The organism is Quyinboa sediminis, from assembly GCF_042219855.1.
Lineage (GTDB): Bacteria > Bacteroidota > Bacteroidia > Bacteroidales > UBA5342 > JBHJHP01.
The window spans coordinates 980413-1038083 of sequence record NZ_JBHJHP010000001.1; the positions used below are offsets into that span (position 1 = coordinate 980413).

At 39.9% G+C, this 57671-nt stretch carries 51 protein-coding genes and 1 tRNA gene (1 of these 52 running past the window's edge); 18 read left to right on the plus strand and 34 right to left on the minus strand.

Going from position 1 to position 57671, the window contains the following annotated elements:
- Positions 1–7, minus strand: partial view of a hypothetical protein gene (locus ACE1EF_RS04105; protein WP_375719348.1) — the 5' end (the start) only. The gene continues 812 nt to the left of window position 1, outside the view; 7 of the gene's 819 nt are visible here — the first part of the coding sequence; it begins with the start codon at positions 5–7; its stop codon lies beyond the left edge, outside the window.
- A 166-nt stretch (positions 8–173) separates the two neighbouring features.
- Between ACE1EF_RS04105 and ACE1EF_RS04110 the strand changes: the two genes are divergently transcribed.
- On the plus strand, positions 174–587 hold the full coding sequence (locus tag ACE1EF_RS04110; RefSeq protein WP_375719349.1) for a DUF1761 domain-containing protein: 414 nt from the start codon (positions 174–176) through the stop codon (positions 585–587).
- Here ACE1EF_RS04110 and ACE1EF_RS04115 read toward each other — a convergent pair whose 3' ends face one another.
- On the minus strand, positions 588–1103 hold the full coding sequence (locus ACE1EF_RS04115; protein ID WP_375719350.1) for a GNAT family N-acetyltransferase: 516 nt from the start codon (positions 1101–1103) through the stop codon (positions 588–590). It lies immediately after the preceding gene.
- Between the two features lie 276 nt (positions 1104–1379).
- On the opposite strand from ACE1EF_RS04115, the gene ACE1EF_RS04120 reads away from it, so the two are divergent.
- Positions 1380–3416 carry a transketolase family protein gene (locus ACE1EF_RS04120; RefSeq protein ID WP_375719351.1) on the plus strand — a complete coding sequence of 679 codons (2037 nt, stop codon included), beginning with the start codon at positions 1380–1382 and terminating at the stop codon, positions 3414–3416.
- Between the two features lie 490 nt (positions 3417–3906).
- On the opposite strand, the gene ACE1EF_RS04125 is transcribed toward ACE1EF_RS04120, so the two are convergent.
- Positions 3907–3992 (minus strand) — tRNA-Leu (locus ACE1EF_RS04125).
- A 508-nt stretch (positions 3993–4500) separates the two neighbouring features.
- Positions 4501–7119 (minus strand): DNA mismatch repair protein MutS, encoded by a 2619-nt coding sequence (gene mutS, locus ACE1EF_RS04130; RefSeq protein WP_375719352.1) that lies wholly within the window; start codon positions 7117–7119, stop codon positions 4501–4503.
- A gap of 141 nt (positions 7120–7260) precedes the next feature.
- Between mutS and ACE1EF_RS04135 the strand changes: the two genes are divergently transcribed.
- From ACE1EF_RS04135 to mfd, 6 genes are all read left to right on the plus strand, one after another.
- The gene (locus tag ACE1EF_RS04135; RefSeq protein WP_375719353.1) at positions 7261–7710 is read left to right on the plus strand and encodes a DMT family transporter; all 450 of its coding nucleotides are present in this window, start codon (positions 7261–7263) and stop codon (positions 7708–7710) included.
- Position 7711: 1 nt separating this feature from the next.
- A complete protein-coding gene (locus ACE1EF_RS04140; protein WP_375719354.1) occupies positions 7712–8731 on the plus strand; it encodes an FAD:protein FMN transferase in 1020 nt (339 codons plus the stop codon).
- Positions 8728–9264, plus strand: a complete 537-nt coding sequence (locus tag ACE1EF_RS04145; protein ID WP_375719355.1) for an HDIG domain-containing metalloprotein — start codon at positions 8728–8730, stop codon at positions 9262–9264. The genes ACE1EF_RS04140 and ACE1EF_RS04145 overlap by 4 nt, the downstream gene beginning before the upstream one ends.
- A 213-nt stretch (positions 9265–9477) precedes the next feature.
- Positions 9478–10461 (plus strand): Gfo/Idh/MocA family protein, encoded by a 984-nt coding sequence (locus ACE1EF_RS04150; RefSeq protein WP_375719356.1) that lies wholly within the window; start codon positions 9478–9480, stop codon positions 10459–10461.
- 359 nt (positions 10462–10820) lie between these two features.
- On the plus strand, positions 10821–12539 hold the full coding sequence (gene recJ / locus ACE1EF_RS04155; RefSeq protein WP_375719357.1) for a single-stranded-DNA-specific exonuclease RecJ: 1719 nt from the start codon (positions 10821–10823) through the stop codon (positions 12537–12539).
- Positions 12540–12544: 5 nt separating this feature from the next.
- Positions 12545–15862 carry a transcription-repair coupling factor gene (gene mfd, locus ACE1EF_RS04160; RefSeq protein ID WP_375719358.1) on the plus strand — a complete coding sequence of 1106 codons (3318 nt, stop codon included), beginning with the start codon at positions 12545–12547 and terminating at the stop codon, positions 15860–15862.
- A 402-nt stretch (positions 15863–16264) separates the two neighbouring features.
- Here the strand turns inward: mfd and ACE1EF_RS04165 are convergent, their stop codons facing one another.
- Positions 16265–16459 (minus strand): hypothetical protein, encoded by a 195-nt coding sequence (locus tag ACE1EF_RS04165; RefSeq protein WP_375719359.1) that lies wholly within the window; start codon positions 16457–16459, stop codon positions 16265–16267.
- A gap of 201 nt (positions 16460–16660) precedes the next feature.
- On the opposite strand from ACE1EF_RS04165, the gene ACE1EF_RS04170 reads away from it, so the two are divergent.
- Positions 16661–17098: a hypothetical protein gene (locus tag ACE1EF_RS04170; RefSeq protein ID WP_375719360.1), complete on the plus strand. Its 438-nt coding sequence runs from the start codon at positions 16661–16663 to the stop codon at positions 17096–17098.
- A gap of 85 nt (positions 17099–17183) precedes the next feature.
- Here the strand turns inward: ACE1EF_RS04170 and ACE1EF_RS04175 are convergent, their stop codons facing one another.
- The 4 genes from ACE1EF_RS04175 to ACE1EF_RS04190 form a co-directional block, all read right to left on the minus strand.
- Positions 17184–18458, minus strand: a complete 1275-nt coding sequence (locus tag ACE1EF_RS04175; protein ID WP_375719361.1) for a hypothetical protein — start codon at positions 18456–18458, stop codon at positions 17184–17186.
- Positions 18459–18468: 10 nt separating this feature from the next.
- Positions 18469–18924 carry an anti-sigma factor family protein gene (locus tag ACE1EF_RS04180; protein WP_375719362.1) on the minus strand — a complete coding sequence of 152 codons (456 nt, stop codon included), beginning with the start codon at positions 18922–18924 and terminating at the stop codon, positions 18469–18471.
- Positions 18911–19396 (minus strand): RNA polymerase sigma factor, encoded by a 486-nt coding sequence (locus ACE1EF_RS04185; protein ID WP_375719363.1) that lies wholly within the window; start codon positions 19394–19396, stop codon positions 18911–18913. Before ACE1EF_RS04185 ends, ACE1EF_RS04180 begins: the two co-directional genes overlap by 14 nt.
- A gap of 90 nt (positions 19397–19486) precedes the next feature.
- Complete coding sequence (locus ACE1EF_RS04190) at positions 19487–19972, minus strand: hypothetical protein (RefSeq protein WP_375719364.1); 486 nt, start codon at positions 19970–19972, stop codon at positions 19487–19489.
- Positions 19973–20204: 232 nt separating this feature from the next.
- Here ACE1EF_RS04190 and ACE1EF_RS04195 point away from each other — a divergent pair, with 232 nt between their 5' ends.
- Entirely contained in the window at positions 20205–23444 is a 3240-nt protein-coding gene (locus ACE1EF_RS04195; protein ID WP_375719365.1) for a UvrD-helicase domain-containing protein, read from the plus strand.
- A 276-nt stretch (positions 23445–23720) separates the two neighbouring features.
- Here the strand turns inward: ACE1EF_RS04195 and ACE1EF_RS04200 are convergent, their stop codons facing one another.
- The 3 genes from ACE1EF_RS04200 to serC all read right to left on the minus strand — a co-directional run bounded on the left by ACE1EF_RS04200 (position 23721) and on the right by serC (position 27114).
- Positions 23721–24974, minus strand: coding sequence for a DUF1015 domain-containing protein (locus ACE1EF_RS04200; protein WP_375719366.1), 1254 nt, complete (start codon positions 24972–24974; stop codon positions 23721–23723).
- A gap of 81 nt (positions 24975–25055) precedes the next feature.
- Positions 25056–25976: a 3-phosphoglycerate dehydrogenase gene (locus ACE1EF_RS04205; RefSeq protein ID WP_375719367.1), complete on the minus strand. Its 921-nt coding sequence runs from the start codon at positions 25974–25976 to the stop codon at positions 25056–25058.
- Positions 25977–26043: 67 nt separating this feature from the next.
- On the minus strand, positions 26044–27114 hold the full coding sequence (gene serC, locus ACE1EF_RS04210) for a 3-phosphoserine/phosphohydroxythreonine transaminase (protein ID WP_375719368.1): 1071 nt from the start codon (positions 27112–27114) through the stop codon (positions 26044–26046).
- Between the two features lie 254 nt (positions 27115–27368).
- On the opposite strand from serC, the gene ACE1EF_RS04215 reads away from it, so the two are divergent.
- Both ACE1EF_RS04215 and ACE1EF_RS04220 read left to right on the plus strand, forming a co-directional pair.
- Positions 27369–27986, plus strand: coding sequence for a bifunctional nuclease domain-containing protein (locus ACE1EF_RS04215; RefSeq protein WP_375719369.1), 618 nt, complete (start codon positions 27369–27371; stop codon positions 27984–27986).
- Positions 27987–27993: 7 nt separating this feature from the next.
- The gene (locus ACE1EF_RS04220) at positions 27994–29310 is read left to right on the plus strand and encodes a NupC/NupG family nucleoside CNT transporter (protein ID WP_375719370.1); all 1317 of its coding nucleotides are present in this window, start codon (positions 27994–27996) and stop codon (positions 29308–29310) included.
- Between the two features lie 268 nt (positions 29311–29578).
- Here the strand turns inward: ACE1EF_RS04220 and ACE1EF_RS04225 are convergent, their stop codons facing one another.
- From ACE1EF_RS04225 to ACE1EF_RS04275, 11 genes are all read right to left on the minus strand, one after another.
- Positions 29579–30712 (minus strand): alpha/beta fold hydrolase, encoded by a 1134-nt coding sequence (locus tag ACE1EF_RS04225; RefSeq protein ID WP_375719371.1) that lies wholly within the window; start codon positions 30710–30712, stop codon positions 29579–29581.
- Between the two features lie 135 nt (positions 30713–30847).
- Positions 30848–31972: a hypothetical protein gene (locus ACE1EF_RS04230; protein WP_375719372.1), complete on the minus strand. Its 1125-nt coding sequence runs from the start codon at positions 31970–31972 to the stop codon at positions 30848–30850.
- A gap of 91 nt (positions 31973–32063) precedes the next feature.
- Positions 32064–32465 (minus strand): GFA family protein, encoded by a 402-nt coding sequence (locus ACE1EF_RS04235; protein ID WP_375719373.1) that lies wholly within the window; start codon positions 32463–32465, stop codon positions 32064–32066.
- A 36-nt stretch (positions 32466–32501) separates the two neighbouring features.
- On the minus strand, positions 32502–33335 hold the full coding sequence (locus ACE1EF_RS04240; RefSeq protein WP_375719374.1) for a hypothetical protein: 834 nt from the start codon (positions 33333–33335) through the stop codon (positions 32502–32504).
- A gap of 176 nt (positions 33336–33511) precedes the next feature.
- On the minus strand, positions 33512–34174 hold the full coding sequence (locus tag ACE1EF_RS04245; RefSeq protein ID WP_375719375.1) for a hypothetical protein: 663 nt from the start codon (positions 34172–34174) through the stop codon (positions 33512–33514).
- A gap of 494 nt (positions 34175–34668) precedes the next feature.
- Positions 34669–35394, minus strand: coding sequence for an NAD(P)H-binding protein (locus ACE1EF_RS04250; RefSeq protein ID WP_375719376.1), 726 nt, complete (start codon positions 35392–35394; stop codon positions 34669–34671).
- A gap of 769 nt (positions 35395–36163) precedes the next feature.
- The gene (locus ACE1EF_RS04255) at positions 36164–37204 is read right to left on the minus strand and encodes an EFR1 family ferrodoxin (protein ID WP_375719377.1); all 1041 of its coding nucleotides are present in this window, start codon (positions 37202–37204) and stop codon (positions 36164–36166) included.
- Positions 37205–37403: 199 nt separating this feature from the next.
- The gene (locus ACE1EF_RS04260) at positions 37404–38852 is read right to left on the minus strand and encodes a serine hydrolase domain-containing protein (RefSeq protein ID WP_375719378.1); all 1449 of its coding nucleotides are present in this window, start codon (positions 38850–38852) and stop codon (positions 37404–37406) included.
- Positions 38853–40232: 1380 nt separating this feature from the next.
- Positions 40233–40493 (minus strand): hypothetical protein, encoded by a 261-nt coding sequence (locus tag ACE1EF_RS04265; protein ID WP_375719379.1) that lies wholly within the window; start codon positions 40491–40493, stop codon positions 40233–40235.
- A 1-nt stretch (position 40494) separates the two neighbouring features.
- Positions 40495–41280 carry a nucleoside triphosphate pyrophosphohydrolase gene (gene mazG, locus ACE1EF_RS04270; protein ID WP_375719380.1) on the minus strand — a complete coding sequence of 262 codons (786 nt, stop codon included), beginning with the start codon at positions 41278–41280 and terminating at the stop codon, positions 40495–40497.
- A gap of 1 nt (position 41281) precedes the next feature.
- Positions 41282–42058 (minus strand): MBL fold metallo-hydrolase, encoded by a 777-nt coding sequence (locus tag ACE1EF_RS04275; protein ID WP_375719381.1) that lies wholly within the window; start codon positions 42056–42058, stop codon positions 41282–41284.
- A 94-nt stretch (positions 42059–42152) separates the two neighbouring features.
- On the opposite strand from ACE1EF_RS04275, the gene ACE1EF_RS04280 reads away from it, so the two are divergent.
- Both ACE1EF_RS04280 and ACE1EF_RS04285 read left to right on the plus strand, forming a co-directional pair.
- On the plus strand, positions 42153–42641 hold the full coding sequence (locus tag ACE1EF_RS04280; protein WP_375719382.1) for a DUF456 domain-containing protein: 489 nt from the start codon (positions 42153–42155) through the stop codon (positions 42639–42641).
- A 141-nt stretch (positions 42642–42782) separates the two neighbouring features.
- Positions 42783–43457 carry a hypothetical protein gene (locus tag ACE1EF_RS04285; protein ID WP_375719383.1) on the plus strand — a complete coding sequence of 225 codons (675 nt, stop codon included), beginning with the start codon at positions 42783–42785 and terminating at the stop codon, positions 43455–43457.
- On the opposite strand, the gene ACE1EF_RS04290 is transcribed toward ACE1EF_RS04285, so the two are convergent.
- The 4 genes from ACE1EF_RS04290 to ACE1EF_RS04305 form a co-directional block, all read right to left on the minus strand.
- Positions 43454–44692, minus strand: coding sequence for a permease (locus ACE1EF_RS04290; protein ID WP_375719384.1), 1239 nt, complete (start codon positions 44690–44692; stop codon positions 43454–43456). The genes ACE1EF_RS04285 and ACE1EF_RS04290 overlap by 4 nt on opposite strands.
- Positions 44693–44792: 100 nt before the next feature.
- The gene (locus tag ACE1EF_RS04295; RefSeq protein ID WP_375719385.1) at positions 44793–45215 is read right to left on the minus strand and encodes a DUF1801 domain-containing protein; all 423 of its coding nucleotides are present in this window, start codon (positions 45213–45215) and stop codon (positions 44793–44795) included.
- A 57-nt stretch (positions 45216–45272) separates the two neighbouring features.
- The gene (locus ACE1EF_RS04300; RefSeq protein WP_375719386.1) at positions 45273–47237 is read right to left on the minus strand and encodes a GNAT family N-acetyltransferase; all 1965 of its coding nucleotides are present in this window, start codon (positions 47235–47237) and stop codon (positions 45273–45275) included.
- Between the two features lie 2 nt (positions 47238–47239).
- Positions 47240–48484 (minus strand): radical SAM protein, encoded by a 1245-nt coding sequence (locus ACE1EF_RS04305; protein ID WP_375719387.1) that lies wholly within the window; start codon positions 48482–48484, stop codon positions 47240–47242.
- A gap of 569 nt (positions 48485–49053) precedes the next feature.
- Here ACE1EF_RS04305 and ACE1EF_RS04310 point away from each other — a divergent pair.
- Complete coding sequence (locus ACE1EF_RS04310; RefSeq protein WP_375719388.1) at positions 49054–49518, plus strand: hypothetical protein; 465 nt, start codon at positions 49054–49056, stop codon at positions 49516–49518.
- A 407-nt stretch (positions 49519–49925) separates the two neighbouring features.
- Here ACE1EF_RS04310 and ACE1EF_RS04315 read toward each other — a convergent pair whose 3' ends face one another.
- Positions 49926–50525 (minus strand): short chain dehydrogenase, encoded by a 600-nt coding sequence (locus ACE1EF_RS04315; RefSeq protein ID WP_375719389.1) that lies wholly within the window; start codon positions 50523–50525, stop codon positions 49926–49928.
- Positions 50526–50821: 296 nt separating this feature from the next.
- Here ACE1EF_RS04315 and ACE1EF_RS04320 point away from each other — a divergent pair, with 296 nt between their 5' ends.
- Entirely contained in the window at positions 50822–51286 is a 465-nt protein-coding gene (locus ACE1EF_RS04320) for a hypothetical protein (protein WP_375719390.1), read from the plus strand.
- Between the two features lie 273 nt (positions 51287–51559).
- Positions 51560–52024, plus strand: coding sequence for a hypothetical protein (locus tag ACE1EF_RS04325; protein WP_375719391.1), 465 nt, complete (start codon positions 51560–51562; stop codon positions 52022–52024).
- Between the two features lie 87 nt (positions 52025–52111).
- On the opposite strand, the gene ACE1EF_RS04330 is transcribed toward ACE1EF_RS04325, so the two are convergent.
- The 6 genes from ACE1EF_RS04330 to ACE1EF_RS04355 all read right to left on the minus strand — a co-directional run bounded on the left by ACE1EF_RS04330 (position 52112) and on the right by ACE1EF_RS04355 (position 56084).
- Entirely contained in the window at positions 52112–53041 is a 930-nt protein-coding gene (locus ACE1EF_RS04330) for a 3-oxoacyl-ACP synthase III family protein (protein WP_375719392.1), read from the minus strand.
- Positions 53042–53049: 8 nt separating this feature from the next.
- Positions 53050–53628, minus strand: a complete 579-nt coding sequence (locus ACE1EF_RS04335; protein WP_375719393.1) for a TetR/AcrR family transcriptional regulator — start codon at positions 53626–53628, stop codon at positions 53050–53052.
- Between the two features lie 88 nt (positions 53629–53716).
- Positions 53717–54364 carry a phosphopantothenoylcysteine decarboxylase domain-containing protein gene (locus tag ACE1EF_RS04340; RefSeq protein ID WP_375719579.1) on the minus strand — a complete coding sequence of 216 codons (648 nt, stop codon included), beginning with the start codon at positions 54362–54364 and terminating at the stop codon, positions 53717–53719.
- Positions 54361–54918 (minus strand): flavoprotein, encoded by a 558-nt coding sequence (locus ACE1EF_RS04345; RefSeq protein WP_375719394.1) that lies wholly within the window; start codon positions 54916–54918, stop codon positions 54361–54363. The genes ACE1EF_RS04340 and ACE1EF_RS04345 overlap by 4 nt, the downstream gene beginning before the upstream one ends.
- A gap of 10 nt (positions 54919–54928) precedes the next feature.
- Positions 54929–55261 (minus strand): DNA-directed RNA polymerase subunit omega, encoded by a 333-nt coding sequence (locus ACE1EF_RS04350; protein WP_375719395.1) that lies wholly within the window; start codon positions 55259–55261, stop codon positions 54929–54931.
- Positions 55262–55271: 10 nt separating this feature from the next.
- The gene (locus ACE1EF_RS04355) at positions 55272–56084 is read right to left on the minus strand and encodes an outer membrane protein assembly factor BamD (RefSeq protein ID WP_375719396.1); all 813 of its coding nucleotides are present in this window, start codon (positions 56082–56084) and stop codon (positions 55272–55274) included.
- Positions 56085–56403: 319 nt separating this feature from the next.
- Between ACE1EF_RS04355 and ACE1EF_RS04360 the strand changes: the two genes are divergently transcribed.
- The gene (locus tag ACE1EF_RS04360; RefSeq protein WP_375719397.1) at positions 56404–57648 is read left to right on the plus strand and encodes an aminotransferase class I/II-fold pyridoxal phosphate-dependent enzyme; all 1245 of its coding nucleotides are present in this window, start codon (positions 56404–56406) and stop codon (positions 57646–57648) included.
- Positions 57649–57671: the final 23 nt, after the last annotated feature.

A 57671-nucleotide genomic window follows, 5' to 3' on the forward strand; every position in this document is an offset into this window, starting at 1 on the left:
TGAACATAACGATGTGATTCTATTAGTTTGTTTTCCCTCTATTAACCTTTACAGCAGCCAAAATGTTTGACCGACTCAACTTAATTATTCTAAATGACAGTTGTGAATGTTAAAATTTAATCTGCCCACTAAACCATTTAACAAATTTTAATGTTTTAAAGAAAAACTGCGTTATGGAACTGTTAAATTCTTTCGGAGAAATCAATTGGTTATCTGTAGTCGTTTCCTCCATTGCAGCATTTGCAATCGGTGCTGTATGGTATTCACCAATCCTTGTAGGAAATGCATGGCAAAAGGAAATAAACCTGTCATCTGATGAATTAAAAAATACAAATATGGCCCTGGTATTCGGTCCTGCCTTTGTACTAACATTTATCGGTGCAGTGTTATTGGAATTGTTGCTGGGATCTGATGCTACAATTTCAGAAGGTTTAATTACCGGCCTGATTGTAAGCATTGGGTTTATTACGACTGCTTTGGGAATTAATTATTTATTTGCCAGACATTCGCTGAAACTTTTCCTGATTGATGCAGGTTACTTCATCATCTTTTTTGCTGTGATGGGTATTATCCTGGGTGCCTGGTAATCAGAGCCATTTTTCGAAACAGCAAAACAAATCCTTCTTTTTCCGGAGCACAATGTTTCCGGTATACCGGTACTGCATTTTCTCAAAAATGTGCAACATGGGTTTGTTTTTACAATTGGTATCAGAACGTAAAGATTTAACTCCAAAATCGGCAGTCAGTGTTTCTGCAAACTCCATCATCTTTACCCCGAGGCCTGTTCCTGCAAACCGGCGGTTTATTACCATACGGTGAATAACAAGACTTTTGGGAGGCGTTTTCCAGTCTGGTGAAAAATATTCCGGCGGTTGCTCCAGATTCAGACAGATAAATCCTGCAATCTCATTTCCAAGGTTCATTTTATACAGTGATCCGCTTTTAATGTCTTTTTCAAATGTATTGGAAAGCGGATAATCGCCATCCCATTGAAAATTTCCTATGGAATGCATAAATTTCTTGGCCTCCTCAACCAGATTCATTATTTCAGGCAAATCACTTATATCTGCCTTTTGCATATTGTAGCTTTGTTCTGTCCCCATAACTGAAAAATCGGCGGTTTATTACCACGTCGGTTTTTATTTCTGACCCAAAAATAGTGAATCGTTATGTTAATAGGTGATAAAGTCACAGAATATTTAAACCTCTGCTAAAATTTTAATAATTTTGAACCTGGTGTTCAATACCATATTAAAATGCATAGTGCATTTTTTATATTTGACTGAAAATGATTAATATTGCATCCTTGTGAAGAATAAGTGTACATTGTACACGAACCCACACGTTAATAGCAAAATAATTATAATCCAATTAATAGTATGTCAGAAAACAGTAACGATTTAATGAAGAAAGCAGCGGATAATATCCGAATCTTATCTGCCGCAATGGTTGAAAAAGCAAACTCAGGACACCCCGGTGGTGCAATGGGTGGTGCTGATTTCATCAATGTATTATATACAGAGTTTTTACAATATGACCCGGATGATTTGTCTTGGTTCAACCGCGACCGGTTTTTCCTCGATCCCGGACATATGTCACCTATGTTATATTCGGTTCTAAGCCTGGGTGGTTACTTTTCTATGGAAGATCTTCAGAACTTCCGTCAATGGGGAAGCATTACTCCAGGACACCCTGAGGTGGATGTAAAACACGGTGTAGAGAACACGTCCGGTCCGTTAGGACAAGGACATACATATGCTGTAGGTGCAGCAATTGCAGCAAAATTTCTTGCAGCACGTTTTGGTGACTGGCTGAACCACACCATCTACACCTACATTTCAGATGGTGGTGTACAGGAAGAAATATCTCAGGGATCCGGCCGTATTGCAGGCCATCTTGGCTTAGGTAACCTGATTATGTTCTACGATTCCAATGATATTCAGCTTTCAACAGAAACAGATGTCGTTACCAGTGAAGAAGTAGGACAAAAGTATGCAGCATGGGGCTGGAATGTCATTGAAATTGTTGGAAATGACACATATGCCATCCGTAATGCACTGAAGCAGGCGAAACTGGTTACAGATAAGCCAACCATAATTATTGGTAAAACCATCATGGGTAAGGGTGCCGTAACAGAACAGGGTACTAACTTTGAAAGACAAACTTCCACACATGGTATGCCATTAAGCGGAGCTGGCGCATCTTTTGAGAAGACCATTGCCAATCTTGGTGGTGATCCTGAAAATCCATTCCTGGTTTTTGACGAGGTAAAATCGTTCTACGAAGCCCGCAAAGCTGAGTTACGGAAAATTGCTGCTGCTAAAAAGGCTGAAAAAGCTGCCTGGGCCAAAGAAAACCCGGAAGCCGCTGCTAAATTCGAATCTTTTGTAAATGGCGACATTCCAAATATTGACTGGGCTGCTATCGAACAGAAAGCAAATACTGCTACACGTGGTGCTTCAGGTGCTGTGCTTTCAGTACTGGCTAAAGAAGTGGACAATATGCTGGTAGCTTCTGCCGACTTATCCAACTCGGATAAAACCGATGGATTCCTCAAAAACACCAAAGCATTGCAAAAAGGTGATTTCTCTGGTAAATTCCTTCAGGCAGGTGTAAGCGAATTAACCATGGCAGCTTTAATGAATGGTATTGCATTACATGGAGGTGTTATTCCAGCCTGTGGTACTTTCTTTGTATTTTCTGATTATATGAAACCAGCCGTTCGTATGGCAGCACTCATGGAGCTTCCGGTAACTTATATCTGGACGCACGATGCTTTCCGAGTAGGTGAAGACGGACCAACACACGAACCGGTGGAACAGGAAGCACAGATCCGACTGTTGGAAAAACTTCAGAATCATAACGGACACAATAGTATGCTGGTTTTAAGACCTGCAGACGGACAGGAAACAACTGTCGCGTGGAAAATGGCTATGGAAAACAGATCCACTCCTACTGCCTTAATTCTGTCACGACAGAATATTACTGACCTGCCGGCAAAATCAAGCCGCTATGAGGAAGCATTGCAGGCGGGTAAAGGCGCATATATCGTTACAGATTCAGACGGTACGCCGGATGTGGTACTGATCGCCAGTGGTTCTGAAGTTTCAACGCTGGTTGAAGGAGCTGAACTGTTGCATAAGGATGGTATCAAAACCCGCATTGTTTCAGTGCCATCTGAAGGCCTTTTCCGTAATCAGTCAAAAGAATACCAGGAATCGGTTATTCCATCAGGTGCAAAAGTATTTGGTTTGACCGCAGGTCTGCCCGTTAACCTTGAAGGACTGGCCGGTGCAAACGGGAAAGTATTTGGGTTGAATTCCTTTGGATTTTCAGCTCCTTACAAAGTACTGGATGAAAAACTGGGATTTACAGGAGAAAATGTTTACAACCAGGTAAAGGATTTTCTTAAATAAATATTCATCATAACGTATTAAAAGCCGGTCACAAATTGTGACCGGCTTTTTTATTTAAATCAATTTACAATCTGTTAAAGCATAGAATAGGAAATTTACATGCGAATTATGAAAAATTCATAGTCTGATTAGAAAATTTTGATAGTCATTACCGTGTAAGTATAAAATCAGCGATATAAGTGTTAGTTTATTATGGAAACGTGATATAAAGATGTCAGCATTGTCATTACTTTTATGAGCAGGAAAAAATACTCATACATTCCTTAAGGATGTATGGATACAACAAATAATTATTAATACAGGAAAATAAAATTTTAAAATAGATTTTTTCATACACAATCACTAATGTTAGTTAGCACAGCCGTTCCCCCGGAACGGCTTTTTTATGTTTAAATTCAGGCCAAATCAACGCTGTATTTTCTCACTTTTTTAGCACAAAGCTCTGCATTAAAACGAAAAAAGCCTCTCAAAACTGAGAAGCTTTTAACGGTACCCGGAGCGGGACTTGAACCCGCACAACCATCACTGGTTACTGGATTTTAAGTCCAGCGCGTCTACCAATTCCGCCATCCGGGCAACAATATCTTTAATTTTTTGATGGCTATTTTAATTATTTCGCTAAAAGCGTTCCTTTCAGCGCATCTACCATCCCGATAGTTATCGGGACCGCCATCCGGGCAACAATATCTTTAATTGTTTGATGGCTATTTTAATTATTTCGCTAAAAGCGTTCCTTTCAGCGCATCTACCATCCCGATAGTTATCGGGACCGCCATCCGGGCAACAATATCTTTAATTGTTTGATGGCTATTTTAATTATATCGCTAAAGGCGTTCCTTTCAGCGCGTCTACCATCCCGATAGTTATCGGGACCGCCATCCGGGCAACAATATCTTTAATTGTTTGATGGCTATTTTAATTATATCGCTAAAGGCGTTCCTTTCAGCGCGTCTACCATCCCGATAGTTATCGGGACCGCCATCCGGGCAACAATAACTGTGGATGACTTATTTCAATGAAACCTGCTCATTTGAGCGGTGCAAATATAATGGTGTTTTCTTTTTTTCCAAAATTGAAATGCCAATTATTTCCCCTTAATCAGCTTTTTTATTTCATTGAGTTTATTCAATGCCTCAACCGGCGTCAGATTATTTACATCCGTATTCAGAATTTCATCCCTGATTTGTGATAAAACAGGATCATCAAGCTGAAAAAAGCTCATCTGAAAACCTTCCCGTTGCTGCCCTATTTTATCCACCGGTTTCGATATACCCGATTTACGGTTATCGGTCTCCAGTTGTTTCAGAATATCCTCTGAACGTTTCACCACACTTTTAGGCATTCCGGCCATTGCTGCCACATGAATACCGAAACTGTGTTCACTCCCACCGCGAACCAGTTTACGTAAAAACAGAATCTTATCATCCAGCTCTTTTACGGAAACATTGAAGTTTCTGATCCTTTTAAAACTTTTTTCCATTTCGTTCAGCTCGTGGTAATGTGTGGCAAACAAGGTTTTAGCCTTTGCCTTTGGATGCTCATGGATATGCTCCACGATGGACCAGGCAATAGAGATGCCATCGTAAGTGCTTGTTCCACGACCAAGCTCATCAAACAAAATCAGACTGCGGTCCGAAATATTGTTCAAAATACTTGCAGCCTCGTTCATCTCAACCATAAATGTGGATTCTCCGAGTGAGATGTTATCAGATGCACCAACACGGGTAAAAATCTTATCCACCACACCTATTTTTGCACTCTGAACCGGAACAAAAGACCCAACCTGGGCCATTAGTACAATCAAAGCTGTCTGTCGAAGCAATGCCGATTTACCGGCCATATTAGGACCGGTAATGATGATAATCTGCTGAGAACTGCTATCCAGCAAAACATTATTTGAAATATACTCTTCTCCCAGCGGCAATTGCGTTTCAATCACCGGATGGCGTCCTTCTGCGATATCGATTACTTCAGAATCGTTCACCTCAGGCCGAACATATTTGTTTTCTTTAGCCACACGGGCAAACGACAGCAGACAATCCAGTTTAGCAATGAGATTGGCATTTAACTGAATCGGAGCCACATACTCTGCAAGATCATAAACCAGCTGATTATATAATTTTGCCTCAAGATCCTGTATTTTCTCTTCTGCGCCAAGAATTTTAGATTCATATTCCTTCAGCTCTTCCGTAATATAGCGCTCAGCATTTACCAAAGTCTGCTTTCGGATCCATTCCGTCGGCACCTTATCTTTATGCGTATTTCTGACTTCGATGTAGTAACCAAATACATTGTTAAAGGCCACCTTCAGACTTGGAATGCCGGTCCGCTCAGTCTCCCGCTGCTGCATTTTTACCAGGTAATCTTTACCTGAATATGCCAGATCACGTAAAGTATCGAGTTCATCATTTACACCGGTTTTTATTACATTCCCTTTCTGAACAAGCGATGGCGGGTCATCATTGATCTCTTTCCTGATCCTTTCCCTTATGGTATCGCATGGATTAAGTTGTTCTGCCAGCCGCTGTAATCCGGTATGATCTGTGGCTGCACAGGCCTCCTTAACAGGTATAATGGCATCAAGGGCTACTCTTAGCTGCACCACTTCCCTCGGTGAAATGCGGGATACAGATGCTTTTGATATGATTCTTTCCAGGTCGCCGATCAGGTTGATTTTTTCTTCCAGTAGAGTCTTGAATTCCGGTGTTTTGAAAAAATGATCCACTATATCGTGCCGTTCTGAAATAGCTCTTATATCTTTCAACGGAAAAGCAACCCAGCGTTTTAACAACCTTGACCCCATGGGGGAAATGGTTCGGTCCATCACATCCACCAAAGCGGCACCTCCTTCATTTATGGGATGAAACAGCTCCAGGTTTCTGATAGTGAAGCGGTCCAGCCAGACAAAACGTTCCTCTTCAATGCGTGAAATGGAGGTAATATGGCCCAGCTGCCTGTGATGCGTGATATCTAGATAATGCAAAACAGCACCGGCAGCTGTTATACCGGTTTTTAAAAGCTCAACGCCATATCCTTTCAGATTTTTTGTCTTAAAATGCTTTATCAGCCTGTCATAGGACGATGAATATTCAAAAACCCAGTCCTCCAGTTCGTAGGTAAAAAGTTTAGTTCCGAATGCTTCCCTGAACTGCTGCTTCTTATTGCGCTCAAACAGGACCTCCTTTGGTGCAAAACTGTTAAGCAGTTTATCAATGTATTCCAGTGTGCCTTCAGCCAGAAGAAACTCTCCCGTTGAGATATCCAGAAACGACACTCCGGCTTTATTCTTTTCGATATGAACGCTGGCCAGAAAATTATTTTCCTTGTGGTTAAGGATATTATCGTTGATAGAAACACCCGGTGTAACCAGTTCTGTGATACCCCGCTTTACGATATTCTTGGTTGTTTTCGGGTCCTCCAGCTGTTCACATACCGCTACACGCAAACCGGCTCTGACCAACTTGGGCAGATAGGTGTCCAGTGCATGATGCGGAAATCCGGCCAGTTCGACATAAGAAGCAGATCCGTTGGCTCTACGGGTCAGTGTAATTCCCAGAACCTGTGAGGTTTTAATGGCATCATCAGAAAAAGTTTCATAGAAATCCCCTACCCTGAACAACAGTATGGCATCCGGATGCTTATCCTTGATCTGGTAATACTGCTTCATTAAAGGTGTTTCAACTGCTTTCTTTCCCTGGGCCATAATCTTACATTCTGAATATGCAAATATAAGACATCGCCACGGTGAAGCCGAAAAGCCTGTAAAAAGTTTTAAACAAATATTTAAAATACTGTACTCTTGGTTTTATTCCATTAAATTTGCAGGAATCATAAAAAAACGGTCATGCAAAAGACACTTTTATTAACCGGTATAGCGCTGATTATGGGTGGATTAATCCCGGTTCAAAGCAGCCTCAATGCATTTCTTGGTCAACAGCTCAAAAGTCCGCTTCAGGCCACTTTCATCAACTTTGCAGCCGGACTGCTCCTGTCCATATTCCTGTTACTGTTTGTGTTCAGGGTTACCATCCCATCCATGGCTGTACTTAAGGAGATTCCCTGGTACTACTATTTTGGAGGATTTATCGGGGTAAGTTTTGTTACCATGGTCGTCATGCTGACCCCTAAAATCGGTATCACCAATGTGTTGGCCGGTGCCCTTGTCGGTCAGCTTATAATCTCGGCCATAATGGACCATTTCGGCCTGCTGAACCTGAATGTGCATCCCATAACCTGGAACCGGGTATTTGGTATCATTTTCTTAATCATAGGCATCATTTTAACTCAAAAATAGCATGAAAACCAGGCGTTTATCCATTCTACTACTGATTATAATTGCCGGCGCATTTCTTGTTATAAACTTTAACAGGGGAGAATACATCCGGAATCAGGGGTATATTCACGGCACGATTTATCACTTTATTTACAACAGTCCGGACAAAAAAGACTTGCAAAGCATCCTGGAGCAGGAGATGCATCAGTTCGACAATTCACTGTCTACATTTGTACCAACATCCACCATATCAAAGATAAACAGCAATACAGAAATGTCAACGGACTCACTTTTTGAAGTTTTATACAAACGGTCCGTAGAAATTTCGGATCAAACGGATGGAGCCTTTGATATGACCGTTGCACCACTTGTAAATGAATGGGGATTCGGTTATGAAAAATCGGAGGACAGTACCGTGAGCAAACATATCATTGATTCTTTACTTGACTTTACCGGCTATAAAATGGTTCATCTTGTGGATCACAAAATAGCTAAGGATGACCCCAGAATAAAACTCGATGCCAGTGCTATAGCCAAAGGGTTTTCGGTGGATATGGTTGCAAATCTTCTTGAAAAATACCATGTTAAGGATTACATGGTGGAAATTGGAGGAGAAATCCGGGTGAAAGGCAAAAATCCTAAAGGACGGAAATGGGTTATTGGCATAGATAAACCCATCGATGATCCTTCAGTGTCGCATGAAGAGCTGCTGCAAACCATTGATATTACCAACAAAGCGATCGCCACATCCGGCAATTACCGGAACTTCTATGTAAAAGATGGTATTAAATACAGCCACACCATTGACCCGTCTACCGGATATCCGGTGCATCATAACCTTTTGAGCGCTACAGTAATTGCCGATGACTGCATGACAGCCGATGCTTATGCCACAGCCTGTATGGTTTCAGGAGTTGAAAAAAGCCTCTCCTTTGCTGAAATGAACAAAAACCTTGATATTTTCCTTATATACAGTGATGAAAACGGAGATCTGAAAACAGTCTCCAGCAATAATTTTGATTCATATTTGTCAAAAGAATGAATCCTGAGGAACTCATTAAAAAATATTATGCCGGAAATCCTGAAGCATTTGAAAAGCTGATGGTACACAGCACCATGGTCAGGAACAAAGCGCTGAATGTAGTGGATAATCACCCGGAATTGTTGGCAGACAGAGAGTTTGTGGAATCAGCAGCCATGCTGCACGATATTGGGATAATTTATACCGATGCGCCATCAATTGGCTGCAAGGGCAACTGGCCTTATATTGCGCACGGACACCTTGGAGCCGAGCTGTTGCGCAAAGAGGGATACCCTTTTCACGCAAGGGTCTGCGAGCGGCATACCGGAACAGGACTCACCCGCGAAGAAGTGGTCAACCAAAACCTACCCATTCCTCCATCGCGGTATATTCCTGAAACCATCGAAGAACTTATTATTTGCTATGCTGATAAGTTTTATTCCAAAGGTGATCTGACATACGAACATTCTGTGGATGAAGTGCTTCAAAATCTAAGCCGCTATGGAGAAGACAAAAAAGAGATCTTTTTAAAGTGGCATGAGATGTTTAAATGAAATAGATATAAGACCCAAGATATAAGATACAAGATATAAGATACAAGATATAAGATACAAGACCCAAGATACAAGACCCAAGATACAAGACCCAAGATACAAGACCCAAGATACAAGATACAAGACCCAGGATTCAATACTCAAGTATCTGGACCCAGGGGTTTAATAATTTCATTTAACTTTCCTAACTTTAAGCCTCAAATATAAAATAACATGGCTAAAACATTTAAATGGGCAATCATTGGAACCGGGCGTATTGCCAACGAAATGGCGCATGACCTACAGCTTTTAAAACATGTGGAAATCACAGCCGTTTTGTCCCGCACTCAGGAGAATGCTGAAAAATTTGCAAAAAAATACAATATCCCACACATTTTTGCCAGCCGTGATGAATTTGCAGCTTTTACAGAAGTTGATGTGGTATATGTTGCTTCGCCACACAATGCACACTTTGCCGACACCATGCTTTGCCTGGAGAGCGGGAAAAACGTGTTATGTGAAAAGGCAATGGCAGTCAATGCCGGGGAAGCAGCAGCCATGATTAACAAAGCCAGAGAAAAGAAGCTGTTTTTAATGGAAGCCATGTGGATGGCCTTTTTCCCAGCTATTAAAAAAGCACAGACATTGATTCAAAAAGGCAGGATAGGTGATGTTAGACAGATTGATGCCAATTTCTTTTTTTATAAAACGGATGATCCTGAACACCGCTTACTGAACCCTGATTTAGCGGGGGGAGCCTTACTGGACATCGGAATCTATGTCCTCTATTTTGCTGTCCTGATGATGAATGCGTTTCCTCAAAACAGTACATCAATAGCGCATCTGGGCAAAACAGGTGTAGATGAATCCTCATCGTATTTACTGAAGTTTAAAAACGGTGCAGTGGCTACACTTGCTTCCGGCGTTATGGTTGAGGCTGAACGTAATGCTGCTGTTTACGGAACAAAAGGAAAAATTCAGATTCCGTTATTCTGGAACCCGGATAAAATAACTGCTGTCAGGGATAACAAAAAGAAAACCTATAAATACAAACGTCAGGGAAACGGATTTACCTTTGAGGCCGAACATGTAATGGCATGTATTAAATCCGGTAAGATTGAAAGCGATATCATCACTCACGAACATTCTTTAAAATTATCAGAACTGATGGACAGTTTCCGAAGAGATTGGGGGCTGAAATATCCGTTTGAAAATTAAAGGACAACAGCATAGATTTTCAGTCCTGCAACATTAAGAATCTTATATTCTACCAAAACAACTTACAACAAGCTCAAACTATATTTTACTTTTCACCTTTTTCACTTTTTACTTTTACGTCATTCCCGTATCTTATTAAAACTGAATAATTTTTAAAAAACACATTTTTATTGCAGCTATACCTAATTATATTTTATCTTTACAAATTGTAATCTGAAATTGGCATTTTGCTTATTGAAACTGACAAAATGCTTTAAATATAAAGTGATTAGAAGGCCATTGAGGGGAAGATTAGGATACAGATTACCGGTTGAACAAAGGATTCAACCACCGGACTTGCTAAAAAAAAGAAGAATATAATGGAAAAACGATGGAATTTACGAACTCCATCAGATGAAGAACTAAAATTTATTAACGATTTATCCAAACAATTAAACATCAATAATGTATTAGCTCAGTTACTGGTACAACGGGGAATCAGATCATTTGAAGAGGCTAGGGAATTTTTCAGGCCACAGCTTGAAAACCTTCACGATCCTTTTCTGATGAATGATATGAGAGCTGCAGTTGACCGGTTGAATCTGGCCCTGGGGCATAAGGAGAGAATCCTGGTTTACGGAGATTATGATGTTGACGGAACTTCATCTGTGGCGTTGATCTACTCATTTTTAAGGCATTACACGTCCGCACTCGATTACTACATTCCTGACCGCTACACCGAAGGTTATGGTATTTCCTACGAAGGCATAGATTATGCGAAAGAGACCGGTGCATCACTTATTATAGCACTGGATTGCGGTATTAAGGCTATCGATAAGGTGGCATATGCCAAAGAAAAGGGCATTGATTTTATTATTTGTGATCACCATACACCTGATGAAACCTTACCGGATGCTGTTGCAGTGCTTGATCCGAAAAGACCGGACAGCACCTACCCTTTTAAACATCTTTCAGGTTGCGGTGTTGGCTACAAACTTTTGCAGGCTTTTGCCCTTGACAACCATATCAACTGTAAAGATGTACGGCGCTATCTGGACCTGGTGGTTGTAAGTATTGCCTCTGACATTGTCCCCATAACGGGAGAAAACAGAATTCTTGCATACTGGGGGCTGCGTAAACTAAACAGCAATCCGCGCATCGGATTAAAGACCATCATAGATATTTCAGGTCTTGACCGGAAAGAGATAACCATCAGTGATATTGTTTTTAAAATCGGGCCAAGAATTAATGCCTCGGGAAGGATGTACAGTGGAAAAGAAGCTGTTGAGCTTCTGGTAGCCACCGATCTTGAAGAAGCACGCGCAAAGTGCCTCGAGCTGAATGAATACAACCAGGAACGCAAGGATCTTGATAAAGGCATTACCGAGGAAGCATTACAACACATTGAAGACAATACTGAACTACAGAATAAAAAGTCCACTGTTCTTTATAACCCGGAGTGGCACAAGGGCATTATTGGTATCGTAGCATCACGGTTGATTGAAAGATACTACCGCCCGACCATAATTCTGACAAAATCAAATGACAAGATAACCGGTTCAGCACGTTCGGTGGCCGGTTTTAATATTTACAACGCCATAGAACACTGCAAGGATCTTCTCGAAAACTTTGGCGGTCATAAGTTTGCCGCGGGTCTGACCATGAAAGAAGAGAATCTGGAAGCGTTTAAAGAACGTTTTGAAGATTTTGTGGCTTCCAAGATTCAACCGGTTCAGACTATACCACAAATTGATATCGATGCTCGTTTAAATTTTTCAAGCATCACGCCCAAGTTTTTCAGAATTCTTTCACAGTTTGCACCATTTGGTCCTGAAAATATGAAACCCGTATTTATTACCGAGAACGTAAGGGATACCGGAGGAACACGACTGGTTGGTAAAGATGCTGACCATCTGAAGGTTGAACTGGCAGATCCTGAAGATGGTATTATTCTGGGTGGTATTGGTTTTTCTATGAGTCAGTTTAACGACCATCTGAAGAAATCACGTCCCGTGGATATATGTTATACCATTGAAGAAAATTCATTTAACGGAAATCGCTATATCCAGTTGATGATTAAAGATATCAAAGAGAAATAGCAGGCTTGGAACTCAGGGATATTATCGGCTTTTATGACACGCTTCCCTTCCGTTTTGAATCAGGGAGCGGACAGACTCATCTGCTAAAGGGGCTGTCAGGTTCGGCTCAGGCCTTAATGGTGGCCAGAATGTTTTCCGAACACAAAGGACAGCATGTTATCTTCATTGAAGACAAAGAGGAAGCCGCCTATTTTTATAACGACCTCACTGCTTTGCTGACCGATAAGTCTGTATTCTTTTTTCCGTCCTCTTATAAACGATCCATACGTTACGGCCAGACTGAAGCTGCAGACATCATCCTGAGAACAGAAGCACTGAAAGCACTGCACTCCCGACGCCAGGCTCTCGTAGTAACCTATCCCGAAGCAGTGATAGAGACGGTGATTAAACCGGATGAGCTGGAAGAAAAGACACTGGAATTACATAAGGGTGAACAGGTTGACAAATCCTTTATTCAGCAGTTACTGGATGAACTGCAATTTGAACGCGTGGACTTTGTATATGAACCGGGACAGTATGCTGTACGCGGTGGGATTATTGATATTTTTTCATTCGCCCATGAAAATCCGTACCGCATTGATTTTTGGGGAAATGAGGTTGACAGTATCCGAACTTTTGATACAGAGACACAACTATCCATTGCCGTATGCGAAGAATTGACCATAGTACCGGATATTCGTAGCGGATTATCCCAACAAAAGAAAATAACACTGCTTGACTTCATCAAACAAAAAACCACACTTTGGTTTAATCAGGTTGATGTGTTTTGTCAGAGGCTTGATGAAATCAGAACATCGGTAAAGGAAGCGAGGGATGCAGCTGAGGGAGCAATGGAGAACGTGATTGACACCGGAAGTTTTAAATCTTCTCTTGAAGGTTTTGATCTCTTTATCCTGGGTAATTCACCATTTGGGAAGGATAATATTCAGGTAGACTATAATTTTACACCTCAACCTTTTTTTCACAAAAACTTTGATCTGCTTTTCGATGATCTGAAACAAAAAAAGACTGACGGTTATAAAATCTTTATTCTCAGCAACAGCGACAAACAGATAGAACGGCTGCGGGCTATTTTTGAGGATCAGGAAAAAGATATTGAATTTGAAGCCATAAAACCAACCGTACACCAGGGATTTATAGATAATGAGAAGAAACTCTGTTTTTATACGGATCACCAGATATTTGACCGCTATCATAAGTTTAAATTAAAATCAGACAGGCTACGGACCAATAAAGCCAGCCTGACCCTGAAGGAAATCAACCAGCTGAATCCGGGTGATTACGTGGTGCACACAGACCACGGTATTGGCCGTTTTGATGGGCTGACCCGGACAGAGATCAACGGGAAAATGCAGGAGGTGATCAAAATCAGCTACCGTGATAGTGACGTGCTGTTTGTGAGCATCCACTCTCTCCACCGTATATCAAAATACAAAAGTAAAGATGCGTCTCAACCTTCGGTGAATAAGCTGGGAACCGGTGCCTGGCAACGGCTGAAACAAAAAACCAAATCACGTGTAAAAGATATTGCCCGCGATCTGATAAAATTGTACGCCAAACGCCGTGAAGAAAGCGGATTCGCTTTCAGTCCCGATTCATTTATGCAAAACGAACTGGAAGCCTCGTTTATATACGAAGATACACCGGATCAGTTAAAGTCGACCCAGGCGATAAAAAATGATATGGAGCAGTCCATTCCAATGGACAGGCTCGTCTGCGGTGATGTGGGTTTTGGAAAAACAGAAGTAGCAATCCGGGCAGCGTTTAAAGCAGCCACAGATAATAAACAGGTTGCCGTGCTGGTACCAACCACCATCCTGGCATTTCAGCACTACAATACATTCAACGAACGGCTCAGGGAATTTCCGGTCAGGGTGGAATATATTTCCAGATTTCGTACAAGCGCCGAAATAAAGAAGATACTGAAAGATACCTCAGAAGGCAAGGTAGATATACTGATTGGCACCCACAGACTGACCAGCAAGGATGTACAGTTTAAAGATCTCGGCCTTTTAATCATTGATGAGGAGCAGAAATTCGGCGTCTCCATAAAAGAAAAACTCAAACAAATGCGGGTGAATGTGGATACACTTACATTGACGGCTACTCCGATTCCGCGTACTTTGCAGTTTTCATTGATGGGCGCCCGCGATCTGTCCATCATCAATACGCCACCACCTAACCGCTTTCCTATCCTAACGGAAGTTCACACCTTTAATGAAGACATTATACGTGAAGCCATCGCTTATGAACTGGACCGTGATGGCCAGGTGTTTTTTATTCATAACCGCATTCAGAACATTAAAGAGGTTGAGATGATGATCCGGAGAGCTGTACCCGATGCCCGAACCATTATCGGTCACGGACAGATGGATGGCAAAACACTGGAAAGGGTAATGCTGGATTTTATAGCCGGTGAATATGACGTTTTGATTGCGACCACCATCATTGAATCAGGTCTGGATATTCCGAATGCCAATACCATTATTATCAACGATGCCCAGAATTACGGCCTCAGTGATCTGCATCAGCTACGCGGAAGAGTCGGGCGCGCTAATAAAAAAGCGTTTGCCTATATCCTGGCTCCACCCGTTACTACATTGCCACAGGAAGCAAGGCGCAGACTGGAGGCCATTGAGAACTTTTCGGAACTGGGAAGTGGATTCCAGATTGCCCTCCAGGATCTTGACATTCGTGGTGCCGGAAACCTGTTGGGTGCAGAACAGAGTGGGTTTATTGAAAACATTGGATTGGAGACCTATCACAAAATCCTGAATGAGGCCATCCGTGAACTGGCGACTGAAGAGTTCAGCGACCTCTTTGCCAACCGGCAAACGGAACAGTTTACCAGTGGATTCTTTACAGATTGCCAGGTGGAAACAGACATGGCTCTGCAGTTTCCGACTGAATACATTGACAATACTGCGGAACGCATCAGCCTGTACCGCCGGCTCGATAACATCAATACCGAAGAAGAGCTTGGCAAATTTGAAAAAGAAGTGGAAGACCGCTTCGGGAAATTTCCTGAGGAAGTATTACAACTCATCAATGTAGTACGCTTGCGTTGGATGGCGCAAAAACTGGGCATAGAAAAACTGGTGCTACGAACCGGCAAGATGCTGGCCTATTTCATTCCTGATCAGGAAGATCCCTATTACAAAAGCGATGCATTTACCGGCCTGTTGAAATATTTGCAGGCTCATCCAAAATCATGTAAGATGAAAGAAAAAAACGAGCGCCTTTCATTGGTATTTCCGGAAGTTAAAAGTATAGATACGGCATTGAAAGTTCTTTCGCCAATAATACAATCAATGAATAATTAATAGTGAACAATGTATAATTCGGATTGATCGGTTATCTTCCCTGTTCAGATAAATTCAGTGTTCTCGCTGATTAGCGCTGATTAAGCCGAATATTTCCCCGGTCCCGATAGCTCCGAAGGAGTGTCAGTATGGTAGAAAAATGTGTATGAAATGTAAAGCATGGCCGCGCAGAACAAAGCAATTTCCGGTTGTTATTCTTGTATGCCATTGGTCATGGTAGATTAATGCAAGAAATTAAATATCTTTCCAGACATACGGCCCTCTGTTTTAATTATGATCTTCTTAGTCGAACATACTTTCGCCTCTACGAGGCTTGATTATTACAGATAACTTTAAATCGTAATCGTGTTTTGTCTTTATGATGGAACCGGTAATTCCCAATTCCACATTCGTAGTTCGTAATTAATTAAGCAGCGGTAGCTTTGTGCCTTCGTTCAGGGTCAGTTGAAGGTAAAAATCAATATCACTGTCAATCTGGTCCAGCACATAGCGCTTTTCATCCGGGTCCTTAATCTCATCTTCCAACTGGTAGAAGGTCAACAGGTCTTTGTAATCGAGCAACATATTAATTTTGTCATTGATGTTTTCAGGTCTCATGATCAATCGTTTTAAAAGGTCTTTCTTTTACACCATCAAATTTATAAACCCTTACCCTATTTCTGTTTGAAATTAAATGAAGTTTCAGTGACATTAACATTACATAACAGATGACCCAAAATATGGCAGGATGACAACAATCGTTGACTTATTAGACAATATTTTGTAACTTTCTGATTGTCAACCTCAACATCTCACATCATGCAAAAAATAACACTTGTATTTTTTACCGCAATACTCCTGTTAAGCTGCGGGGAAACAGAAGAATCATTCAACTATATCCAGGTAACCATTACCGGAACCGTATCTGTAGTTAAAATTATAGATGGTGTATATGAACTCGACAATCCTGTTGCAGCAGAACCCATAGATATGACCTTAATTAAAGCCGGAGGAGAACGGTTTCAGGAAACCGGAACGACAGGGACAGGAGGTAAAACATCCATAACAACCACCTTTAACCTTTATAAAGAGCAACCCATTGAATTCATCGCTGTACCTGTCAATCATCCGGAAGAAGCAAAATCAGGGAAATTATCATGGGAGAAGGCTAACGATCTGGCTGATGACAGTGGTGACCTATCAAAACTGAGAACACTAAGCTATGAGATATATGTTGTAGTAGGGATAATACAGTAAAGGTACTCTCTTTAAATCCGGATACAAGAAAAAGACGCCTTGGAAAGACGTCTTTTTAGTTGATTTCAAACAATTTATTTATGAATTAATTAGATACCTTGAACCTAACCAGTCTCAAAGGTACTCCAGTGGCATTTTTCAATCTTTGTAATCCATAGATATAGCCATCCCGGAAAACCATTTTCGATGGCATTATGGACAGGTCATAATCATCACACTCAATACTACTCTGGCACACAAATTGGCCATTATTCTTATAGATCCATACATTGAATTTGTTTTCTCCTTCTTCTTTAGGAAATTCGAAAAACAACAAATTTCCATCTGAATCTTTAATTATGTTTGAAAAGACAGGAATCTGAATCGGATCTTTAATTTTATTCAGATCATCTTCCATCATACCAATTATACTTTTAAGAGCTTTACTATTTTCCTCTTTTGAGACCCAGCCGGCTAACTGCGGATTCTCAAGACTTTTATATTTTTCAATAGCTTTTTGCTGTATTTTTTTCTGATCCTCAACTGTGATATAATTCCTGCCCCAGGATATTTTGTCTTTAGTTATAAAATTACCACTGAAATCGTAAACGGATATTTCAGCATTAACGGGATCTGCAATTATTAATTTACCTTTAGTTGATTCAATTTGAGGAGAAGCCTTTAAACCATTAGACTTTGAAAATGGCATGGTATTAAGTGATATCATTCCCCTTTCCTTAAATTTATAACTATAGTTGAACAGGTCACAATGCTCAGAATCACACCGGTCAGTAAAATGTTCCCAGACCACTTTCTGCTCATTTGTATTATAGTCAACAATAGCAACAAAATCCCGATACCTGTTTTTCCAGATAACCCAGCCAACCACAGCAAATTTATTTTCACCAAGGGGAATCATTTGTCGGGTCATATAATCCAGTTTCAATGTTTTTATATAATTTCCGTCAAAATCAAAACAGTACATATTCCCCATATTATCAAGTCCGGCGAAAAATTCACTACCGTTCATAACGCCCTGGATATCTTTAATTTTATTAAACGTTTTACCACTTTTATTTACTATGCCAAATTCATTGACAAAATTTCCTTTGTCGTCAAACTTTGTATAAAAATTCTGATTTGGGTTATTGACGACAACAGACCCGTCCGGCATCATAACCAGTGATTTAAGCAAACCAGCCGGTTGACCATAAATCGAATCATTATAAGAAGCGAATACCTTATTCCAGTCATTATGTTGTGCATAAGTTTTGTCAGGAATCAGTTTCACTGTACCTGATTTGTACCTTTCAAGTAATGATTGTGCCGAAATAAGTTGAATGGCAATCATTAAAATAAAGATTAGTCCAGCCCTTTTCATATTATTTAATTTACAAGTTATTTACATCTAATTGTGAAATATTTCCCTCAGGATCTACAATCGTAATAGTCAAATCCTGTTGCATTATTGAACGGTTTGCATCATACATATCATTCCTTATGGGCAAATAGAGCATTTCATCATCAGTTTTTACAGAACGATTCGGTGTAAAAAGTAAAACAAAAATAATGACTGCAGCAGCGGAAACAATATATAGTGTTCTTTTAAAACCAGGACGATAGTTTTTAACGGAACGTTCAGAGTATTGGAATTCAGGAACCTCGTTTAAACTGTTTGGCATACGACTTAACAACTGTTTAATTCCAATAGCAATATTTTTTTGGTGTATAACTTTTTCAGCACAACTATCACATTCAGAAACATGTCCTTTGATCTGCTGAATCTGCTGTTCTGAAAATTCACCGTCAATATATTGTTGTATCTGCTCTTCATTAAGACACTTCATAGTTCATTTTTTTAAGTCGTTCATTAAGCTTTTGAAGAATCCGGGATAATGTTTTTCCCACGGATGTCACTTTTATACCGGAAACCTCCGATATTTCCCGGTATGATAAACCTTCGCTATAAAGCAATACTAAAGCCCTGTCTTTAGGTTTTAACTGCAACAACGCTTTGTGTACAGTTTCATATCCTGGTTCAACGTCAACATGTTCTTCTGTAACATTCAGTTTTTCAACATATCCAATATCAACACGGTTCTTTAACTGCCTGGAGTAATCAATGCATTTATTAATCGTAGCCCTGAATAACCAACTTTTGATATTGTTAATTTCATGACCGTTTTGCTGCTTTTGAAAAAAATATAAAAATACCTCCTGCACAATGTCACTGACAGCATCTCTGTCGTTTACCATCCTGAATGCAATACCATACATTCCGGGGTAATTATCTTTATATACGGTGTCAAAACTGGTCAATGGAACCTTGTTTTACATATATGTCTGAAATAATTGAATTTTGTGACAAAAAAAGATGTATTAATGAAACATCAGTAAACCAGAATTAAGTTATGCCTCATCATTGGGATCAACAAAATAATTTTTAAAAGCCTGATTAATTATTCTTTTATATACAAATCTGTCCAAACCAATCTGAATATTCAGGTTGAATATTATAACAACCGAAACAATACCTAAAAAAACGAATGTATCAGATCCTGATATCAGGATTAAAAATAACATCAGAACAAACAGGATTGGCATGAAAGTCATAATCACACGATACCATGGCGAAAGCCGGACTTTACCTTTTATCGTTATTATGCTATTTTGACACGTAATATCACCCTCAAAATTCGTCAGAAAAATTGATAAATACCTACGATAAGTGAATGCATCCATTAAACTGATCCAGTTTTTTTTAAGGTATATGCTGTCTTCAGTCAGTACAATCCTGTAATTTGGTTGCTCTTTGGCAAAAGATTCAATATTCCTTTTAAACAGACTAAAATCGCCTTCTTTATGTATTTCGAACCTGGTAACTTTGTCCAACATTTTCAGGTAATTTGATTATATTCACACTGTCTAAAATTATGTAATTCAGATGTTATTTGCAATATTGTTATGCCGTTAAATCAAAATCCCTCGTCCCTCCGTTGGCTTCGGGACACTCCCTTTTAAAAAGGAAGACATCTCTTGATTCGTAATTCGATCAAATCTTTCAACGCTCATTTTCAGAAAGAACTTAGTCCACAAAGGATATTGCATTTATCCTGATACATGATACATGATACTTGTGTCTGATAAAGAATTATCATACTTTTATAAAAACAAAGTATTGGAAAATCTCACCATCTATAAAGCTTCTGCGGGTTCCGGTAAAACATACCGCCTGGTTCGCGAGTACATTTTATTGTTATTTCAGAACCGGTACAACTTCAGGCATATTCTGGCGGTAACCTTTACCAATAAAGCCACAGCAGAAATGAAAAGCAAGGTGGTAAATGAACTGTTCCTGCTTTCAAAGCCGGATACCGAAAACCGGAAAAGCGAACACCGTCAGGCATTAAAAGAGGCCTTCCCGTTTATGAGTGAGGCCGAAATAATGAAAATCGCCGTAAATATTCTGAGCCTGATCCTGAATAATTATTCGCACTTTTTCATTTCCACCATCGATAAGTTTTTCCAGTATATCATCAAATCATTTTCCAAAGAGCTTGGGATCTTCAACAACTATAATCTGCAACTGGATAACAGGACGATTCTGACCGAAGCCGTTGAGCAGCTTTTTATGAACCTGGAAGAAACGGAACAATCGGAGCTGCTGAACTGGTTGACTGTTTATGCTGAAAGCCGTGTGGAAGAGGGTGAAAAATACGACATTACGGGAGATATCATCCGATTGGGGAATGAACTGTTTAAAGAAGGTTTTAAAACGGAAAAACAGAACCTTTTTGATGCGCTGAAAGACAAACAAACCATGCTCTCCATATCAAAAGATCTGAAAAAACGGATCAGATTGCTTGAAAATGAGTTTGTCATATTCGGTGAAAAAGGTCTGGAAATGATCGAGAATTTCGGTCTTGAAATTACCGATTTTAAATATGGTAAAGGCACTGGTTTAAATGTATTTGCTAAACTTGCCAATCGTAATATAGATAAAGAACTGCTGAAAAAGCGTACTCTGGATATGGCTGAAGATGACAATGCCTGGGTCACCAAAAGCAGTACCCTTATTAACGAAGTCGCAACAGCGAGAGATAACGGTTTAAAAGCGCTGTTGCTTGAATATCTTGCGTTTCATGATGATAATTTTGAACTACTGCAATCGCTGAGCGCTATATCGCGCAATTTTTTCACCCTGGGTATTTTTATTGATCTTCACCAGTCTGTTAAGGCCTATACAGAAGAACACAACCTATTGCTCCTCTCCGATTCCAATGAGATGATCGACGCCATTATAGGCGACAATGATACACCTTTTATTTATGAAAAAGCCGGCAATACCTTCGGTTATTTCATGATCGACGAGTTTCAGGATACCTCCAATATGCAGTGGAAAAACTTTAAACCTCTCATCAGTAATAGTCTGGCCTTCGGACATCCAAACCTGCTGGTGGGCGATGTGAAACAATCCATATACCGGTGGCGTAACTCCGACTGGCAATTACTGGCCAATACTGTATATTCCGAATTTTCTGCTGAGCAGATCAATGATGAGTACCTGGATAAAAACTGGCGAAGCTCTGAAAACATTGTCCGCTTTAATAATTTCATTTTTGACCACGCTCCGGAAATCCTGCAGAATAACTTTAACAACAGTTATCCTTCGGAGAACAGGATTTGGGAACAAATGATAACAAGAGCCTATGAAAACCAAAGACAGGACATTACACATCAGGATGGGTATGGTTATGTTTACTTTAAAAATTTTGGAAAGAAAGAAGAGTTTGAAACAGAAGATATTTTAGAACAGACCGTTTCTTTTATTGAAAATGCTCAGGAGCGTGGTTACCAGCCCGGTGATATTGCTGTGCTGGTTCGTAAAAACAGCGAAGGTGCAGAGCTGATTAAATACCTGTTACATTATAAACACAGTGATAAAGCCAGATCGGATATCAGCTATGATGTCATCTCATCCGATTCGCTCATTCTGGGCGCATCCGAAGTACTGAGGTTCATAGTAAATGTACTAAATCTTGAAACAGAACCTGATAATCTGTTGCTGATTTCAGAGATAAACTACTTTATTTCGGCATCTGAACCGATCACAACCACCCGGTTTAATCCTGAAAAAGACAGACAAGTGGTACTGCATGATGCCATTGCAGAAAAACTCCATGGACTGGAAAAGTTGTCACTAAAGGAAAAAACAGATGCGATAATTCAACGGTTCAACCTGGAAGATGATCCGGAACAAATCATTTTTATTGAGGCCTTCCGTGATGTATTAAATGAATATGTCAAACGCTATGCATCTGATGTTTACGGATTTCTTAATCATTGGGATGAGATTCGCCTGAAGAGTTCGGTTCAACCGCCAAAAACAGAGAATGCCATACAGGTACTGACCATTCATAAAGCCAAGGGTCTGGAGTTTCCTATCGTCATTATTCCTTTTGCCAGCTGGAAGTTGGATATCGATAAAAACACGAATGTTGCCTGGTGCAAGGTGCCGGAGTCACTGAACCTACCTCTGCCGATCGTCCCTGTTCAGCTAACGAATGCATTGAAAGACACGGTGTTTAAAGATACGTTGATGGAGGAACAGTTGCTGACCAATGTGGATAATCTGAACCTGCTGTATGTTGCCTTAACAAGAGCAAAAACAGAGCTGTACATCCTGGGCTCGCTGGTTAACAGTAACAGTGTTACCACACTTCTGGATACCTGTTTAAAAAGTGTTTCGGACACCATGAACATCACTGAACATGAAGAGGGCTTTACAACTTTTGGTGAGTGCAAAGTCAGACAAAACAGACAGGAACAGACAGATCAGGCATCGCTGATGCATCTGGATGGGTTAACGGAAGCAAGTAAAACCAGTCCGGTGATCCGGCAGAATGCACCAAAGGTGTTTTCATTATCAGAAACTGATCTGATGGCCAAAGCACATATCGGGACTTTTTTACATGAAGCATTCAGACAGGGTAAAAATGCCGCTAATATTTGTCGAAACATTGAACGGCAATCGAGGGAAGGAAAGATTTCTTCAGATGAAAGTCAGAGGTTAATCGAAATCGTCACAGGCAAATTCAATCATCCGTTGATAAACCGCTGGTTTTCTTCACAGAACACTGTTTTGAATGAAATATCCATACGTCAAAAAGATCGCGAATGGCGACCCGATAAAGTGATTCTTAACGCTGGTCTTGTGGAAGTAATCGATTATAAATTTGGCGAGATTGATGATCCAAAATATCATCGCCAGGTGGCAACCTATAAGAACCTTCTCAACCGCATGGGCTTTTCCGAGGTAAAAGGGTACTTATGGTATGTGGCAATGGATAAGATAGTGGAAGTTTAAGAGTTGAAAGTTATAAGTTATAAGTTGTAAGTTGCAATTACCGTGAGTTGTAATCCGTGAATCGGGAGATGAGATGTAGATCTTAAGTTCTAAACCGTGTTTTAATGATAAAACGTCGGGCCTAGTCTCCCGGCTACATCCTGGGAATTAAGCAATTATTGTATTTGAAATTATATCTTCGAAAATCGCGACATCATCTGCGCCATCTGCGGGAAAGCATTAACGCAAAAAAAGGCGCAGCAACAATGCCACGCCTTCACATTATAATAAACTCAGTTAGTCTTCCAGTAAATGCACCACCAGTCCTGAACGTAGTTTTGGTTCGAACCATGTTGTCTTTGGCGGCATAATATTACCCGAATCAGCAATATCGATCAACTGCTTCATAGACACCGGATACAATGCAAAAGCAACTTCCATCTCGCCGGAATTTACCCTTTTCTCCAGCTCTCCCAAACCACGGATACCCCCAACAAAATCCACACGTTTGCTGGTTCTAAGATCGTCGATACCAAGAATATCGCGAAGAATAAGATCAGACGAGATTGTGACATCCAGTATGCCAATGGGATCATTATCATCATATGTGCCCGGTTTGGCTGTCAGAGAGTACCAAGTGTTATCCAGGTACATGCCAAAATTATGCAGACAATCAGGCTTGTAAATAGATTGTCCTTTCTCCTCCACCTCAAAATTATCCTGAAGTTTAGTCAGAAATTCCTCTTTCGATAATCCATTAAGATCTTTAACCACACGGTTGTAGTCAATGATGTTCAGTTGATTATCAGGGAAATGAACGGCCATAAAAAAGTTATACTCTTCGTTGCCTGTATACTCCGGATCATTTTCGCGCTTTTCCTTTCCTACCAGAGCAGCAGCAGCTGTCCGGTGATGCCCGTCAGCAACATAAGTGCTTGGCACACGCTTTTTAAATAGAATGGTGATCTGCTCTATTACGTCCGGATCATTTACCACCCATAAGGTATGTCCAAAACCGTCATCAGCAGTAAAATCATGTGCCGGTTTGTGTTCTTCCACCCAGTCGGCCACAATTTTATCTATATCTTTTACGGCAGGATAGGCAAAAAATACCGGTTCCATATTGGCATTGGTATAGCGCACATGCTTCATCCGGTCCTCTTCCTTGTCCTTCCGGGTCAGTTCATGCTTTTTTATCACACCATTCAGATAGTCATCCACGGCAGCACAGGCCACAATACCATATTGTGTTCTGCCCTGCATTGTCTGGGCGTAGATATAATAGAACGGCATATCATCCTGTTCCAGCCATCCTTTTTTAATAAAAGACTGTAAATTTTCGACAGCTTTCTGATAAACTGCCTCATCGTGTTCATCTGTTCCTACCGGTAAATCTATCTCGGGACGGATTATGTGCAGCAATGATTTTTCATTATCACCGGCTTCTTCACGTGCTTCCTGGGTATTCATCACATCGTAGGGTCTTGATGCAACTTTCCGCCCCATCAGCACAGGAGGTCTCAAGCCTTTAAAAGGTCTTATTATTGCCATAAAAAAAAGTTTATCAGGTTGGATCCGCCATTTGCATGATCAAAACCAACCTGTTAAGTTATAATGTCGGGTATATAAAAATTACTTGTTTACCTTGAATGTGGCATCGCCGTTTTCCAGGAATCCTACAATTTGTTTTGCAGCTGCCACACCGGCATTGATGTTTGCTTCAGCAGTTTGAGCCCCCATTTTCTTAGGGGTAAAGAAATGTCTGCCAGTGTATTTTTCAGCAAATACAGGAGCACAATCCGGAGCAATATCTGAAATATACTTGAAATCCTGACGGTCTTCCATGATCTTCAGCAGTCCATCTTCGTCAATTACCTCCTTACGGGCTGTGTTTACCAGTACAGCACCTTTTGGCATATAGCGCAACAGATCGTAGTTGATGGTTTTTTTTGTTTCTGCCGTTGCCGGAATATTCAGGGAGACATAATCGCAGGTGGAATAGAATGACTTCAGGTCTGTAATCAGATTCAGACCGTCTGCTTTAATCTTATCTTCGCAATATGGATCATAGGCAAACACTTCCATACCAAATCCTTTGGCAATCCGGGCAACATTCTGTCCCACATTACCGTAAGCATGAATACCCAGCTTTTTTCCTTTCAGTTCGGTTCCGGCAGTCCCGTTAAACTGATTCCGTGCCAGAAATACCATCATACCAAAAGCCAGCTCAGCAACTGCGTTGGAGTTCTGCCCCGGCGTATTCATCACACAAACATCGTTTGAAGTAGCTGCAGCCAGATCCACATTATCATATCCTGCACCGGCTCTGACCACTATCTTCAGGTTCTTTCCGGCATTGATCACTTCGGAATCAATGATGTCACTTCTGATAATTACTGCATCCACATCAGCAACAGCATCAAGCAACTGTTGTTTATCTGTGTATTTTTCCAGTAATACCAATTCATAACCTGCACTGTCAGTAACCTCTTTTATCAGTTTTATCGCTGCTGATGCAAAAGGTTTCTCGGTAGCTACTAATACTTTTGCCATAGTTTTGTACGATTATATTATAAACAAAAAACGCAGGAGTTCCCTGCGTTTTATAATTTAAGTTAGATTAGATACTCTTTTCAAATTCTTTCATTGCGTCCACAAGCACCTGAACACTTTCAATTGGCATTGCATTATAAACAGATGCCCTGAAACCACCGACGCTCCTGTGACCTTTAATTCCTACAATGCCCTTCTGAGATGCCAGGGCAAGGAAGTCAGCTTCTTTTTCCTTGTACTCTTCACTCATCACAAATGTGATATTCATATCCGACCGATCCTCTGCGTTTGCTACTGTACCCCTGAATAAGCTGTTGCGATCGATCTCGCCGTAAAGAAGATCTGATTTCTGTTTCTTCAGTTTTTCAATGGCAGATATGCCGCCCAGCTGTTTGTACCATTTAAGTGTCTGCAGACTGGTATAGATCGGTGCACATGGCGGTGTATTAAACATAGATTCACTGGCAATATGCGTCCGGTAATCCAGCATGGTCGGTATTGGCCGATCCACTTTACCCAGCAGGTCTTCCTTAACAATGACGAAAGCGGTTCCCGACGGACCCAGATTTTTCTGAGCGCCACCATAGATAAGTGCATATTTAGATACATCGACCGGACGTGAAAAAATATCGGAAGACATATCAGCAACGAGCGGCACACCGACTTCAGGATCAGATTTAACTTCAGTACCAAAAATGGTGTTATTTGATGTATAGTGGAAATAATCTGCATCCGAAGGAACTTCATATCCCTTTGGAATGTATGTATAGTTGTCAGCTTTTGACGAAGCCACCACAACAGTTTCGCCAAAGAATTTAGCTTCTTTAATTGCTTTTGCAGCCCACGAACCGGTATCGAGGTAAGCAGCTTTGGTTTTTAACAGGTTATATGGAACCATTGCAAACTGCATGCTGGCCCCGCCACCTAAAAACAACACTTCGTAACCGGCCGGAACATCAAGAAGCTCTTTCACCAGTTTCTGGGCTTCAGACATCACAGCAATAAACTCTTTGCTTCGGTGAGAAATTTCCAGAATCGATAATCCTGAACCTTCAAAATTTAAAACAGCTTCGGCAGTGTTTTTAATGGCAAATTCCGACAAGATAGACGGACCGGCGTAAAAATTGTGCTTTTTCATTCGTAAACAATTATTTTTTAAAATTTTTCCCTACGGGTAACAATACCAATACATATTTTTGAAGCTTCAAAATTAACATTTTCTGTAACAATTTAATAGCGTAACTGACAAAAATAAAGTGCTTCCTTTCAATAGTTATCAACACTTTTTCATTATCAGTTTTTTAGCCGGGAAACTATAGGTGAAAATAATTTTTTATATTTGTTGAATTACTTAAGAAACAAGAGGGAGACGCTTTCCCAAATCCGTTGTATATGGAGAAAATAAAGTTAAATGTTCTCGGTTTATCATATAACCACTCTAATTCAGGCGCTTATGCCCTGGTACTTGCCGAAGAAGAAGGCGAACGCAGAATACCTATCATTATAGGAGGAGTTGAGGCTCAGGCCATAGCCATACAACTGGAAGGATTAACCCCGCCCCGCCCGCTGACACACGACCTGTTCGTTTCATTTGCCACGGCATTTAATATTAAGGTTGAAGAAGTATTTATTTATAAGCTTAAAGACGGCATTTTCTATTCGGAGCTCAGCTGTTTTGACTATACCACTAAAAACAAAGTCCGCATTGACTCCCGAACATCTGATGCTGTTGCCCTGGCTCTTCGCTTTCATGTTCCGATATATACCTCAAAAGAGATTATTGAAAGAGCCGGCATTATCCTTGACATCGAAAACAGCAGTTCTCCCAAACCTGAAGAAACAGAATCTACTCTTAACGATCTGATTAATTCACCGGAAGATACAGGCAGTATAGATTTCACCGAATTTACAATGGAAGAGTTAAAGAAAGAACTGCAAAATGCTGTTGGTAATGAGGATTACGAACTGGCATCAAAAATCAGGGATGAAATAAAAAGACGCGGAAAATAAAAGAAAAATGGTAATAGAAAGTCAAGGTATATCCATGTTAAGCGTGGTAAGAGGCATTATTGGTATCACAACCATTATAGGAATTGCCTGGGTGTTCAGCACCAACCGTAAAAAAGTTCATTGGGCAACCATTGGTAAAGGATTATTATTCCAGCTTATTCTGGCCCTGGGTGTCCTTTATGTTCCTTTTGTTCAGGCTTTTTTTGAATATGGTGGTAAAGTATTTGTCCTTATACTGGACTTTACCAAACAAGGCTCGGAATTTTTAATGGGCGACCTGGTGGATCTGAGCAAAACGGGCTACATATTCATGTTCCAGATTCTTCCGACCATCATCTTTTTTTCTGCCCTTACCAGCTTATTGTTTTATCTTGGTGTGATCCAGAAAATTGTATATGGTCTTGCGTGGATTATGAGCCGCTTTTTAAAGCTGTCCGGTGCCGAGAGCCTGTCCGTAGCCGGAAACATTTTCCTGGGTCAGACTGAATCACCCCTGATGATCAAGGCTTTTCTTGAAAAAATGAACCGTTCCGAAATATTTCTTGTCATGACAGGTGGCATGGCTACCATTGCGGGTGGAGTAATGGCGGCTTATATTGGTTTTCTGGGTGGTGATGACCCTGCCTTGCGTCAGATGTTTGCCAAACACCTGCTGACCGCTTCTGTAATGGCAGCACCGGGAGCTGTTGTATTATCGAAGATACTTTTCCCTCAAACCGAAGACATTGATAAAAATATTGAAATATCAAAAGACAAGGTCGGTACAAATATTCTGGATGCCATTTCAAACGGTACAGTTGAAGGCATAAAGCTGGCGGTGAACGTTGGCGGTATGCTGCTGGTGTTCATTGCTTTTATTGCCATGTTTAACTATTTTACCAACAACCTGATCGGAAGGTACACCGGATTAAATGAAGTCATAGCCAGAATTACTGATAATCAGTACGATGGTCTGTCTCTGCAGTTTATGCTGGGTTATCTCATGTCCCCCTTTATGTGGCTGATTGGTGTGGCAAAGGAAGATATGACCCTGGTTGGCCAGCTTTTGGGCGAAAAGGTCATCATCAACGAGTTTATCGGTTATGCCAGTCTGGGTAAAATGCAGGCTGCTGGTGCTTTCACCTACGAAAAGTCCATCATCATGTCAACCTATATTCTGTGTGGTTTTGCCAACATCAGCTCTATAGGTATACAGATAGGCGGGATTGGCTCCCTGGCTCCCGGTAAAAAAGTCTGGTTGTCTGAATTTGGCTTTCGTGCACTGCTGGCAGGTACACTGGCTTCAGCACTGTCGGCAACCTTTATCGGGATGATTATGGGGTGATTTCAGAACCTAGAACCTAGAACCTAGTCCCGAAAAATCCATATCTGAGTTTTTTTGGATCAGAAATTCAGATTGCCATAGAAAAATGCAAATTGAATATTTATACATTTACGGGAACTCTTGAAATCTGAAATCAATGCAATACTGCATGGCATTCAGGGGTGGACAGTCAGGAGCAATTCTACTTTATCGGATCTGAGCAGGCTTTATAATCTGATTCTAAGAATTATATCTGCCCTTGCACAAACAAAAATATTTCCCTTATGATTTAATCCTTATCCGCTAAATCGGTCCTTAGATTCAGAATATCATGTTCAATGATGTACCGGACTCTGTCAGGTTCTTCAAAAAGCGGACTATGGGCTGAATTTTCAAAGGAGTAAAAACCTTTCAGTGGCGCCTTAACCTGAGCTGAATAGGCCCTGGACAGTTCAATATTTACAGTTAAATCGAACTTACCACTGAGGAAATAAACCGGAATATCGAGTTTCCGGACCTTTCCTGTAAAATCTGTTAAACATAGTTCTTTATTCAGATTAGTTTTGGGCAAAAAAGTAAACTTCGACTTCCATATTTTAAGTTTCTCACTGAGTGTATATGCTTTACAGGTCCAGACCGGTATAAATATATCCCTGAAAACAGATGTCATTTTGTGCATGGTGCCAATACCCAATTCGTGCATGGTCCGATCCCGAAGACCTGACGTATAGAATGAAATAAGATTTGAGTCTGATCCTGAAACATTATATGCGTTCAACTGGCTTAACCTTTTTTGATTTCCAGTCTTGCTAAAATAATCCAGCATATAATTAAAGGCGATCTTTTCTGATTCCATTTGATTGGTAATCTGTGCTATTCCGATATATGCTTTATAGAATTGTGGATTCCGGGCTGCAGCAAGTAAAGCAATTGTTGTTCCTCCTGAATGTGCCATCATATATATCTTATCTTTACCGAAACGTTTTCTCAGATAATTCGTTACCTCAACAGCATCTAATGAAAGCTGGTCCAAATTCATACTCTGTATCGTAACCTTCGGGGAATAAGAAAGTCCTCCACCCCGCTGTTCCCAGTAACAAACGGTAAAATAATCTTCAAGTCCGGGCTTATATTTATCAAAAAGAAAATAGTTTGGGAAAGCAGGGCCTCCATGGACATACAGCAGAACCGGATTATTGATATTCCTGCTTTTTATAAACATGCCTTGATTGACACCACCTATATTTAAGAAAACCTTTTCCGAAATACTTCCTGCAAGGGGTTTGCCATTTTTATCCAAATATAACTCAGGCTTACCTGGACTCATGATCAATAGGGCAGTTATTGTTGTCAGTACGAGTCCTGCAAATATCATAACTAATAGTGCTAACATACGTTTGATATTGAAACTGTTTTTTTTCATTTTTAATTTGAATGACAGTATTGAATACATTATACCATTTCACACTGCAGATACAGGCTGTTTGTGTCCTGCAAAACGTAAACAGGCTTTAATACCATTGCTTTATCTTAATAATTGTCATCATCATATGACCGCTTATTGCCAGCTTTGATTTATCAGTGTTTCATATGTTTCCCTGTCTATTTCATGTATTAACATCGGATATATCATCCTGATATCCTCCTGTCCGTCATCCTCTGAATCCTCCTGTTGAAACTTAAGAAATAATTCCTCACCATTCTTTTCACTCGCTTCCTGATATACTGCTCTCAGTTTTGACAATTCCCGTAAATAAGTTTCATAATCCATCCTTTCATCGAAGTAAACATCTACTGTAAACACCTGAGTAGACATCATCTTTTCTTTTAAAACAGAATCTAACTCTTCTGATTTTATCGGGTTCCCGCTAATTTCTTTACCTGTAGCTGAGATTTTACATATAACCGTATGTTCGTTAATGCCTTCACTATTTGAAAACAAAGGTGGCGGAGGAGGTGGATATTTTGACAACAGAGAATCCGGGATATTATTTTCAGTATAGGGCAGAACTGATTGTATTCCACAAAGATGATCAGAGCTATCCTGTGTTACGTATATAATTCTGTTTCTAAGTCCTTTCTGCAATACGGATTTAAGTTTGTTTAGGTCACTAAGTCTTATCCTGCCATCACAAAAAACTAAGTTTTGACCTCTTCCAAATAAGTAATCATCAATATCCGGCAGTAGTTTCAAATAGCTTAAGCTATCTAATTTAATCTTTTCGCCATTTAGATAGACTACATTATTGTTTTCAATGTCAAATACAAAATTGCTCCTGTTCTCCTTCCACTCAATGTTAACGGCTTTAAGAACAGGAAGTACTATCTCTGTATGCTTTTTTATATTAAAATAATCTATAAAGTTTTTATAAATGTTTCTTTCGAACTTACTCAACAGTGAGTCATTGTTAATATCATAAAACAATAATTCGTTCTCTGTTACTTTAAATCGTATTTTATCCAGACCTGTGAAATTATTAAACAAGAATGTATCTTTCTTTATTTTATACAATCTATCCTGGTGATATGATCCGTTAACTGTCCGATAAAAATCCTGTCGGATTTCACAAATTTCAGGATTGACAAAATTGTCCTGTTCAATCCAGTTACCTGTAATGGGATACTTTTTGGTGCAAGCACTAAACATTACAAATAGAAATAATATGGGAAAGACTTTTTTCATCTTTTTCTAAGTTTGCTAAATCAAATATCTAACAAATTTATTATCAATCGCTAAACCGAACCCAGGAGTAGAATCATTCTCTCATGCTGATTTATTCAGGGAGACAATCAAATTTACGAATGGTTTCAAGAGACTCATCCCAGCTTGCCTTATTTGAAATAAAAATATGGGCATCTGGTCGAATATCCAATGTTGTATCCAGGCATCCTGCAGGAACAGCTAATAGTTGGCCTTCCATTTGTAAATTTGGTAAGGCTGAACCACAATTTGTGCAAAAGGCCTTCAAATGATTGCTTTTATGCGGTTGAAAAACTTTAATCTTTGTCTCTGTTTTTATCCATTCCAGCTTTGCTGTTGTTGAAAATAAGTTGGCTGCATGAGCCGACCCTGTATCCTTTCTACAATATCTGCAATGGCATAAATAAAAGTTCTCAAAGTCCCCTGTAATTCTAAATTTAATCCCTTTGCACAAACAAGATCCAAGATATTCCATATCCCTGTATTTTCACATTTTCATTTCCGGCAATTTCTAATCCAGTTGTTTCAGTCTTTCGGCTGCCAGCTTTCGGACTTCAGGATCTTTATCAGTTTCAGCGATTTCGGTCAGGCTTGGTCTGAAAGTCATCCTGCTAACGGCCAGTTTCCGCACTTCAGGGTCTTTGTCAGTTTTAGCGATTTCGGTCAGGCTTGGACCGAAGGTCATTTTACTAACCGCCAGTTTTCGAACTTCAGGATCATTATCGGATTTGGCAATCTCAGTCAGACTCGGACCGAACGTCATTCTGCTAACAGCTAATTTCCTTACTTCAGGGTCTTTGTCGGTTTTGGCGATTTCGGTCAGGCCTGGACCGAAGGTCATTTTACTAACGGCTTTCTTTCTAACTTCCGGGTCACTGTCGGTTTTGGCAATCTCGGTTAGACTCGGACCGAACGTCATTCTGCTAACGGCTAATTTCCTTACTTCAGGGTCTTTGTCGGTTTTGGCGATTTCGGTCAGGCTTGGACCGAAGGTCATTTTACTAACGGCTTTCTTTCTAACTTCAGGGTCACTGTCGGTTTTGGCAATCTCGGTTAGACTCGGACCGAACGTCATCCTGCTAACCGCCAGTTTCCTTACTTCAGGGTCTTGATCTGTTTTGGCAATTTCGGTCAGATACGGTCCGAAGGTCATTTTGCTAACGGCCAGCTTCCGTACTTCCGGGTCCTTATCCGTTTTAGCCGTGATATACAAAAGAGAGTCCGAATTTTGACCCGTTATTGTAACCGTTACTTCTTCCGACTTTTTCGTTGAACTTAAGCCAATATTGCAACTGACCATCAGGATAAATGCCAGTGAAAAGAATAAAAATCGTAGTGTTTTCATAGTTCGTTATTTACGGGATTTCCATTTAACTATAGCATTCTAATTGTTTATTGTCTATGTGGTTATTGAGAACATACAAAATGTTACTTGTTGTGCCTAAAACTAGAGCTTGGGTAATAAAATTTAAAAAGTTATTAAAACCATATGCACGATGACCAATTATCGGCCACAGTTTTTTATTTTCCATAATCTTTATTACATAAGTCGATCAATCCGTTTTCTGTATTTATTGCCATTTTAACATTAAAAATAAGATTGTCAAGAACACTCATATCACCTTGTATAAAACTTTTAGCATCATTATAGATTCCATTATTTGTTTGGATAATATTATATAGCGATTTATAGATATATTCCAAACCCATTAAGTAATCAAAATCATAAGTTGATATGATATTACTACTTTTTAAAGTCTCCCATGCTATGGTTCTAAGTTCAACCTGTTCTAAAGTGAAGACTAAATTTAAATTCATCCGGGTGTATTTAAACTTTTCATTTCCCAATCTTACAGAGTCAATAGGAGAAAGTAAGCCCGGATGCTTTGTTCTAAACTGAATCATATTTTCAGATGAAGTAATAAATTCACTTTCAGTGCTTAAACACTCACTAAAAAAGATGTATATGTCGAGCATTTCTGTGTAATTTTTTACTGATTCCGTTAGCAATTTTTTATTTGCACTTATTTCTGTTAAAATATTTTCAGTTGCAATTTCTTTTTGCTTTTTAAGTTTTCTTGAGGCATTCCATTCGTTTAAATAAAGCGCAAGAAAAACACCAACCAGGGTTGCGAAAAGGGTTATAATACCGTCTCTACTCCAAAAGACTGTTTTTTTTATCATATTTTTAAATTCTGAATACTGTGCATTTTATACATCTGTTTGCCCAATGGTAATAATAAACCATCGTTTTATTCTGGTTTATTTTGAGTTACATCAGGTTCATTCAGTTAGTCCAATTTCTTTATTTTAAAATCAATAATTAAAATTTTAACAAAAAATAATTTATTTCCAACAATTCCAAATAACAGATTCCCTTTTTATCAATCTAAAAGTAATTGTTTTAAATGAACAATGGATAATGCAGAATGATTATTACGCCAATTCATTTTGAATATAATTAAACGTTTATTTTTTAGGATGTAACCGAAAGACTTTGTTCAACGTGATTTGCATTTAACTATAATATTCTCTTTGGTTATGGTCTCTATGGTTATTGAGATCGAACAAAATGCTACTTGTTGAGCCTAAAACTAATGCCTGAGGAATAAAGTGTATCAGAAAATTAAAACCGCATGCGATACCACCAAATGTTTTTGACAGTCAATTTCATGCCATTAGTTCATTTTATTATATATTACCGGCATCTGCCCTTTCCTGTTATTCCACAGTTCAGTTTCAACGATTAGTCTGGACATAAAATTCCCAACATTAATCCGGCTGGTTTTGCCTGGATTAGAAAGGGCACTCCTGATCGGTGAAGCATATGCCTCGTATTCGCTTACATTATCTTCATCAATTAACGTATCTGGTCGGACAGCGACCCATTCAATTCGCTTATGTTTTTGCCCGATGTTAACTCTTAAGAAGTCTGCCGCCTTTTCATTATCTGACTGTGGTGGCACAAAAAAGCGAATGAGCCCCATTACCAGTTTTTCTCCAATTGAAATGGGCTCATTTAAATCCCTGTTTCTGTTTGCAGTTGTATTCATCAATACAAAACGTATTGGTTTATCGGGAGAATTCTTCTGAATTGCAAGACATAGCAATGCAACGGCATTAGTTACTAATTTTCTGGGCTTTCCGAAAATCCCCTTCAACGTAATATTATGACCTAGGCAAGAAGCGATGGACTGACAATCAATCAAATGGTTCATCATTTCATCAACACTGATCTCTGAGATATTAGCTTTGATGATAGATATTCTGTCATTATTCGTCCACGAATCCATTATTTTTCCCGAAGGTCGTACGATCACCTTGACGCTTTTCCCCTTACTCAATAATTGTTCAACCAGTTGCTTTCCGGTTGCACCGGTTGCACCTACTATTAATGTTGCCATATTATTATATATTTAGTCAGGACAGATTTCTTCAATTGTTACAACTCATCTATATTCCAATTTTTATTCTACTAATCCTTGCAAATAAATCAATAAAGCGAAAGGTGGTTCAACTTTTTTCTTTATCGTACATATATGTTATTATCAGGCTAATCCAGACAGGAACGGGGTCATTTCATTTTTATCAACCTAAAAATAAGCATTTTAAATGAAGAATGAGGTATTATGAATAAAGAATCATTGTTGTCCGGTTAACGAATCAATATTACTTAAAGATTCTTCGCTCCATTCCATTACGCTCAGAATGACAGTCTCTTAGGTTTGGGGCCGGAGGATGGGTTGGTTTTCGAATGTGTAGCAAACCAACCCATCCTCCAGCCCAACAGCCAGCAACTTCCTGTCATTTTGAAGGAAGCGAAGAATCTATGAAGCTTTAAACGGACTACAGAAATGAAGGATGAAAAATGAGGAAAAAAAGGGGATGTCCGGAATGCCCTTGCCGAAAAACCACAGGTGCCTGAAAAATCAGGAATCGTGTTTCGTCTTAGGCATCGATAGTTATTCTGATTGTTTAGTAAACCGGGATTCTGTTTTAAGAAGGTCGTTTTTTTTAGAATCTCAGTAGTGAATATTGTATGAAGAGGCCTGATTTACGGAGCAGATTTCGGCATGGTTCCATATCAGAGCTCAAGAAAATTGAAGCGGACTACGCCCCATCAATTTACTACCATATCGGCTTATCTTTTTTTACAATGATGGAATCTGTGTTTTATTTTTTCCATTTATAATCTGGAATCGATTTATATCTTCCCCAAAATTTGTAGTGTGTCAGAGAAGTATAAGATATTAGTTTTCCTAGGCGTTTATTTCGGAGTAATAAATGTTGGAATTTATATAAAATCCATAGTAAAGCAAAGAATATAAACGACTGTATTAAAAACCTTACAATACCTGATTGCAGGTCGATTATTAAAATGTTGTTGAGTAAAATCGTAAGCGCTACGGAGCTTAATATACTTGTGGTGACCATTAGTCCATGTGCGGTTTCTATTGCTTTTTTAGGGCATGAATTCATACACTTCATACAACTTTCACATTTATGGGTCCAATAGGGACGATTATTGATTGTTTTGATTGCATTAACGGGACATTGTTTTACACACAAACCACAGTTATTACAATGAACAGAAGCATAAAAGGATTTTGCAAAAAGATATTTACCTGCCAGATAATAAGCTATCGACACCGGTGAAATTAAAATATCCTGAACCAGTTCTCTATATGCATGAAAATCTGTTTTTCCAGAAACTATTCTATTGAAGTGTTTTATAACACGATAATAATTTTTTTCGTGTAGGAATTTCACGGTATTCTCATGTAATGCAGGATGAATTGAAATCCAATTTGAAGGCATATCAAAAGGAATTTGTCCCACAATCCTGTATCCCCTGCTCTTTAAAATTACTGAAGACAATAAGAACGCAATTCCAGTCAACCCGGGTGTAACAAAACGACCTATTTTCATACCTGCCCTGGTATTCATTAAAACAATATTATTCCCGCCTTTTGGAAAATGTTTTATAAAATTTAAAGTAATTTTCGGATAATTGAAGCCATGCACAGGTGAAATAATCACAATCAAAGCATCCGAACCAATGATCTTAATTTTATCAATATCTGTTTTTGAAATATCAAATATCTGACAATCAAGATGCTTTTTTATAGCACGTTCAGAAAACCATAATGCTATTTGTTTAGCATTACCGGTTCCTGAAAAATAAAATATTACTATACTCCTGTATGCGCTCATCTTTCTCTTTAAAATTCATGAATTCTCATAATACCGGATCCTCTGACTGTTTCTCAACATTGCTTACGTTTGTATAAGAACAGGTGCCGATTGCAGGATTTATTTCTGTCATGTTGCCGTGATTTTGAAGCGGGCTACACCCCATCCATTTAGTGACTGAGCGGGTTTTGTTTTTATACAATTCTATGCTGTTTTTGATTTACCATCCGAAAGCGACGATTTGATTACTTTCATTGAATTGCAGGTCAAAACATGGGGTTAAATCAACCATTTTTCCATCTTTCGATTCCAGAACAATATCGTAGCTCATATCCCCGTATTCTAAAATATGGTTCAGCCGATATCCCAAAAACTCTTTCTGCATGTCCTTCATCCACATTTTGAATATTCGTTCTCTTTCTTTACTGGCGACATGTTTGTTGATGAAATCATCAATGTTCTCGTCATCGGTCAAAATTAGTTTTACAAACTGATGTATGATTTCAAGTTGTTTATTTGTAATATTGGTACTGCCATGTTTTATACTTTTCATTTTGGGTACAATGGGTGTGTAGTCTTCATTAAAAAGTAATTGCTCTATTTCCCATCCTACAATTTGAGTGTCGTATCTTAATTCATTGGTCATATATATGATGACCGTTTTTTCTGCCGGCAGTTGTATGAAATCGGCATAAAAAACACCATTTGAGCCGTTGTGAGCTACAATTTTTGTATTCCGGTCACTATTCATTATGGTCCATCCGTATGCATAGTGTGAATCTCCTGATTCATTTTCATTTACGTGGGGAAAAGTGAGTTGTTCAAATGATTTTTCAGAAATTATTTTGTTTTCTTTTAATGCCTTATACCATTTATATAAATCGGAAGGATTAGAAAGTATGCCTCCATTACCTTTTAAATGCCACGAGATTTGATTTGAGTCTGCCTGCCATTTCATAAGGTGAGTTCCCCAATCTTCCCCGCATTTATAACCGTGTGCAATTTGAGTTGTATCCCATTGTGGGAAAAGATAACCCGTATGTTTCATACCAGCTTTTTGAAAAAGATGTTCCTGCAAATAGGTCTCATAATCTGATTGCGCAACTTTTTCAATTATCATAGCTAGAATACTGTAACCCACGTTGGAATAACTAAACTGTTTTCCTGGTTCAAAATCCAATGGTGAACTATAAACTTCGCTTAAAAACTTCTCTTTTGTGATGGGAACGAAATCCACGCCGTAACCAAGATTTCCCACTATCCCTGAAGTATGGGTAAGTAACTGATGAATAGTTATGTTTTGTTTGTCCTTAGGCACATTTTCAAAAAATTTATAAATAGAATCGTTTACTGATAATTTGCCCTTTTCCTGTAATTTCAGAATAGCAGTTGCAGTAAATTGTTTTGTTAATGAACCTATTGTAAAAATAGTTTCTTCCGTTACAGGAAGATTTTCGTTTTTGTTTCTTAGTCCAACGCCACCAGAGTAGAGTATTTCTCCGTCCATAGCGACTAAAACGCTTGCAGAAAGTCCATTCTCATTGCACTCATCCATATAGGATTCAAGTCTGTTTTTCAGAGAGTTGACCCTGTCATTTGAGGTGGTTTTGTTTTTGCAGGAAACAAAAAGCATTGAAATTATTACTGTGATTGAAATATATCTTTTCATTGTCTTTTTATAGTGTTTTATTTAAACGTACCACCATGGATTATACCATGTGATAGCGGTTCGTGGTTTTTTGTTCTTTCGTTATTTGTTCAATTCCCTGATTATAAGCCGGAACTTTGTTCAACTCTATTTTTCACTTTTTATAGTGTACGTATATGTTGTAAAGTAAATCATATTCGTAACGGGCTAATCGAAAAAGGATTGGGGTCTTTTCGGTATTATCAGTCTAAAAGTAAGCATTTTAAATGAAGAATGTAGAATTATGAATGAAGAATTAAGAATGAAAAATGAAGAATTGTTTTGGTTTAGCATAAAACTAATCGTTCACATAAACGTAGTCTGGAGACTTTGTATTACGTAAGTCGTAAGCCATAATTTGTGATACGGGAGTTGTGGCGGTTCACAACACATCATTTTCTCGCGGATATACGCCGTTTAAATCGCTGAGTTTCGCAGAAGACTTTGGAAGCCATTAATAAGGAAAGGAAAACCGCATACTAAGAGTCAATATGCACTACAAAGGCATGCTCAATTATTCATTTTAAATTTTTCATTATTCATTTGTAAGTCAGGAGTCGTAATTTGTAACGCGTAACCTGTAACACGTAACCTGTACCGCGTAACCCGTCACATTTCTCATCTTACAATTTACATACCTATTTTCTCGCAGATTTATGCAGATTAAATCGCTGAGTTTCTCAGAAGACTTTGGAAGCCATTAATATAGGGAAGAACACCGCATTCTACGAGTCAATATGCACTACAAAGGCATGCTCCATTATTCATTTTAAATTTTTCATTATTCATTTGTAGGTCAGGAGTCGTAACCTGTAACGCGTAACGTGTAACGTGTAACCTGTAACGCGCAACCCGTCACATTTCTCATCTTACAATTTACATACCTATTTTCTCGCAGATTTACGCAGATTAAATCGCTGAGTTTCGCCGATGTTCTTTGGAAATCATTAATAAGAAAAGGAAAACCGCATACTACGAGTCAATATGCACTACAAAGGCATGCTCCATTATTCATTTTAAATTTTTCATTATTCATTTGTAGGTCAGGAGTCGTAATTTGTAACGCGTAACCTGTAACACGTAACCTGTAACTTGTAACACGTAACCTGTAACACGTAACGTGTAACCCGTAACCCGTCACATTTCACGTCTCACAATTCACGGTTCACGATTACGTCTCACGATTGATATACTCCTTCACTGAAACTTCGGAGTATGATAAAAAAAGGGAATCCACGCCTGAACTCCCAATTCGTTTAATTGCAATTGTAATGCCAATCCCTTTAATACAGTACAAATGTAAGGTGCTGATTTTAAGACGACATTACATCATTGTGTCATTATGAACACAATTTACCTAAATTATTCTTCAATTTGTATGTCAATATTTTTTTCCCTTAACAGGACTTTCGACTTTGAACAGATATTCGGTGTACAAACCAGGATGACTTTCTGTCCCGGCTTTTTTTCCTGAATCTTATCTGCCATAGCCGCAATTTTTTCCGCATCCTTTCTAATGATCCGGCTTTTAATCTTCTTCACAATGGCAATGGTTCCGGCATCAACCTGTTGTAAATCTGTTCTGCTGTTTAAACCAAACGGTGTGGGGTCGAGTTTTTTCATTTCAATGTGCTTTATGCTTGGCTTCCTCCCATATTTTATCCATCTCCTCCAGGTTCATGTCTTTCAGCGATTTGCCTTTTTTCAGTGTCTGATCCTCCAGGTAATTAAAGCGCTGAATGAATTTGATATTGGTTCGTTCAAGTGCTGCTTCAGGATCAATCCCGTATAACCTGGCCGCATTGATCATACTAAAAAACAGGTCTCCGAATTCTTTTTCGGTATCGGCCACATTACCGGCTTTGATCTCAAATTCCAGTTCAGCCAGTTCTTCACGTACCTTATCCCAAACCTGTTCTTTCTGATCCCAGTCAAAACCCACACCGCGTGCCTTATCCTGTATCCGGTGGGCTTTAATCATTGCTGGGAGAGCCGCAGGAACACCTTCCAGTACACGGCGGTTACCATCTTTTTCCTTGAGCTTCAACTTTTCCCAATTCCGCTCTACCTCAGATGCGTCAGCCACCTCCGTATCTGCGAAGATATGCGGATGGCGGTAAATCAGTTTTTCACAGATGCCGTTAAGGACATCGGTGATATCAAAGGCCTGTTTCTCCTCTCCTATTTTTGCATAAAATACAATATGCAGTAAAATATCCCCCAACTCCTTTTTTATCTCTTTAAGGTCGCCTTTCAGAATAGCATCCGAAAGTTCGTATGTCTCTTCAATGGTTAAATGACGGAGGCTTTCCAGGGTCTGCTTACTGTCCCACGGACATTTCTCACGCAATTCGTCCATGATGTCCAGCAATTCACCAAATGCATCCATCCGTTCCTGCTTTGTGCTCATATTATAGTATAAGTTTTAATCCGTCATAAGCCGGCTGAACATTTGCCGGCAGTAGTTTCAATACCTCACTGTGTTTTATCATCCCATGACTGATATGCGTCAGATAGGCTTCTCCGGGTTTTAACTGTTCCACCACCTCCAGGGCCTGTTCAAGGTTGTAATGCGAAATATGCTCTTCATGCCGTAAGGCATCAATCACCAGTACATCCAGATGCTGCAGTTTTGAAATTTCACCTTCAGGGATAGAACTCAGGTCTGTGAGATAGGCAAAATTCCTGATCCGGAACCCCAGAACCGGAAGTTTATAGTGCATACAGCGAACCGGCATAAACGGTTCACCCTGAAGCACCAAAGGAGTTTTATCATCAATCAGATGGATATCGAATTTTGGTATGCCCGGATAGCGAAAGTTTTTAAAGGCATAACTGAACTCTGTCTTTACCACCTCACTCACCCGTTCCTCGCAGTATACCTTTACGGCATCACCTGATATCCGGTTAAAGGCACGCACATCATCCATTCCGGCTATGTGGTCCTTATGCTCATGGGTCAGGATCAAAGCATCCATATGATCTATCCCGCAGGTGAGCATCTGTTGCCGGAAATCCGGTCCTGCGTCAATAACCACATTCGTTTTCCCGTACTGAACCAGAATAGAAGAACGCAGCCGCTTATCTCTTGGATCATCCGAAACGCAGACATCACAGCGGCATCCAATCACCGGTATTCCCTGCGATGTGCCCGTTCCCAGAAATGTTATTTTCAGTTGATTTGACATAAAAAACAAAAGTAATAAAAGTAAATCCGATGTGTTTATTTAACCGGAATTATTCACAAAGAGTTGTAAATTATTCTATTTTTGTTTAAAAAAAATGGATATTCTACTTAGCAGCCTGGGAGTTATCCTTATCCTGGTAGGTCTGGCCGGATGCATTTTACCCGGCATACCGGGTCCTCCGATAAGTTTTGTCGGTCTTCTGATACTCCATTTCACCAAATATGTCCAGATAAATGAAAACACGCTGATCACCTGGGGCATTATAGCCGTTGTGGTTACCGTGCTTGATAATTTTGTTCCTATCTGGGGAACCAAAAAGTTTGGCGGATCCAAATGGGGAGTCTGGGGCAGTATCCTCGGCCTGCTGGCAGGAATGCTCTTTTTTCCACCCTTTGGCATTATTATAGGCCCTTTTGCCGGTGCGGTAATCGGAGAGATGATGTCAGGACAGGAACGTAACAAAGCCTTAAAAGCGGGACTTGGCGCCTTCGTTGGCTTTCTGTTCGGAACCGGAATCAAACTGGTCGCATCAGGCTGGATGACCTGGATCTTTTTCCGTGAGATGATTCGCGGGATGACTTAAGCCAGTAAACCTGCGGTTTGCTGTCAATATTTTCTGTGGTTAATGGATGAAGGATTTAAACCTGTTAATTTCCTTTATTTAATCTTACCGGATTTTGTTTGTAAGACATTTTTATTATTTTGTGAGCGGGCACAAAAAGAGATGATGCGTTTGAAGGGATACATATTGCTCCTGGTTTTACCGTTCTTCAGTTTCAATGCTTTCGGACAAAACAACAATGAACAGCTGATTAAGTACATTGACAGCTGCAACTATGTGCAAAAAATCGACAGTCTTAAAACGGAGTTCCAAGATGTATCGGGTATTCCGGATCGCTATTCCACAGCATTTTACACCGCCCTGTCCTACTATCCCGAATTACGGAATTCACATATCCGGGTCAAAACAGGAAACATCAAAACCACGCTTTCAATGCGTCCCACCATTTGGTCGGTGATATTCAAATCGAAACATAACCGGGATTATATCCTGCGGATCAACAAAGACAATAAATTTGGGAACATCATACTCCGCGATGTAAATTACCAGGCGGCTGTCGGACTGTTTGGTCATGAACTGGCACATATTCTGGATTTCAGAAGCGTTGGTGCCGGCGGCATTTTAAAACGGGCTGTCTGGTACTTAAGCGAAGACAAACGAATTTTTTATGAACACCAGATAGATATGATGACGATTGATCAGGGTCTGGGGTGGCAGTTGTATGAGTGGTCCCGTTTTGTGCAGAATACGCCAAAGGCCACCCCTAAATACAAAAAATTAAAAGCAAGGCGGTATTTGAAACCGCCTCAGATTTTGTCGACTATGAATCAGGATTAAACCACTTTATAGCCCAGATCGCTGATTTTGCTTTTGATAAGATCTGATTCGAGCTTATCCCCTTCCACCACAACATCTCCACTCACATGATCAGCCGAGGCAAAAGAAACGTTTTCAAACGAACGTAAACCGGTCTCAATTTTATCCGAGCACATTTTACATCCCATCCCTTCAACTTTAAACACTTGTTTCTCCATTATTTTTGTATTTAATTTTCGTTTCAGATTCAGATAAACAGGCTTCAGGTATCCGCGCAGAACCGATAAAAGCAGCACAAGGGCAGCAGCTACATGCAGCCATTCAGGTAATATATGATGGTGTCCGTGAAGCATTTCGGCCGGCAATACAAACCATGAAGCCGGAAGAAAGGTATCAATAATAAAACCGGACAAAAGCGCACCCGAGATAATGGTCGCCAGATAGACAATCAGTGTTTTGGTCCCCATGGTCTGTTTAATGACGGTCATGGTAGCTGCATTTGTAGCCGGCCCTGCCATTAATAGCACTAAGGCCGCACCGGGTGACAATCCTTTCAGCATAAGAGCTGCTGCAATAGGGACTGATGCCGTAGCGCAAATATACAGGGGCATCGAAACTGCCAGGATGACCAGCATGCTGATCAGTGAGCTGTTCAGGTAATTCATGAAAAACTCATCCGGGACTACAACGGTAATCAGTGCAGCCAGCATTAAACCTATGATCAGCCATTTGGCAATATCCATCAGAAACTCTTCCAGGGCATAATGAAAGAGCCGGCCCCATTTTCGCCCGGTCTCATAGCTGTGTGCCGCCACTTTTTGCATGGGCTCCACAGCATCCCTGTGTGTTACTGCATCCGTAACCAGTCCGCTGAATATACCTGTAACAAAAGCGATTACCGGCCTCAGCAGGGCAAAAGGCAGTCCGAGCAGGGAGTAGGTTATCATAATGGAATCAAAACCGGTCTGTGGCGTAGAAACCAGAAAACTGACTGAAGCTCCCTTACCTGCCCCGTTTTTGTAAAACGATATACCGGTTGGGATCACACCACAGGAACATAAGGGAAGCGGAACACCAATCAGTGCGGCATTCATTACCGACCACCGGTTACCTTTACCCATATACTTATTCACAAAGTTCTGTGGCAGAAATACTTTCATGGCACCCGCCAGCAAAAAACCAAGCAAAAGGTACGGTGCCATCTCTACGCTGATGTCCAGCAGTGCTTCAAAATATTTTAATATCCAGGCTATCATATCCTACTAAATTCGTTGCAAAGATAATATGAATCGAGATATATAAATATGTCGCGGTACGATAAATTTACTGTATGAATGAATTTGTGTGTAAAGTGGCTTAAGGTTTTGAGCCGTATTTTTGTTTCATTTTTTCAACGCTTTCAGCAATCAGGGTTCTGAGCACATTTTGATCCACATCGCTGAGTCGTTTTACATACAAACAGGCTTTACCGGTTTTATATTTACCCAGCTTTTCAATGCCGGTAAGATGATCCACGCCGTAAATCAGGTAAACAGAGATATTTTGCTTCCGGGGCGAAAAGCCTGTTATCATCCAGTCGCCCTCCCTGCCGGTATCGTATTTATAATGGTATGATCCGAATCCAATGATGCTTTCACCCCACATTACCGCATCCTCGCCGGTTATTTCCTTCATCATATGCAGCAACACCAGTGCATCAGCCTTTTTCTCCTGATCTTCAATGGTATTGATAAAGTCTGCCACATCCCTGTTGTTCCGTTTAGTTTTCACGTCAGCCATGATTGCATTTTTAAGAAAAACAGGAAAAGCAAACCATTTGTTGAATGATGCGGGTAACTAAACCGGATCTGCTGCAATAAAGCGGGTGATATTCCGCGACAGTTCTATACGGTTCAGAAATGACAGCATAATACGATCGTAAAGTTCCTTTTTCAGGACGACATCCTCAATACCTGAATCTATGTTAGGGTTGTCGTTAATCTCTATAAGGAAAACTTCACCATTCACTTCTTTCAGATCCACGCCATATAAGCCATCACCCATAAGGGAAGCCCCTTTTAATGCCACTTTCATCACTTTTTCCGGCACTTCGGAAACAGGCATAGTTGCCGACATCCCTTCCATATCGTCCTTTTTCCCTTTCCAGTTATAAATCTGCCAGTGTCCCTTTGCCATAAAGTATTTACAGGCAAACAGCGGTTGTCCGTCCAGAATACCTATCCGCCAGTCGAATTCTGACGGCAGAAACTGCTGGGCAATAATCAGCTCCGATTTTTTAAACAGTATCTTTAACGATTCCAGAAGCTCCTCCTTGCTGTGAACTTTACTTACTCCTTTTGAAAACGAACCATCGGGCTGTTTTAAGACCAGCGGGTAGATCAGTGCATCGGCATCGGCTGCTTTAAACTGACTCTTGGCAAGAACCCTGGATGCCGGTATAGGAATACGGTTCAGGACCATACGTTCGTACAGATAAATCTTATTTGAACAACGTAAAATAGACCAGGGATCATCAATTACAACCAGTCCTTCAGCGTATGCCGTCCGCGAAAACCGGTAGGTATAATCATTTACATTGGTTGTTTCACGTATAAAAAGTGCATCGAATTCACTCAGACGGTTGATATCGTCTTTTGTAATGTATTCCATATAAAACCCTGCCCTGTCTGCCGCTGCCTTGAATTTTTCCAGCGCCTTTTTATTGGAAGGCGGATTTTTTTCATCCGGGTTGACAAGAATGGCCAGATCGTATTTGTAGTTCTTTAGCCGCGGGATGTGAAACCGTTTTTTTGAAAAAAAGTTCTCCATACACTGTTCCACCAATTCCTTATGCTCTTCGGGAAGCTTATTCACATTTAAAGGCTGAACCCTGTATATCATCCAGTTATCCTCTTTTACAAAATGAACCTGTAAAAGCGGCGTTTCAAACAACATGTAGAGCTTACCGGCCAGTTGCTTCAGCTTTTTGTCCTCTGTTTGCCCGAAATAGATGTTGATGCTGACCTTCTTCTCTGTCACATTGATAAAAGCTTTCTGTATCAGCTCATCCACCTCGGTTGAAATACTTTTGATCACAGACGCATTCTTAAAATCGCCAATGGTCGTCACACTGGGCACTACCCTGTGATCGCGGGCTGAAGCCAGCAGCGATACATAATAACCGGTACTTTGATATTTATATGAACTGCAAAGATTAAAAATACGGGCATTACGCAGTTCCTGGTATTTCTTGGTTGTGATATACTTTTTTGCCGGAACCACCTGGATATTATCCGGTACAAACCTGAACTGCCCCGGATTATCCACAACGATAATGTTTTCCTTCGAACTTTTCTCTGTCTGAACCGGAAGCCGGTAGATCATCTTAACGGCATCATAACCCTCGGCATAATAGTCCGGCAAAATACCGGTAATTTTAAATCCGAACTGCTCATACCATGATATCAGGGATTTATTTGCGGCCATGGCTTCCAGTGATACCTTTTCAAGCTGCAGAATCTCTGCCCGCTCAAAGCAGTAAGCCATTAATTTTTTCCCCAGTTGAAGTGATCTGTACTGCGGTAACACAGCGATTGAATATAAACGCAAGGTACGTTTATGATAATGGATAACCATGGCACCGGCATAGGTTTCCTCTGTACCGTTCTGAACCGAAATCAGAAACACATCCTGGAACGGACTGTTCAGGCTTAAGCGTAACATCCTTCGAGTGCTGCGCTGAATTTCCATAAAACAGGTTTCTTCCAGCGCTTCCAGAAACGACAGATTATTCAGTGATGCACGACTTATTTTAACTTCCATTTTTAGTAATCCCTTAAATTCTTTTCAATATATTCATTTTGCCAGATCCTGAATAAAACCGGATCATCCGGTATCTCCGGCGGTTCTTCCGTTATCAGTTTTACGATTTCAGGCTTTTGATGTTCCATAAATTTCACTGGTTTTACCACGGGAGATTCAGAAACCACATATGTTTTATGCGCCAGAATGAGCTTGTTTTGATCCGCCATTGGAGCATCATTGCCATCACCGAGAAATAAACTGCTGTAATGGACTTCCTCTTCACCCATGCGTCTGATATTACCTTTTTCTGTCAGCATCTCCTTAGTGACACCAAGCGTGGCATTTACACGTGTTCTGAAGCCGGCTTTCTGAAATCTGTTTTTAAAATAGAACGAGCAGTAATTGATCCCTATATTTATTCCGTTGTCGGCAGCATAATCTATAATCTCCAGTGCAGCAAGCTCAGATTCAAGGACAATAGGCTTTTCAGCGGGAATATAGGTGTAATTTCGCTTTAAAAGCCGGGGTGCATTATAATCCGTCAGGCGCAACTGATGCAGATTAAGATGTTTAACACCTGCCCTGACCATTTCGGGCAACAGATCTATGATCAATGCTTTTTCCTCCGGTACTGAAGGAATTTCAATGCTTACAATGGGTATAATTCCGGCAGCTTTTTTCACATTTTCAAGTGAATAGCGGGTCGCACCGATATCAAAGCGTATTTCATTCAATCCAGCATCAGCCAGGATACGGAACTTCTCTTCACTTGCCAGAATGCCGTTCGTATAGAGCCAGATATAAATATCCGGATCACATGATTTTCTTACCGCTTTTAAATATTCCAGTGTGCGTTCAAAATACAACAAGGGTTCCCCGCCACTAAAGCTTACCCCTTTAAATCCAAAATGGCGGACATATTCTGCATAGGCTTCCGGGGTATTAAAGGTCAGGCCCTGCGATGTGGGTGTCTCATCTTTTTGCTGTGAAGCCGGACAATAGAAACACGCTGCATTGCATTTCCCGGTTATAAAAAGGCAACTCCATAAGCCCTTACCACATAGATTACAGCCATTGGAAACTGACCGGTGGTAAACTTTTGTTCCCTTAAATAAGGTGTCCGTATTTTTTAAAAGAAGCTCATCTCGTTTCATTTGAAACACATCGGCTTCATAGGGATTTATCCAGCGGATATCCTGATATTTTGAAAAGGTACTCTTTTGTTCAGATACCAGATCATTCAAATAATGAATGAAAGTTTTCATTCAGCATACAAATAAAATTATACGTTATTGATTAATGCACCCGGAAAGCAATTATACAATCAACAAAACTCAGAAAACACAGAGAGACAAATAAGGCATATATCCCTGTTTATAAAGCCGTTAAAAAAATGATATGTCGTTGTACTTTGATACATTTTATGCGTGTAAAAGTATAAAAAGAATTGAATGATTATCACGGCAGGTTCTTTTTTTGACATTTATTTTCAATTCATATAATCCACTGTATAACAGAAAATTAAATAGTTAATACATGCGGAAAACTGTTTATAGAACCGGTATGGCGTACCAGTTCAGCTTTAATAGCCGAAAACAGGTGTAATTAAAGCCTTCAGGAAAGTCACCGACGATTTTCACCCTTTCATTTCGTCGATGAACGGGCGTGAACGGGTCGGTCAATGGCGACCAGTTGCCCACAAATGTTAAAATCCGCCATACACCGATTTAAACCCCGGATTCACAGATAATCTGTTCTGGATTGTTCAAAACCGCCATACTTTTGAATCAGAAATTAAAACAAAAACATTTAAACAATAAAAAAAAATAGCATCATGAAAACAATCAACAAATTTTTCGGATTAGCAGTGTTAGCAATTTCAATGTTCTCTTTTACAGCAAGTGCATCAGCTCTTGTAGGTGAAACAAACTCAGACCTTGGTAAGTATTGGTTAAAAGAAGCCGTTAATGTAATTGAAGTTTCCGGTGAAACTTTACCAACGTTCGTTATTCATTACGATCACCTGGCCTACCCGGTTTATGTTGGCGTTCTTGAAGGTAAAAAAGGTAATACCTATATTGTAAGAACCGATGGATTTGAAATCGCGTATGTCAACAAAAATGGCAAATTTGGTGTGGAATATATGCCAAAGAAACTGGCCACACTGGATGAAGAAGTAGTAATGTCAAAAATTAACAGGGAACATTTTCTGAATCAGCGGGTCATTACACCTAACAACCCTAATGATGATAAAGCACTCCAACTGATTGCAGCATATCTGCCACAGGTAATGAAATAAGTCTCATAGATTTTGATTAATTATTATTTACGTAGAAGTTGAGGGGCGTCCGGGAAGGACGCCTCTTTTATTTTTATAAGACACAGGTATCAGGTATCAAGACTCAGGAAAAAAGGGGTAAAAGTATTTTTAAATCTGAACTTATCTAATACATATTCTTTTTCAACGGTGTCCGTGTAAATTAGATCTTTTGATAAATGTGATTGATGTTAAAATACAAGGTGTTGATTATTAACAACCTGAACACAAGGACTAAAGTCCTGAAGAATGGACCTGACAAGTAACCCCGGCATTATGCCACCGCTAAAGATAAGGAGACACGTGGTAATGCCGGGGTTACTGAAAACTACGTACAAAAGGGTTTCAATCTTTTATTTAATCTTTTAACCGGACAGTAATGATTCTTTTTAGTATCTCCTGATAATTTCTCCACGGTCTTTACCTTCAACACTCCGCACATATGCCTGAACCACTTCATTCATAGTCACCGGTATATGTCCGGGGAATGCATTTTTAATCCGTTCATAGGCATCCTCAACCATTCCCACAGAAACCGCATTGATTCGGATCTCATTTTCTATTTCCAGATTCACTGCCTTTACAAAACTGTGAATGCCTCCGTTTACCATTGCTGCAGCCGTTGTATTCACCACGGGGTCATCAGCCAGTATACCGGTTGTTAGCGTTATGGATCCCCCCCTGTTAAGATATTCCCTGCCGATACGAACCAGGTTAACCTGTCCCATCAGTTTACTTTTAATGCCCACATAATAATCCTCTTCGGTCAGATCAGCAAAACTGCCCCATTTGGTGGCTCCGGCGATATTCACAATGGCATCAACCTTTCCGGTTTTTTCCAATGCACTTTTTATGGATGCATTGTCAGTGATGTCGATTTGAATATTACCGGCCGATCGTCCGGCTATAATGACATCGTGCCTCTGTTTCAAATATGCAGCGACCTTGTTACCAATTGTTCCGTATCCTCCAATAATAATAATCTTCATGATAAATAATTTATTGTTTTTATATAGAGATAACAAGTATGTATAACGGTTGTTTTGTCATTTTAACTTTGCAATGCAACTTAATAACTCCAGTGAGCCCTAAGCTTTTAAAAAGTTACAAAGTATTGTGAATTTTCGGTAAACGAAGAGGTAAACGTATACTTTTCCGCTTACAATGTGAATTTTCTTAACACACCGACAAGCTGCTTATACTGGCAGATTTTCACTTCATTCCGCGCCAATCCTGCCATACCTTTGAATCAGAAAAATAATTAATCACAATAAAAAATAACATCATGAAAACAACATTTAAACTTTTCGGATTAACTTTATTAGTGTTCACTATGTTTGCATCTGCAATACAGGCTGAAACCATCGTCAAAGAATCCAATTCTGAATTAGGTAAGTATTATTTAAAAAAAGCTGCCAATCCAATGGTGGTCAAAGGTGAGGAAGTTCAAACCTATGTATTGCACTACGACAATCTGTCCAAACCCGTTTATATTGGTGTATATAATGTACCCAACTGCAAAATTTATCTGGTTAGAACCGATGATTTTGAAGTGGCTTACGCCAGGAGAGACGGAATATTTGGAATCAATTATATGCCGGAAAGCCTGGCCACTCTCCCGGAAAAGGAAGTACGTGCAAATGTCAACAGAGTAAATTACTTAAAACAAAGAATCATTACACACAAAAGATGTACTGAAAAAACGCAGTTGAATCTGATTGCACAATACCTTCCGGAGGTGATGAATTAAGGAGAGTTACACTAACAAGCTAAAGACGAAAAAGGGATCAGTTTTGATCCCTTTTTTGTTCCGGTATACCGGCTCTTACTGTCATTTAATAAAGTTACACCACTTTCAGTAATATCGGTGAGAATAAAGTAAACGGAATAAATTTTAACAGAATGCTATAAACTCCTTATACACCGACAATCTTCCGCAGGTTACAGAAAAGAGCTTCTTTCAAACAGATTCCTGCCCTACCTTTGGAACAGAAATAAAACGATAACTCCAAAATAAAACGTCATGAATACAAAAGTCAGATTATTAGTTTTAATGGTGATAAGTGTCACTTTGTTTTCGTTCACTACTAAATTTCCAACCATTGTAAAAGACACCAATTCTGAACTGGGCAGATTCTGGTTGAAAAGAGCAGTAAATCTCATTGAAGTTGAAGGTGAAACCCTTCCAACATATGTGGTTCATTATGACAACCTGAATAAACCTGTATACATCGGGGTTTTAAAAGAGAAAAAATGTAAGACTTATATTGTCAGAACCGATGAGTTTGAGGTTGCGTATACCTGTAAAAAAGGTGTTTTTGGAATCAGCTATGTTCCAAGAAAGATGGCAGCTTTTCCGCAGGATTACAGCAAAGATCACCTGAACAAGTCAAATTATCAGAAACAGCGTATTATAACCACAAAACCGTGCTCTGAGAAAGAACAACTTTGTCTTATCGCAGCATATTTACCGGAAATAATGAGTTAAAATATACATGAAGGTATCCGTAAAAAAGGGGTTCCATGATTTGATCCCCTTTTTTTGCATTTTTATGTATAATATATCCGTACGTTTTCAGAATTCAATCAGCATGGCGCCATAGGAATAACCTCCACCAAATACAGTAATACCCACCAGATCGCCCTTTTGAAACTGTTGCCAGTTTTCAGAGAGACAGATGCCGGTACTCGCACATCCGGTATTCCCCAGCCTGTCAATATTCTTAAAAATCCTGCTGGCATCAAATTTCATGCGTTGTGACAAATTAGCAATTATTCTGTCGTTTGCCTGATGTGGAACAATATAGTCCAGATCTGACTGAACAAGATTTCTGTTATCCAGAACTTTCAGGAGTCCGGTCTCCATATATTCACAGGCATGGATAAAAACATCCCGGCCATTCGGCATTTCAAGCCCTCCACCAGCAGGACGAAGATAAACAGCATCGGGGCCCTGCCCTACATCCCCAAGTCCCTCGGTGAATATATTCAGGACTTCCGGTGAATCCGGTACTTTTTTACTGTTTAAAAGAATGGCAGCTGCACCGTCCCCCCAGAGATGGCCACTTTTCTCATCCGTTTCATTGCTGTACAACCAATTGTGTTCCGATGCAATCACCAAAGCTTTTGTTGCTTTTCCCATGGCAAAATAGCCTTCAACTATCTCAATGGCATTAATCAGCGATGAGCATGCTGAAGAAATATAAACGGCTTTAGCACCGTTCAATTTAAACTCTTTCTGTACCACATGAGCAATTGTGGCAACTGTATCGTATGGACTGTATGATGCCCCAACGATCAGATCAACGCCATCAATGGAAGGCCCAAGCCCTCTGACAGCATCAACAGCCATGGTATTTGAATTCTCATTATCTGCGGCCCTTGAACGGGTTCTTATACCAGTCCTTTGAAAAATCCATTCATCATCAAGACCATTCACATTTTTAAAATAAGCATTAGGAACCCTTTCTTCCGGTATATAATGTGAAATCTTTTCAATAAACATAATCAATCCTACTTGTGAATACCTCTTAAAATTGTTTTATAATAAATATGTAAAGTCTCCCAACTCCAATCACCAAAAGCATCCTTTATAAATGACACCTCCAGCGCCTTAAGCGAACGCTGAATAACAAAGGCCAGTCTTTCGGGGGCCTCAATCACAAACATACCGGTTTCAATCCCCTCAGTCAGTATTAAGGCAAGCAGTTCAGATTCCTTTATATCGAGATTCTTTCTCAAATTCTCTATCCGGTCAATATTATTGAGAAAATCCTTCCGCAACGATTCATTTTTCATCGAAAGATGTTCTACCGCTTTCATGCGCGTAGAGAAAATCGCCTGCAATTTTTTATCCGGTGTTTCCTTTGTTCTGGTTACCGCCTTAAGTTTTACCAGAATGGAATTGATTTCAACATTTACGACCTCAGAGTATAATTCTTCTTTTGATCCGAAGTAACTGTAAATGGTCCGTCTCCCTATCTTAGAAGCTTTGGCAATATCTTCCATGGTTGTTTTGTAGACGCTCAGATTTGCAAATACAATACGGGCTACCGATACAATTTTATCGCGTGTGGTTTTTAATGACTTCATTACACAATTGCACAAAAAGTGTGTCAATGTGCAAATATAAACCTAAGAAAAAATATAGCAAAACAAAACGGTGTTTTTAGGCCGTGAATTATTCCGAAATGAATTCCGACAGATAATCAATAATATCTGCGGCAACCTGTTGCTTCGATTTTAAATCATACGCTTTATGTTTCCCCTTACGGTCGAAAATAGTAATCTTATTTGTATCGTGCATAAACCCGGCTTCAGGGTCATTTAGGCTGTTTAACACGATAAAGTCCAGGTTTTTTCTTTGCAGTTTTCCGATGGCGTTATCTGCCTCATTATGCGTTTCAAGAGCGAAACCAACCATAATCTGGGTATCTTTTTTAAGCTGCCCCAGAGTCCCTGCAATGTCTTTGGTTGGTTTAAGTCTGAGCACCATATCTTCTTTACCCCGTTTTACTTTTCGTGACTGAACATCCTCCGGTGTAAAATCAGCCACTGCGGCACTTAAGATAGCGATATCGGCATCCCTGAATGCTTCAAGTGTGGCCCGGTACATTTCTCCGGCCGATGTAACATCAATTCTTTTTATACCCGGCGAGGGTGTCTGAAGCTGAACCGGACCTGCAACAAGTGTGACGTCGGCACCGCGTAAAGCACATTCCCCGGCAATAGCAAAACCCATTTTGCCGGAAGAATAATTACCAATAAAACGGACGGGATCAATTTTTTCGTAGGTTGGCCCTGCTGTGATCAGAACCTTTTTATTCAGACTTTTTTTTTTGAGAAATGAAGTATCACCTGCTCTGTGATGGCTTCAGGTTCCTGCATCCTGCCTTTTCCTTCCAGTCCGCTGGCCAGTTCACCACTGTCAGGTTCCAGGATATCCACTCCCCTGTTTGCCAGAATTTGCAGGTTATCCCTGGTTGATACATGAGCATACATATCCAGGTCCATCGCCGGCGCGAGCACTACCGGGCATTTAACTGACATGTAAGTTGTAAGCAGAAGGTTATCGCATATACCATGCGCCATTTTGCCTATGGTATTGGCTGATGCCGGCGCAATCAACATTAAATCGGCCCAAAGTCCCATATCCACATGGGAATGCCAGGTGCCGTCGGCATTGGCAAAAAACGCACTATGTACAGGCTTTCCGGACAAAGCAGAAAGTGTGACCGGAGTAATAAATTCCTTAGCGGCAGGTGTCATTATAACCTGTACCTCTGCACCTTCCTTAATGAGGCCACGAAGAAGATAAGCCGCTTTGTAGGCGGCTATACTTCCTGTGATTCCCAATAATATTTTTTTGCCCTGTAATCTCATGCAAGGCTGATTAATCTTCGTTACTCTCTTTTGCCGGATTACGATAATAAATATTGTCCTCTACATACTCCTCTGTTGCAATAAGAGCAGGTTTTGGAAGACGTTCATAAAATTTGGATATTTCAATTTGCTCACGGTTTTCAAAAACCTCCTCAAGGTTATCTGTATACGAAGCAAACTCCTGAAGTTTACGGTTTAACTCCTCTTTCATCTCCGCACTGATCTGATTTGCACGTTTGGAAATAATCATCACGGTTTCATAAATGTTACCGGTATCGCTACTCAATTCCATTGTGTCTCTCGTAACGGTAGACAAAGGTGCTTTTGATTTTTTATAATCCATATTTGAATTGTTAATTAAAACGCTTTAATACTTTTTCTGATTCTTCGAACATTTTTTCAGCTTCCTTCAAATGCGTGCTTTCCGGAAAATCATTAACGAATGAGTAATACTCATCCACCGTACTGCGGTAACGATCTTCAAGTTTCTTTTCCACGCTGTTAACAGCCTGCGCATATTTTGCTTTTAAAATGAGAAAAGCTACATCTTCTCTGTATTTGGTATCAGGATATTCCTTTAAAATATTCTCTGCTGTTATCACTGCAGATTTGTAATTATTACCAAGATAGTTGCCCAAGTCGTAATACAATTTTGCATTCAGAAAATCCTTCTGTACCAGTTTTTCCCGCAGTTCATCGATATAATCCAGTGCTTTTTCTGCATTTTCACTTTTGGGAAATAAATTTACATACAGCTCAAATGCTTCTATAGCCTGTTTTGTTGGGGTCTGATCCAGACGTGGTTTTGGTGAATCAAGATAAAGACAGTAAGCTGCCATGTAATAGGCTTCCTGCACATATGGTCCATTGGGAAAGGTTTTAGCCAGGGTATTGAAATAATGTCCTGCCATCAGGTTATCACCCTGACCATAATACGCATTGGCCATAAGATACAAGGCTTCTTCCGATTTTTCAGATCCACGGATAACCGGGTATATTTCACTGAATATTGTTACGGCCTTATTATAATCCTCAGCAAGGTAATACTCTTTAGCCTTGTTATATTTATAACCGGCATCCGTACTTTTTAAAACCTTGTTGTATTCTCCACACCCGGCCAATAAGAGGGTCAGAGTAAGTACTATGTATAATGTTCTGTTTCTCATTTTCAAAAGCCCTGCAAAATTATGTTATTCCTGCTAATAAAAAAAGTATAACCTGCTATTTTAATGAATTTTTGCGCTTGCCATTTACACATCGAATTCTTTAATCAATACGTATGAACCTGTAAAATGTTATCAACACTTCATCTTTTTTAGAAAACTAATTCAGGTTTTATTGCTTTTTCACCTTTCCTCCGGAAACTGAAATGCATTGATTATTTGCATTCACACTTATTCAGACTAACTATGAAAAACAGGTGTGTCATTTGGACAGATATTAAAAAACACTACATTTGCATTGCAATTTTAAAACCATAAGAACGTGGATTTATTTGATAAAATACTAGCTGATCAGGGCGATTTAGGAAAATACCGTCAACAGGCCCATGGATATTTTATGTTTCCAAAACTGGAAGGTGAAATTAATCCCCGCATGAAATTCAGGGGGAAAGAGGTTTTAACCTGGAGTCTGAATAACTACCTTGGTTTGGCCAATCATCCGGAAGTAAGAAAAACAGATGCAGAGGCTGCTGCAAAATGGGGTCTTGGCTATCCAATGGGTGCACGCATGATGAGCGGTCATACCAGTCTTCATGAAAAACTGGAAGCCCAGTTAGCAGATTTTGTTGGCAAAGAAGACAGCTACCTGTTGAACTTCGGTTATCAGGGCATGGTATCTGTTATCGATTCAATCGTAAACCGTAATGATGTCATCGTATACGACTCTGAATCTCACGCCTGTATTTTGGACGGTATGCGTCTTCACATGGGAAAACGTTTTGTATTTCAGCATAACGATATTGAAAACCTGGAGCGTCAGCTGGCAAGAGCAGTAAAGCTTGCCGAAACGCAGAAAGGCGGAGTTCTGGTTATCACAGAAGGTGTTTTCGGCATGGCCGGAGACCTTGGTAAACTGGACGATATTGTCGGTCTGAAATCAAAGTATAACTTCAGATTGCTTGTTGACGATGCTCATGGCTTCGGAACAATGGGAAAAACCGGTGCCGGTACAGGTGAACATTTTGGAGTTCAGGACAAAATTGATCTCTATTTTTCAACCTTTGCAAAATCAATGGCATCAATAGGTGCATTTATTGCAGGTGATGAGGCTATCATCAACTTCCTTCGTTATAATATGCGCTCACAGATTTTTGCAAAATCATTACCCATGCCCCTGGTAGAAGGAGCTTTAAAAAGACTGGAAATCCTAAAAAATAATCCGGAGCTAAAAGCAAATCTCTGGAATGTGGTAAATAAATTACAAAGCGGTTTAAAAGCAGAAGGGTTTAATCTGGGCCATACCGAATCACCGGTTACACCGGTTTATTTATCAGGAAGCGTTCCCGAAGCAACCAATCTGGTTATGGATTTACGTGAAAACTACAATGTATTTTGTTCCATTGTTGTTTATCCTGTGATCCCGAAAGGTCAGTTGATGCTGCGTATTATTCCCACGGCCAGCCACACCATAGAAGATGTGGAATATACCATTAAGGCGTTCTCTGAAGTAAGGGCAAACCTTGAAGCCGGAAAGTACGATGTTGAAAGCATCCCTGAGTGGAAATAGTTAGACAAAATAATGCAAGTATA

Excerpts from the sequence above, each read along its gene's own strand:
- ACE1EF_RS04110 (WP_375719349.1), top strand. The coding sequence starts at position 174 with ATGGAACTGTTAAATTCTTTCGGAGAAATCAATTGGTTATCTGTAGTC.
- ACE1EF_RS04115 (WP_375719350.1), bottom strand. The coding sequence starts at position 1,103 with ATGGGGACAGAACAAAGCTACAATATGCAAAAGGCAGATATAAGTGAT.
- ACE1EF_RS04120 (WP_375719351.1), top strand. The coding sequence starts at position 1,380 with ATGTCAGAAAACAGTAACGATTTAATGAAGAAAGCAGCGGATAATATC.
- mutS (WP_375719352.1), bottom strand. The coding sequence starts at position 7,119 with ATGGCCCAGGGAAAGAAAGCAGTTGAAACACCTTTAATGAAGCAGTAT.
- ACE1EF_RS04135 (WP_375719353.1), top strand. The coding sequence starts at position 7,261 with ATGCAAAAGACACTTTTATTAACCGGTATAGCGCTGATTATGGGTGGA.
- ACE1EF_RS04140 (WP_375719354.1), top strand. The coding sequence starts at position 7,712 with ATGAAAACCAGGCGTTTATCCATTCTACTACTGATTATAATTGCCGGC.
- ACE1EF_RS04145 (WP_375719355.1), top strand. The coding sequence starts at position 8,728 with ATGAATCCTGAGGAACTCATTAAAAAATATTATGCCGGAAATCCTGAA.
- ACE1EF_RS04150 (WP_375719356.1), top strand. The coding sequence starts at position 9,478 with ATGGCTAAAACATTTAAATGGGCAATCATTGGAACCGGGCGTATTGCC.
- recJ (WP_375719357.1), top strand. The coding sequence starts at position 10,821 with ATGGAAAAACGATGGAATTTACGAACTCCATCAGATGAAGAACTAAAA.
- ACE1EF_RS04165 (WP_375719359.1), bottom strand. The coding sequence starts at position 16,459 with ATGAGACCTGAAAACATCAATGACAAAATTAATATGTTGCTCGATTAC.
- ACE1EF_RS04170 (WP_375719360.1), top strand. The coding sequence starts at position 16,661 with ATGCAAAAAATAACACTTGTATTTTTTACCGCAATACTCCTGTTAAGC.
- ACE1EF_RS04175 (WP_375719361.1), bottom strand. The coding sequence starts at position 18,458 with ATGAAAAGGGCTGGACTAATCTTTATTTTAATGATTGCCATTCAACTT.
- ACE1EF_RS04180 (WP_375719362.1), bottom strand. The coding sequence starts at position 18,924 with ATGAAGTGTCTTAATGAAGAGCAGATACAACAATATATTGACGGTGAA.
- ACE1EF_RS04190 (WP_375719364.1), bottom strand. The coding sequence starts at position 19,972 with ATGTTGGACAAAGTTACCAGGTTCGAAATACATAAAGAAGGCGATTTT.
- ACE1EF_RS04195 (WP_375719365.1), top strand. The coding sequence starts at position 20,205 with ATGATACTTGTGTCTGATAAAGAATTATCATACTTTTATAAAAACAAA.
- ACE1EF_RS04200 (WP_375719366.1), bottom strand. The coding sequence starts at position 24,974 with ATGGCAATAATAAGACCTTTTAAAGGCTTGAGACCTCCTGTGCTGATG.
- ACE1EF_RS04205 (WP_375719367.1), bottom strand. The coding sequence starts at position 25,976 with ATGGCAAAAGTATTAGTAGCTACCGAGAAACCTTTTGCATCAGCAGCG.
- serC (WP_375719368.1), bottom strand. The coding sequence starts at position 27,114 with ATGAAAAAGCACAATTTTTACGCCGGTCCGTCTATCTTGTCGGAATTT.
- ACE1EF_RS04215 (WP_375719369.1), top strand. The coding sequence starts at position 27,369 with ATGGAGAAAATAAAGTTAAATGTTCTCGGTTTATCATATAACCACTCT.
- ACE1EF_RS04220 (WP_375719370.1), top strand. The coding sequence starts at position 27,994 with ATGGTAATAGAAAGTCAAGGTATATCCATGTTAAGCGTGGTAAGAGGC.
- ACE1EF_RS04225 (WP_375719371.1), bottom strand. The coding sequence starts at position 30,712 with ATGAAAAAAAACAGTTTCAATATCAAACGTATGTTAGCACTATTAGTT.
- ACE1EF_RS04230 (WP_375719372.1), bottom strand. The coding sequence starts at position 31,972 with ATGAAAAAAGTCTTTCCCATATTATTTCTATTTGTAATGTTTAGTGCT.
- ACE1EF_RS04235 (WP_375719373.1), bottom strand. The coding sequence starts at position 32,465 with ATGGAATATCTTGGATCTTGTTTGTGCAAAGGGATTAAATTTAGAATT.
- ACE1EF_RS04240 (WP_375719374.1), bottom strand. The coding sequence starts at position 33,335 with ATGAAAACACTACGATTTTTATTCTTTTCACTGGCATTTATCCTGATG.
- ACE1EF_RS04245 (WP_375719375.1), bottom strand. The coding sequence starts at position 34,174 with ATGATAAAAAAAACAGTCTTTTGGAGTAGAGACGGTATTATAACCCTT.
- ACE1EF_RS04250 (WP_375719376.1), bottom strand. The coding sequence starts at position 35,394 with ATGGCAACATTAATAGTAGGTGCAACCGGTGCAACCGGAAAGCAACTG.
- ACE1EF_RS04255 (WP_375719377.1), bottom strand. The coding sequence starts at position 37,204 with ATGAGCGCATACAGGAGTATAGTAATATTTTATTTTTCAGGAACCGGT.
- ACE1EF_RS04260 (WP_375719378.1), bottom strand. The coding sequence starts at position 38,852 with ATGAAAAGATATATTTCAATCACAGTAATAATTTCAATGCTTTTTGTT.
- ACE1EF_RS04265 (WP_375719379.1), bottom strand. The coding sequence starts at position 40,493 with ATGAAAAAACTCGACCCCACACCGTTTGGTTTAAACAGCAGAACAGAT.
- mazG (WP_375719380.1), bottom strand. The coding sequence starts at position 41,280 with ATGAGCACAAAGCAGGAACGGATGGATGCATTTGGTGAATTGCTGGAC.
- ACE1EF_RS04275 (WP_375719381.1), bottom strand. The coding sequence starts at position 42,058 with ATGTCAAATCAACTGAAAATAACATTTCTGGGAACGGGCACATCGCAG.
- ACE1EF_RS04280 (WP_375719382.1), top strand. The coding sequence starts at position 42,153 with ATGGATATTCTACTTAGCAGCCTGGGAGTTATCCTTATCCTGGTAGGT.
- ACE1EF_RS04285 (WP_375719383.1), top strand. The coding sequence starts at position 42,783 with ATGATGCGTTTGAAGGGATACATATTGCTCCTGGTTTTACCGTTCTTC.
- ACE1EF_RS04290 (WP_375719384.1), bottom strand. The coding sequence starts at position 44,692 with ATGATAGCCTGGATATTAAAATATTTTGAAGCACTGCTGGACATCAGC.
- ACE1EF_RS04295 (WP_375719385.1), bottom strand. The coding sequence starts at position 45,215 with ATGGCTGACGTGAAAACTAAACGGAACAACAGGGATGTGGCAGACTTT.
- ACE1EF_RS04300 (WP_375719386.1), bottom strand. The coding sequence starts at position 47,237 with ATGGAAGTTAAAATAAGTCGTGCATCACTGAATAATCTGTCGTTTCTG.
- ACE1EF_RS04305 (WP_375719387.1), bottom strand. The coding sequence starts at position 48,484 with ATGAAAACTTTCATTCATTATTTGAATGATCTGGTATCTGAACAAAAG.
- ACE1EF_RS04310 (WP_375719388.1), top strand. The coding sequence starts at position 49,054 with ATGAAAACAATCAACAAATTTTTCGGATTAGCAGTGTTAGCAATTTCA.
- ACE1EF_RS04315 (WP_375719389.1), bottom strand. The coding sequence starts at position 50,525 with ATGAAGATTATTATTATTGGAGGATACGGAACAATTGGTAACAAGGTC.
- ACE1EF_RS04320 (WP_375719390.1), top strand. The coding sequence starts at position 50,822 with ATGAAAACAACATTTAAACTTTTCGGATTAACTTTATTAGTGTTCACT.
- ACE1EF_RS04325 (WP_375719391.1), top strand. The coding sequence starts at position 51,560 with ATGAATACAAAAGTCAGATTATTAGTTTTAATGGTGATAAGTGTCACT.
- ACE1EF_RS04330 (WP_375719392.1), bottom strand. The coding sequence starts at position 53,041 with ATGTTTATTGAAAAGATTTCACATTATATACCGGAAGAAAGGGTTCCT.
- ACE1EF_RS04335 (WP_375719393.1), bottom strand. The coding sequence starts at position 53,628 with ATGAAGTCATTAAAAACCACACGCGATAAAATTGTATCGGTAGCCCGT.
- ACE1EF_RS04345 (WP_375719394.1), bottom strand. The coding sequence starts at position 54,918 with ATGAGATTACAGGGCAAAAAAATATTATTGGGAATCACAGGAAGTATA.
- ACE1EF_RS04350 (WP_375719395.1), bottom strand. The coding sequence starts at position 55,261 with ATGGATTATAAAAAATCAAAAGCACCTTTGTCTACCGTTACGAGAGAC.
- ACE1EF_RS04355 (WP_375719396.1), bottom strand. The coding sequence starts at position 56,084 with ATGAGAAACAGAACATTATACATAGTACTTACTCTGACCCTCTTATTG.